We start from the raw sequence: 57,671 nt of genomic DNA, 5'->3' as shown, positions 1-57,671 counted from the left end.
GGATAAACACCCCCGAGTCGCAGCCCCAGTCAGACATGAACTCAAGCTTCAGCTCGAAGTCGATGAAGGTCGCGTCCGTTAGCAGCAGGCCACCTTTTTGGTTGTCCAGCTGACGGCAAACGATCGCGCCATCTTCGACATAAAAGTTCTCATCGGTCGCATAGTACGGATCCTTTTCAGAAACTTGCATGATGTGCCAGCCCGCTAGCGTAGAGCCGTCGAAAAGCGACTCTGCTCGAACTTGCCCGCAGAAGAGGTTCACGAGCAAAAAAACGGACCCGAAGCTGGACACTCTCGATGTCATGAAACCGTCAATACGTCTTAGGAAACGGCAAACTTGGACCGTTTCCTCCAAAGATCCTTCCCGTAGTCCCAACCTTCCCGCACCGTGCTCGGACGCACGTATTCGTTGAGCTCGGGTCGGTTGGTTATGCCACGCTTAGGATCCCACTCGATGCGACCGCCAAAGCGGGCAGCCAAGACGCCGATCAGCATCATTTCCGTATAAGGAGCCGCGTAGTCAAAATTGGCGCCTGGCTCCGGTCCATCGCCCTTGATCGCTCGAACCCATTCCTCAAAGGGACCACCTTCGACGCGATCGTATTTCTCGTCTGGATACCCGGCCTTCTTGAATTCCTTCATCGCTTCCTTGTTTCCAAGGCGAGGGTTGTTGGATCTGCCGTCGGTGTAGCCGAGTTGCTTGTCGCCAAAATACATGGTCCCACGATCCGGCATTTCTCCCCAAGTCCAGCCTTCGGGGGTCTTTGGCATGAAGCTCTCGTCGCCATTGTGCCAGTAGAAGGTACAGGGCGCTTTGGAACCGCGCTTCTTGAACTCCCACTTTACCGTGTTCCCGTCGGGCACAACCACCTCGTTGCCACCCTCCTTGCGAATCAGCTCCACGACGACCGGCTCGTAAAGGTCGAGAATCCAAACCGGAGCATCCGAGATATGCGGCATCCAATCCCCGAACAATCCGTTGCCGAACGCGTTGAACCCGCGCCAGCTCTTGGAGTGGTAAAGCTCGCTGAACTCGGTATCCGCAGCGTTGGGGCCCAGCCATAGGTCCCAATTGAGATGGGCCGGAACCGGATCCTTCTTCATCGGAAGCTGGCTCGGCTTGTGCCAGTACCAACGCCCCTCCTCGAATGGCCGCCAATCCGGACCTTGGATCCAAGAGTGCACCTCGCGAATCTGTCCAAACACATCCGCCTCGTACCACTCCCTCATTTGGCGAATGCCGTCATAAGTGTGGCCCTGCACCGCCATGTTAGTGACGACTTTGTACTTTTTCTTCGCCTTCTGCAGGGTGCGAGCCTGCCAAATATTATGCGTAAGCGGTTTCTGGGTACAAACGTGCATCCCCATCTCCATCGCATGCATGGTCGCAGCGAAGTGCGTATGGTCTGGCGTGTTGATGCAAACCGCGTCGATCTCCTTTCCCATCTTGTCGAGCATCACGCGAAAATCGGCGAAGCGCTTAGCCTTCAAGACCTCGGGATGATCTTCCCGAAACTGCCCAAACATGTTCGAATCCACGTCCGCTAGAGCAACGATGTTCTCCCCCTTGCATCCGTTGTAGGCCATGCCGGCTATATTTCCGGCCCCAATCATGGCAATATTGAGCCTGCTGTTGGCCGGGATCCCCGCCTTGCCAATGCTGAAACGGGGCAGGATAAAAGCAGAGGCGCCGGCCACTGCGGATTTCTTGAGGAAGCTTCTACGATTCAAGGGTGCCATGGGGGGACTTTGGGGTGATGATATTCAATTCGTCGCAACAACTCTCGCAGCGGCGCAAGCGCGCAGCTCCTCAAGTCTAGGTGAAGCATACCAACACCCCGCAAATCCGTCTACTAGTCGATCTGCTAGTTTTGCCGAAGCGCTGCCACGTACACCGTTTAGATCAAATCGCTGCGCAACGCCTTGGCCACCGCTCCCGTCTGGGACTGAACGTCCAGCTTCTGGTATATCCGCCCCAGGTGAAAGTTCACCGTAGCCGTGCTGATAGAAAGCTTGGCCCCAATCTCCTTCGAGGAAAGCCCCTCCGCCAATTGCTCCAACACTTCAATCTCGCGAGCCGATAGCCCAAAATCTTCGCGCACCACCGGTTTACGCACTTCGCCCAAGACCAGCTTCGCAACGCCCGCACCCAAGGCTGCCCCCCCCTTGATCACCTGCTCTAAGGCATTCACAATCTCTTGGACGCTGGAAGCTTTCAGCAGATAGCCCATGGCCCCCGCGTCGAGAGCACGCATTACCATCTCCTTCTTTTCCTCCACCGTGAGAACCAGCACGCTCACATCAGGATCGATAGCCTTGAGTCGCTCGATTCCTTCCACGCCGCCGATCTGCGGCAGGCCAAGATCCATCAGCACCACATCCGGACGTTCCCCGGACTCGATCGCCTCCAAAAACTTGATACAATTCGGAAAGGTGCGACTGCAGGTAATGTGGTCCTGCCGCTGCAACGAAATCTGGAGATTTCGACGGTAGCCGGAATCGTCCTCAACAATCCATATGTTAACAGGTGTCATCTAATTCGAACTTTGATAGCCGGAACGGTAAACCTTAAGCAATCCTTTAAGCGGGATGGTAAAGCCAACCGTGGTGCCCTTGCCAGGGCTTGTATTCAAAATAAAGGTACCATGCAACTCCTCCACCCGATCTCGCATGCTGTCGATTCCCCAACCGTCCCGCAATGCAGCAGAGTCGAAGCCACAACCATCGTCGCAAAGCTCCAAGCGAAAGGAGCTCCCGTTCAACTCAATTTCCAGCCGTACCCTCTTCGCCCCCGAGTGCCGGGCGCAATTGTGCACGGCTTCCTTGAAGAACAACATCAACTGCCGCCTCACCGCGAGCGGCACCTCCAGGTCCGGAGGCTCCACCTCGATCTTCACCTCCAGTTCGACCCCGCTGAGCACCCGTTCCGCCCGCTTCTTGAGATTGGGAACGAGCTCTGACATCTTGAGCGAACGCTTGTCGGTCATCCAAACCACGTCCATCAAGGACGCCGAAGCCTCTCTCGCCATCAGTACCAAGTCGCTCAAATCCCTCTGGGCATCGGGGCCACTCGTGTCCTGCTGCAAACGCTCCGCCACCAAGCGGACGCTTCCCAAGTTGCTGCCCACCTCGTCGTGCAAATCCTTGGCGATCGTACGCCGGAGCGCAGCAAACTTCCGCCGCTGCAGAAGCGCTCCCACTCCCACCACCACCAGCAACACGGATGCCCCCCCCCAAAGAGCGACGGACAAGCTTAGCTCTATTCCCTCGCTCCATCTCCTCGAAAGCGATCGCTTCGCTCCCTCGATGTCGTCCAACTCTCCCTGCAGGTCCCGACGCGCCGAAAGCTCGTCCAACCAAGGCAGTAGCGGGATCACCGTGCGCCCTCCTGAAAGGCCGTCGGTCAGCCGCTGCAAGGCTTCTTGATCCGAATCCGGCAACGACGGAGAAGTGACCCGCGCGCCTCTCGACATCGATTCCCTCGCCTCGGTGAGTTCGATTTCCCCGAAGCCGAAGGTCGAGGCTCCCTGATAAACGGGAAAGTCCTCGAAGGTCAGCCGCAGCCAGCGCCCTTCCCGCCCGCCAAGCAGAAGTCTGATTATGTTGTTGCCAGGATTCTGCAAATCCACCGGCCAGCCACCGAACAAGTGCTTCCGTTCCTCCGAGCCTTCGACGTCCCGAAAAATATCAAAGGTCATCGTGCCCGGAAATCCGTATCCAGGAACAAATACACCTTCCGGAGGCTGGGCCGGATAAAGCACCAATTCCCCGTTCCTGCGGTTCTCTCCCAAATCAAGCTCGATGACAATCGGCTCGGAAACGACCCCGTCGAAGCGCTTCACGAAATCCTGGTCGTATTGTCGACCGTCCGGATGCGGCTGCACCGGCAAGCCCATGCTCGTCTTCTGGTCGATCAAGTAATCCGAACTCCAAAAGGGAGGCGCGTCAAAGCTCCCCGACGTATTCACTTTATTGAGACGCCACAGATAAAAGCTCGCCCGCAAAGCCACTTCGTCCAGAGCGAAAAACTCCTTGTTCACCTCCACCTGCCCGCGATAGACCTCTAAAACGATACTCTCGTAGCGACGCGTCTCCAGCAATAAACGAACCGGCAACCTCCCTGGATCCGGAAAGTCTTTGCCCCGGTAGTCCACCAGCAAACGCTCCACCCCATCGAAGTCGATCCCCTTGATCTGAAACCGCTTCGGGAAACCGTAGCCCGGCATGTTCGGCTCCCGCCGATCCGCTGCGGGAACCAGATAGATCTCTTGCACTCCTCCCTTGTGCGGGACCTCGATCGTCACCGTCCAACGGGGCTTGTCCGGCAGAGTGTCTACCCGCGGCAAGTAGCTGCTGTGGTAGCCGTAAGCGTCGATTTGCAGGCTGTCCTCCAAGCTGGGCAACTCCTCCAGACGCTGCCGCAAGCGCTGCGACTCCTCATCCAGGGACTCCAAAGTCGCGGGGATATTCCAAAAGGGAACAGAGTTCGGATCGATCGCCCGTTTTTCCAGCAATGTCTCAGAGCAAGCTTGCCCCGTCATCAGCAAAATCGGCAAAACCGCTGCCCCTTTCGTAAGCCGTTTCCAAACCATTGCTGTCTTCAATCTCGAAATCCATCCCTTGCATCGAGTCAAAAGTGAACGCCTCGCCATCGAGCCGCTTCTATTCCACTACCCGTGCCCTAAGGATCCGCCAAAAAAAAGACCTACAAACCCGCCACCACAATCGCTGAAGCATTTTTACAAATCATCTCAAAACCCCTCATTTTTATTCCTTAAACTTTATTTTTGTCTCTATTTTTGTCCTTTAAGAAAATTTTTAACACTTTTTGGGGTTCTCAAAGATTGAAATTTTGGAAATACCGACCAAGCATCGGAGCCACAACGCTATGAGTTCCGACAAAAGCCAGCCCCCCGCATCCGCAAAACAGGACGGATTCGAAACGATTCCCCAAGACATCCTTGACCGCCTCACCCGCGTCGACATGCCGAGCGTCAAGGACGTGCCTCCCAGCGAGGAAACCCTGCAGGTCGCGGGCGAGACCATCCCCGTCTACCGCTGCGAAACGCTCGTGCTCGGCAGCGGAGCCGCCGGCATGCGGGCTGCCGTCGAAGCCAAGCGCCGCGGCATCGACGTGCTGGTCGCCAGCACCGGACTCTTCGCCGGCACTTCTGCTTGCTCCGGCTCGGACAAGCAAACCCTCTACACCGCCAGCACCGACTACAAGGGCGACAATTTCCTCAAGTACGCCCAAAGCCTCTGCGCCGGCGGCGGCATGAACTTCTCCACCGCCTACGTGGAAGCGGTCGGATCCATCGACGCCATCGGCGGACTCCAATTCATGGGACTCCCGCTCCCCCACGACGACCGCGGAGCCATCCTTCGCTACCAGACCGACCACGACGAAGCGGGCCGCGCCACCAGCTGCGGACCCCGCACTTCCAAGCTCATGGTGAAGGTGCTCTTCGACGAAGCCAACACCCTCGGCATGCGGATCCTCTCCAGCTGCAGCGGTATCCAGATCGTCAAGGAAAAGACCGAAACCGGCGAACGCGTTGTCGGCGTGCTCGCCACCCACCGCCCCGAAAAGCGCAATCCCTACGGCTTCGTTTTCCTCGCCTGCCAAGACCTCGTCATCGCCACCGGCGGCCCGGGCGAGCTCTACCGCGATTCCGTGTATCCACATCACTGCCACGGCGGCCTGGGAATCGCCCTCGAAGCTGGCATCGAGTTGACCAATGTTACCGAAAGCCAATTCGGCATCGGCACCCCACGCACCACGTTTCCCTGGAATCTCTCCGGCACCTACGTGCAAGTGATGCCCCGCGTGTATTCAGTCGACGAGGACGGCAAGGAGCACAACTTCCTCGCCCGCTACTACCGCACCACCCGGGAGATGGTTTCCAACACTTTCCGCAAAGGCTACCAATGGCCCTTCCACTCCACCCGTATGCTCGACTACGGCTCCAGTCTCCTGGACCTCGCCGTCTTCCTCGAGCAAAAGGCGGGCCGCAAAGTCTACCTCGACTTCCTCCGCAATCCGGATCCTGTCAACGAAGGCGAAACCTTCTCCCTCGACGACCTCGATCCCGACGTACGCGCCTATCTCGAAAACAACGAAGCCCTCTACGAGCTTCCCATCGACCGCCTCAAACGCATGAACCCGCTCGCCATCGAGCTCTACCGCATGCACGGCACCGACCTTTGCAAGGAGCCGCTGGAGTTCGCCATGAACAACCAGCACATGAACGGCGGCATCCTCATCGACGATTGGGGCAAGACCTCCCTCGAAGGCTGCTACTCGGTCGGCGAAGCCGCCGGCAGCCACGGCGTCACCCGCCCCGGCGGAGCCGCCCTCAACTCCGGCCAAGTCTTCGGCAAGCGCGTCGCCGTCGCCATCAAGCGCTCCCGCCTACAGCGCCAACCAAGGGAAGCCGACACCGCTAACGTCACCACTGCGCTCAGCAAAGCCCTCGAGACCGCTGCCAGCTTCCTCGATCCCTCCAACGGCAAGACCACCAACGAGGTCAAAAGCGAGATCCAAGCCCGCATGAGCGACCACGCCGGCATCATCTGCTCGGCAGCCGAAGTTTCTGCTGCTCTCGCCGCAGCCCGCAAGCTACGCGAGGAAGTGGAAGCCGACGGACTCCGCGTCTCCTCCCCTTCCCTAGTTGGCAGCGCCTTTCGTTGGCGCCACATGGCCATGGTTTCCGAAGCCGTGCTCACGGCCCTCGACCACTACATCCAAAACGGCGGCGGCAGTCGCGGAGCCCGCGCCATCTGCGACGACAAGGGAACCCGATGCCCAGAGGCCAAGGACGAGGATCTCAGCCGCTTCCGCTTCAAGGAAGAGCTGGAAAAAGACCGAGTGGAAAAACTCGTCGTCAAGCGCGTGGGCGACCGCTTCCCCATTAGCTCGCTCCCCGTGGACCTCACCCCCGAAGTCACCCGCGAGTTCTTCGAAAAAGGCTGGGGCCCCTACCTCATCAAGGAAGGTTGAGCTGTATCCGTAGCGCGGTACCAACCGCAGGGACATCACCCACTTCAGCCCGCGACAGGGCTCGAATCCAAGCAATTTGTAGGGCTGGCGCTCGTCGCCACGCCGCAGTGCAAGGGAAGCACCCTTCAGACGAATCGCGGCATGCCGCAAGCGGCAGCCGTACGTATTCACAAAAAAAGGACAACCTTCACCGGTCGTCCTTTTTGTTTAAATTGTTACTTGGAGCGCCCTTACTTCAAGTCGCTGATCGGGAAACCGTCCATGTCGTCGAAACGCTGGTTCTCACCGCCCATGCCCCAGATGAAGGAGTAGGAAGCCGTTCCGGCGCCGCTGTGGATCGACCAGCTCGGCGAAAGGGCCGCTTGGCGATTCTTGATCCACAATGGACGCGTTTCGTCCGGCTGCCCCATCAAGTGCAGGACTTGATTTTCCGGCGACACGTCGAAATAGAGATAGATCTCGGAGCGGCGGAAATGGGTATGCGATGGCATCGTGTTCCAAACGCTTCCAACCGCGAGCTCCGTGAAGCCCATCACCAACTGGCAGCTCTTGATGCCGTTTTCGTGGATGTACTGGTAAAGCGTGCGCTCGTTGCAAGTGTCCTTGGAACCGAGCTCCAACTTGTTCGCGTCCTCGATCTTGGCATGCGTCGTTGGGTACTCCTTGTGAGCCGGATAGCTCAGCAGATAAAAGGCTGCCGGATTCGCTTTGTCAGAAGAAGTGAATACAACCTCCTTCGAACCGCGACCGATGTAGAGACACTCGCGATTGGCCACTTCATACTTGGTCCCGTCCACCTCGATGGTACCCGCGCCGCCGATGTTGATCACGCCACCCTCGCGACGCTCGAAAAAGTAGTCGCAACGCAAGGCGTCGATCGAGCCGATCTTCAAGGGACTTTCCGTCGGGATGATGCCACCCGCGATAGCGCGGTCCAAGTCCGTGGCGTGCAGGATGATCTCGCCGTCTGCGAAAAGCTTCTCGATCAAGAAGTTGTCGCGAAGCTGCTGCGTGCCAAAGCTGCGGTACTCGCCCACGCTCGGAGAAAAGCGGTAGCTGATTGCTGGAAATTCATATTTGAACATAGCATCCAAAATGAGCCCAAAGGCAATGCGAGTCAACCCGCCAATTCTAGGGCCAACGCGACTTCGCCCTAATCGTGCCCGCCTAGGAGGCGCGACAGCTCAACAGCTGACTCGCGAACCATGCGGGCAAACTCCCGAGTGCGTTTTTTGGTGAAGCGAGCGCTTGAAGCGGTGATGCCGATACCAGCGCAAACCTCGGATCGGCTGTCGAACACGGGAGCCGCCACGCAACGTACCCCCACGTGATACTCCTCGTCATCGATCGCGTACCCAAGCTTCACCACCTTAGCCAACTCGCGCTTCAGCCCGTCTAGGCTAGTGATCGTGTTGGGGGTCAGCGAGACGCGATCCGCTTTCTGCAGGATCGAACTGAGCTCCTTGGCATGCCTGTTGGCCAAGAGCACTTTGCCAGTGGCGGAAGCGTGCGCATACGCTCGCGTGCCGGGACTGGAGGCGGCTCTCAAAGGATGCGGACACTCCGCCACCTCCACGATCAAAGCCCTGCCTTCGTCCCAAATCGCCAAGTGGCACGTCTCGTTGCTAGCCCGCGTCAACGCTTCCAAGATCGGTCGAGCCGCCGCCCTCAAGTCAACGTTCCCCGCAGCCTTCATCCCCAACGCAGCCAAAGCGCCTCCGAGTTGGAAGCCTGTTCCCTTGTCCTGCAAGAACCCTTCCGACTCCAAAGTCTTCACGATCCTCAATACGCTAGTGCGCGGCAACTTCAGCGCTTCCGCCAGCTCCGTCACGCTTTTGCTCACGTCCAGCTCGCCGAGAAAACGAAGGATGCGACAAGCATTCTTTAAGTTTGGGATGTTGTACTCAGGCATCCCTAACAGCCATGGACCGAGGCTCGGAATATGAACAGGAAAAACGATTCACATTTGAACGGAGCGACCCTCAGTGGACAAGAGTGTTGCCTAGGCTGCAAAAACGATCTAGCGCTCTCCGCCATGCTAGCCCCCTACCGCATCCTCGCGGCCGCACTTGCCACGGCCGCCTTCAGCGTGTCGCTCCCGGCGGAGCCTTTTGCCTCAGGACGCTTCGTCCCAGAACGCAAGGACGACTTCGCCTTCGAAAACGACAAAGTCGCCTTTCGCGTCTACGGCCCCGCCTTGCTCCAGTCCGGGGAGAACAGTGGCCTCGACGCCTGGCTCAAGCGCGTCGAATCGCCTATCATCGACAAATGGTACGCCGAGGCCGCCAGCGGCAAGTCCTACCACACCGACCACGGCGAGGGCTACGACCCCTACCACGTCGGCTCCTCCCTTGGAGTTGGCGGGCTGGCCCTCTTCATCGACGGCGAACTCGTCCAGTCAAACGTCTACCGCAGCTACCAAATCATCGACGAATCGCCTGAGCGATTCGTAGTGGAATTTGAATACATCTGGGACGGCCTCCCACAACAAGTCCGCGAGCTGCGCCGCGTCACTGTCGAGGGAGGATCCCAATTGATCCGCGTCGACAGCCAACTCTTCACCGACGGACAACCTGCCAAAGCCAAAGTCGCCATCGGCAGCGCCACCCACGACGGCAAGGCTGCCACTCACTCCGATCCCCAATCCCTATGGGTCGCCACCTGGGAAAACATCGACGGGGTCGGGCTCGGCACGGGAGTGATCGTCCCCTACCGCAGCGACAATAAAGTACTGCACCTGCAAAAAGAGGAGAAAGACCGCAGCCACATCCTCATCACCACCGAAACCGACGTCAACGGCCGCATCACATACTACACCGGTTTCGCTTGGGAAAAAGCTGGCGAAATCACCAGCTCAGCAGAATGGACCGACTACCTCAAGACCTATGCCGCAGCCCTTCCCGAACGCTTCAAGCAAAGCCTTCGCCACGGCCCGAACGCCACCACGAAGGACAAGCCTTTCCCTGTCAAAAGCCATCCTGAACCCGCCGCCTCCCTGCAGCAACTCGCCCTCGCCTCTCCCAGCTTCATCAAGCTGGCCATGGACAAAGTCATCGAGTTTCAGCATCAGGAGTTCGGCGACGACATTGCCAAGGACTGGAAGGTCGGCACCTTCTACACCGGAGTCTTCGCAGCCTACGAGGCCACCGGTGACAAGTCGTATCGAAAAAGAGCATACGAATGGGGCGAGCTCTCTGATTGGAAGATCAAAGAAAACCTTTTTCACGCCGACACCATTTGCATGGGCCAAACCATGCTCGACCTCTATTTGGAGAAACCGGACCCTCGCTACATCGCGGACCTGCAAAGCAAGATCGAAAAATACTTCGGCAAGCAGACCGTCACCGTCGACGACCTCGGCGGAGAAATCTTCAGGCACCTCGGCCTGCAAGAGCGGGAATGGTCCGGGCGAAACCTTTGGTGGTGGTGCGACGCCCTCTACATGGCCCCGCCTGTGCTCACCCGTTTGCACGCCGCCACCGGCGACGCGCGTTACCTCGAGCTCATGCACGACTTGTATTGGGATACCACCGACGCCCTGTACGATCCGCACGCCAAGCTATTCTATCGCGATCTCCGTTTCTTTCCGGACGGGACTAGCCAGGCCGAAGAATGGGCCGCAGTCCCCGAAAGCGAAAAAGTGTTCTGGTCCCGCGGAAACGGCTGGGTCTACGCCGGCTTGATTCGCCTGCTCGACTACCTGCCCCTCGACGATCCCTACCGGCCACGCTATCTCCAACTCTACCGCGAGATGACCCAAAAACTCGTCACCCTCCAAGGCTCCGACGGACTGTGGCGCAGCTACCTCAACCGCCCCGACCTCGAGCAAACTCCCGAAACGAGCGGCACCGCCTTCTTCGCCTATGGATTGCTGGGAGGAATCAACCGCGGATTCCTCGACGAAAAAAGCTACTTGCCCGCCGCCCTCCGCGCCTGGCAAGGCCTCGTCAGCAAATTGGACAATCACGGCAAGCTCGGCTTCGCCCAGCTCGTCGACTCCATGCCGCGTCAAGTGCGCCCCGACAACTCCATCGACTACACCCACGGAGCCTTCTTGCTGGCCGCCAGCGAGCTCTACAAGATGGAGGTCGACGCCGACACCCTTGCCCGCATCCGCCCCGAACACGAAGCCAAGCTCATCATGCCCAACGCCGCCTGGACCTGGTACAACGACGAACGGGCAATCCTGCACGGCGACAGGCTCTACCTCGGCGGCGTCGACGACCAAGGCACGGTGCGGGCCCACTCCTACGCCATCAATCCCCGCGGCGGCCGCTTCCTGCAAAACGAACCCGCCGCCCTGAGTTCCTGGAAAGACAAGGACGACCACGACAACCCCTCCTTCGTCGTGCACGGCGACACCCTTCTCGCCGCTTACTCGACCCATCATATCGAAGACTTCTGGAACTACCGCATCGAATCCCTCGCCAAAAAGCGCAACGGCACTTGGGACAGCACCGAGCAAAGCTTTCCAGCAGGTGCCCGCTCCACCTACGCAAACCTCAACAAGCTCAGCGGCGAAAACGATCGCATCTACAACTTCTACCGGGCCATCGGTTTCAACCCCAACGTAGCCTGGACCGACGACGGCGGAAAAACCTGGCAAGGCGGCTTCGAATACCTGCGTTCCGGCGACTCCCGCGTCCGCCCCTACTGCAAGTACTCGAACGACGGCACGAACCGTATCGACATTCTCTATACGGACGGACACCCCAGAGAAGAAAGCGCCAACAACGTCTACCACATCTACTATAGCGACGGCACCTTCCACCAATCCGATGGTACGATCATTCGAACTCTTGATGCAATCCAAGCCGGCAATCCCATCCGCCCCAAGGAGGGAACCCTCGTCTATCGCGGCGATTCCTTCGGCCGCGGATGGACCCATGACCTCGAATACGGCCAGGACGGCACGCTCACCGCAGCCTTCATCACCTCGCCCGACGGATCGGAAGGCAGCGACCTGCGCTACTGGACCGCCAACTGGGACCCTAGCTCAAAGACCTGGTCAACACATGAGATCGCCTACGCCGGCAGCTATCTTTACGATCGCGAACGCCACTACGCTGGTGGCATAAGTATCGATCCCGAGGATACGAAGAGGATCTACATATCGAGCAACGTCATTCCTGAAACCGGAATGCCCAACGACACCGGACGCTACCAACTGTATCGCGGACGCGTCGATGCATCCGGCTCCGTATCCAAGTGGGAACAACTCACCTTCGACCCGGACCAAGACAACCTGCGCCCCTTCGTCCCTCGAGGACACAGCGGTGGCACGAACGTACTCTGGCTGCGCGGCCACTATTACACCTATCGAGACTACCAGACCGACATCTACGGCATCGGCTTCTAGCTTCAGACGAAAAGGCTTGGCGAATCGCCAAGCCTTTTTCGTATTCAATTTTTGGTGCGATAGTCCAGAAACAGCTTCGCCCTCAAACGACGGAGCAATTCCACCGTCAAGCGCGTCCCCTCGTCTTCAGTCAAATGCTCCCCTTCATATTCAGCGCTCGCCAAGCCGCGGAAGCCTCCGTCTAGGGCGGTTCTCAGACAAATCTCGAAGTCCACCGTCGTCTCGTTGCCAGCCGCATCGAAATCGTAAGACTTGGCGCTCACAGCTCGGGTAAACGGAGCCAGGTCCAGCATGCCCTGCAAGGTATCGTAGCGGCGCTGAGGAACGTGACCCCAACCGCCCATGAAGAAGTTGTCGAAATCCGTAAAGGCTCCCACCTTGGAATGCCCTGCCATCTCCAGACACATCGCCAGCCAGGCGCCGTTGCTGCTAGGATGACCATGGTTTTCTACCAGCACCTCGAGCCCCCTGCTTTTCGCCGCATCCCCCAGAGCGTGCAAACTTTCCGCAGCGTTGCGGCAAAGCTCTAGATAGGAGCCATCACCATAAGCATTCACTCTCAGATAGCGACACTCCAGCTCAGCCGCCGTATCCATCCATTGAATATGCTCGGCGATAGATCGTTGCCTTACCCGTCGATCGCTCGCCCCGATGTTCGGCAATTGATCGCACATCAAAACGCCGAATCTAACGCCCTCGCCTGCAGCCCGTTTCTTGAATTCAGCTAGCCAAGGAGCATCGTTTCCATGGCCGAACCACAGGATGTTCACCAAGTCCACCAAATGAACACCAAGGCTGCTCGCCTTGCGAACGATGTCCCGAGGATCTAGGGAACCTTGCAGAACCCTATCCGGATCGCTTTCCAACGTTTTGACAAACCAGGCGTAATTATCTCTCGACTTACCGAAAATGGCACGGTGATAGGACCACTGCGAAAGCGATATATCAAACAGCTCCTCCTCCTTTCCGGGGAGACTCAGGTTTTCGGAACGTTTCGGCGATATACTTTTCGCGTATCCAGATTTTCCAACAATTCCAGCAGCCGCCAAGGCCGCGCACTGGGCAACAAAGGTTTTTCGGTCCATACTCATGAGGTGCAGGGGCAGTAGCTAGCTAAACTCACCCTCAATCCGAACTGCTTCAAGCAAATCCCTTCCCGTTCCCTACGCTCACCTAAGAGCCCTTTATGTTGAAACGGGAGACGCCAACGCCCAAAAAAATCACTAGCTATCGAGCGATTATTGAGTAGCTTTGAAACACGAGCAACGTCATCACTACGCACAATGGCCAAGAAAAAAAAGAATACCCTGCAGTCCCATTTAACTGACGCCGTTTCATCGATCGGAAAACTCGTATCCGCGCCACTCCACTTCGTTCGCCCGCCCAAACCGACAGTCGCCCGCAAAATCGCCTCCTCCCCCGGCATCGAACACGCCAAAGGCGTGGACGTCCCGCCAGAAGACGGCTCCATCCCCATCCAATGTATCGACTTCGGAAAATCCGGCTGCGAGAAAACGGACTTCCGCAACGTCACCGACCTCATCGCCCACCCTCGCCCCGAATGGGGTGGTTTCCGATGGATCAATATCGAAGGCCTGCACCCGTTCATCATCAACGAACTGCGCAAAACCTATGAGTTCCACACCCTCGCGGCCGAAGACGTTCTCCACACCCCACAGCGTCCCAAGCTAGAACTCTACGATACGCACACCCTCATCATCGTCGATATGGTACGCCTCAAAAACGAGGCCCTCACCAGCGAGCAAGTAAGCATAATCGTCATCGGCGACACCCTTATCACTTTCCAGGAAACTCCAGGCGACGTTTGGGACCCCATTCGCACACGTCTCCAAAATCCGGATGCGCGATTCCGTCGCTACCCGCTCTGGTACCTCGCCTACGCCCTCATCGACGCCATCGTCGACAACATCTACCCCATCCTCGAACGCTACGGCGACGTGCTTAACGATCTTGAAGAACAGGCAATGGAAGATCCTAAGCCTAGCATCCAGCAGCACATCTACCTCATCAAGCGCGAGCTCTACGCCCTACGGCGTTCCTTCTGGCCCGTGCGCGAACTCACCAGCAAGCTCACTTTCGACGAGACCTCGCCCGTGGAAAAGAAAGTCCGCGTATTCATGCGAGACGTACACGACCACTCTCTGCAGATCATCGAACTCATCGAAAGCTCTCGCGAAATGTGTAACAGCCTGCAAGATTTCTACATATCGGTCGTTTCGAATCGCATGAACGAAGTCATGAAAGCGCTCACTATCATGGCTAGCCTCTTCATGCCGATCACCTTCTTCGCCGGCATCTACGGCATGAACTTCGAACACATCCCGGAGCTCGGCTGGCAGTATTCCTACCCCGTCTTCTGGGGACTGTGCATTACCACCACCATCGGTCTTCTTTGGTACTTCAAACGCGAGGGCTGGATCGGCAAAAAGTAGGGCCGGTTTCTTGATAGCTTGATCCTACAATTCCAAGCGGACCTGTTCCAACTGCGGGAAGCCCTCGTATGTTCCTACCTGCTGGTTGACGGCGATGAAGTATGCCTCATCGACGGAGGCTTTCTCAGAGGAATACGAAACATCTCGAATTGCTTGTCTCAGCTAGGACTCGGTTGGGAAAACATAACAACCATCCTGCTCACGCATGGACACCTAGACCACACTTACAACCTCGCAAAAATCCAAAAAAGGAGCGGTGCAAAGCTCTACGCCCATCCCCTTGACGCTCCGCACATCTCCGGACGCTACCCTTATCGCGGAATTTCGCGTACCTGCGGTCTATTGCAAAAATGTGGACGCATCTTGTTCGGCTTCACGGCTCCCCAGCCAACCCACGCGCTCGCACACGAAAAATCGATTCCCTTCGGTGGAGGCATCCAAGTTCTACATACTCCAGGCCACACCGAAGGCCACTGCTGTTTTCATTGGCTGAAGCGCAAGACGCTCTTTGCGGGCGACTTGTTCGCTACAAGCAGCAAACGGACCTTTCTTCCACCCTCTTTCCTCAACAGCTGTCCCGAGCGCTATCCGCGGAGCCTCCGACTCATCGCAAAACACGAGGTCGAAGGCATGCTTAGCAACCATTGCGACAAAGCTCCGCCTAAGGTTCAGCAAGCTCGGTTTCTCGAGCTCGCCAGCAAGCCCGCCTTCCCCGGTTTCGCGGCTCCTTACAAGTAAGCGGCCAAAAACGTGTGCACCGACTTCTTCGGGGTCTTGCAGAGCTTTTGCATGAGAGCGAAGGGAGCATCGAATATCCCATGTCGGTCACCGATTGTATCCAACATGCGGAGCCAGATCTTCGCCGTCATTTCCGAATCGTAGAGAGCGCGGTGAAACGTCCCATCCGTTGGTATCCCCGCGTAGTCGACGAGACAGCTCAGCCGGTGGTTAGGCGCATCCTGAAAAATTCTCCGAGCCAGCAACATCGAACAAGTAAAGTCCCCGGAACGACGCTGCGAGATACGAGCAAGTTCCGCGTCCAGAAACCGTTGGTCGAAAGAGGCATTGTGAGCCACCAGATTGCTGCTTCCCATGAAATCGAAGAAACGCTCCATCACGACCTCGCAAGGATCTGCGGTCACTAGCATCTCATTGGTAATCCCCGTATAACCCTCGATAAAGGGATCGATACGACGCCCCGGATTCATCAATTCCTGAAAGCGTCCCGTCACCTCCCCGTTTTCGATTCGCACTGCCCCGATTTCGATAGCCCGATCTCCCATGCCCGGAGAAAGCCCCGTCGTCTCGAAATCAAGCACCACCACTGTATCCGCTCTACTCATACAACTACTTCTACCAAATAGGAAATAGATCGACCGAAACCACTTCCCCATTTGGGAGCGTAACAGATATGTGCTTCGTCTCTGGAGTGATGACAATGTGGTCGTAAGACTCCCCCGCAACTGAATTGATTCCCTCCCCCAACTCGCTCTCTCGAATTTGAGCGAAAGAAATCGACTCAGCCTCCGATTCAACAACGATGAGTGCAGCAGCCATGTTGATTTGCCGCAAGTTGCTCGTGATCGCACTGCGTCGGGCAACAGCTCGAAATTGCCCCACCGTTGGCACAATAACCGCCCCCGAAATGGCAAGAGCTGGAATGACGGAGAGTTGCTTGTAAGAGTAGCCCGCGTGCTCAATCGAATGGATACGGTTTTCAGATCGATACACGACCCAGGCGACCGGTTTGGTGAAATCTCCCACTCCGAAATCTATGATGGACTCGGCCACCTCATTGAATTCTTCCTGCTTAAGCGAATGGATGACCTCTCCAAGCATTAAATCAATTGTAGAACTGGAGTTATAGCTGAAAAGGAGAGCTTTTCGGGGTAGGTCAGCATAGAAACTTTGGAACGTTTCTGTTCCCACTAAACCTCCGTCCGTCACTCCAGGAACGACCCATCCATCGTGCGTAAATAGGATCAGATTCCCCGTTGCCTCTTCTGTGGAAGCATAAAAAGCTTCCGTGTCACCGTTCGACAATGCTGAGAGGTCCCAAATCCTGCGACCGTCCTCAGTCTCAACTTCTTTTACGACCCCAGCTTTACTTACGTCCTCGAGGTAACGAGCCCCTAAAGTCCCAGCATTCTCGATCGAAATCCAAAGCTTAACCTCTGGGTCTAGCCCATCCGGTTTTTCGAGTTTTTGGACGATGTCAATCTGTCCAGAAAACGCATAAAGCACGTCCATCGTCTGTATATCACTGTACGGCAGAGGACGACTAAGAAGCGATTGCCAAGATTCCTTCAGCTCCCTTAAGCCCGTCGATGCGACAAGCGAGTCCAGCAGCGCCTTGGTTGCCTGAGCATCGAGCCGGATTGAGTATGCTAAAGTCGCATCTTCCGGAGCAAGCTCCGCAGCTCGAAAGCGAATGGGTTGCTTTCCTAATATTTCGAAAATGCCGCCCGGTTCATCTGTAAAGCTCAATACAGTTTTGTTTCTGACGATCTGGTTCTCGAGTTCTACAGAACTGGCCGCCACGCTTTGGAATCGATCCAGACCAAGACTAGCGAAGAGATCCGAGAAGTTCGCACCTTGCTCCCGAAGCGCCGGGAAGTGTTCGGAAAAAGCTGCATACAGTTCCTGCAACTTTCCAGCTAGCTTCTCCCCGTCCCCTTCGAAACTTGCGTATCCTACAAAAGTTCCATCCGTATCCAAAAAATCGGACACTTCTGAAAAACTGTTTTTTCCAGAGAGTAGAAGAGGACAGTAAAGAACAACAAACAGTATATGGAAAGTAACAATCTTCAAAGACTTCATGAGAACTACCCCTTCTTCAGCCAGTTAAGCTGCACTCCGGTGCCAGATCCCTTTTTTGGTTTCTTGGGCAAGGCCCCTTGTATGTACTGCAGCAATACGCCACGCCCGGCGCGTTCGACAGAGGAACAAGGAATCATCTCCACGGAGCGAAGCCCTAGAGCATCCAAGGTCTCTCGATAAATCTCCATATTCCGCCTCCAAACGTCTTCCTGCACTTCGTCCGTTTTCGTGAACACCATTACATGCGGCACCGGGCATTCCTCCAGCCAATTGAAGAATCCAAGGTCGATCTCAGTCGGTTCAAAGCGGGCATCCACCAGAGCGCAGATCAGCTTCAGCTGAGGACGCCCCATCAGGTACTCGCTCACGGCAATGTTGAAGTCAGACTGCTTGCCCTTCGAAACCTGAGCATAGCCGTAACCGGGAAGGTCCACCAAGTTCCACCACTTGTTCATGGTGAAGAAGTTCAGCAGCTTGGTCGCACCCGGCTTCTTGGACACCTTCGCCAAGCCTTTTTGCTTGGTCAGCATGTTGACCAGAGACGACTTCCCCACGTTAGAGCGCCCGATAAAGGCGACCTCCGGCAAAGAAGAACGCGGGCAATCCTCCAAATTCTTAGCGCTGGTCAAAAACTCCGCTGATTCGATCTTCATGTTTCGGACAAAAGGGTCTCCCTCCTCCTAGGTCAAGGTAGTGTCCACGGAGTCTCCGGACATCTCCCCCGGCAATTCCGGCACCCCGCAAAACTTCGCGTTGGACACCTCCCCGATTTCTCCCCAAAACCGTTCGCCTTATGAACATTTTGGAAGATCTACAGTGGAGAGGACTCTACACAGACTGCACGGCGCTCGAAGAGCTCACCAAGCGTCTCGAAGAAGGACCCATCACCCTATATGCAGGCTTCGACCCGACCGCCGACTCCCTGCACGTGGGCAACCTCGTTCCGCTCATCGCCTTGCGACGCTTCCAAAACTACGGCCACAACCCCATCATTCTCGCCGGCGGAGCCACCGGCAGCATCGGCGACCCCTCTGGAAAGAAGGCGGAGCGCCAGCTGCTCACCAAGGAGCTGCTCGCCCACAACGTGGCCTGCGTAAAGCAGCAGCTCGTCAAGATCCTCGACTTCTCCGAAGAGCTCCCGAACACCGCTCGCCTCGTCGACAACGCCGACTGGTTCGGCCCCATAGGCTTCATCGAGTTCCTGCGGGAGACTGGCAAGTACTTCACCGTCAATTCCATGATCGCCAAGGAGAGCGTCAAGTCCCGCCTCGGCGGCGACAACGAAGCCGGCATCAGCTACACCGAGTTCTCCTACATGCTGATCCAAGGCTACGACTTCTTCCACCTCAATGACGCCTACAACTGCGAGCTGCAGATCGGCGGCTCCGACCAATGGGGCAACATCACCGTCGGCACCGAACTCACCCGCAAGAAAGCCGGCAAGTCCGTCTACGGCCTGACCTTCCCCCTCATCACCAACGCGGACGGATCGAAGTTCGGCAAGAGCGTGGGCGGAGCCATCTACCTCGATCCCGCCCGCACCAGCGTCTACCGCTTCTACCAATTCTTCATCAACGTCGACGACCGCGACGTGATCAAGTTCCTCAAGTACTTCACCTTCCTCAGCCACGAGGAAATCGACGCCCTCGAAGCCGCCCACAACGAAAATCCCGGAGCCCGCGAAGCCCACCGCGCCCTCGCCTTCGAGATGACCAAGCTCGTGCACGGCGAGGAAGCCACTAGCGACGCCATCAACGCCTCCAAGATTCTCTTCGGCGGCGGCCTCGAAGGCATTTCCGAGAACGCCCTCGCCCAAGTCGCCAGCGAGGTCCCCAGCGCCACCATCTCCAAAGCCGAGTTGGAAAGCGAAGATGGCATCTCCATTCTCGACGCCCTCGTCACCGCCGGGCTCTCCCAGTCCCGCAAGACGGCCAAGAAGGACCTGCAAGGCGGCGGCGTAAACGTGAACAACGAACGCGTGCAAGACCTCGGCTACCAGCTCACCTCCGCCGACGTGCACTACGGCAAATACATCCTGCTCCGTCGCGGCAAAAAGAACTACGCCGCGTTGATCGTGGAGTAGAGCAATCTTCATCTTCTTCTCCTTCAATTTTCAGGAGAAGAAGGAGATAAAGAAGCAGAAGAAGATTTCTAACTTCATATTTCCACCCTCATACTTCATCCTTTCACCCCATGGCCACCTACGTTTACGAGACCATTCCCCAGTCTGCTGACGAGAAGCCAGAGCGCTTCGAGATCCAGCAAAGCATGAAGGACGACGCCCTCACCGCGCACCCCGAAACCGGGAAGCCCATCAAGCGGGTCATCGTCGGCGGTTACGGCTTCTCCATAGGAGGCAACGCCCCGACTCCATCTTCCGGCGGACACTCCTGCGGCGGTGGCGGCTGCGGCTGCCATAATTAGGTAGGAGCGACCTTGGTCGCGATTTTTCAATTCCAATCGCGAGCAAGCTCGCTCCTACCATGCCTCCCCTCAAAATCGCCCTCATCGAGCCTTTCTTTACCGGCTCGCACCAACGCTGGGCGGAGGAGCTGCAACAACACTCCCGCCACCAGATCGACCTGTTCACCCTGCCCGGTCGCAGCTGGAAGTGGCGCATGCACGGAGCCGCCGTCACCTTGGCAAACCAGCTTCTGTCGCGAGAAACTCAATACGATCTCCTGCTCGCGACCGACATGCTCGACTTCGCGGTATTCCTTGCTCTCGTCCGCACCCGCTACGCCTCCACCCCCACCGCCGTCTATTTCCACGAAAACCAGCTCTGCTATCCCTGGTCGCCTCGCGACGCCGACGTAAAAAAGTCCCGCGACCTGCACTATGCCTTCATCAACTACACCACCGCCCTTGCCGCGGATCACGTGTACTACAATTCCCAATACCATCGCGACGCCTTCGTAAACGCGCTGCCCAAGTTCCTGGACCGCTACCCCGACCACCGCAACAAAAGCACCATCGCAAGCATCGCCGCCAAGAGTCTCGCCCTTCCTCTCGGCATGGACCTAAAAGCCTTCGACGCCTTCAAACCGAGCAAGCGCGTCCCCAACAAAGTCCCCCTCCTCCTCTGGAACCACCGCTGGGAATACGACAAAAACCCGCGAGGCTTTTGCCAAGTCCTCTTCGCCCTCGCCGACCAAGGCATCGATTTCGAAGTGGCGCTCCTCGGCGACCGCTTCGACGAAGAACCGGAGTACTTCGCCCACGCCCGCAAAAAGCTCGGCCGCCGCATCATCTCGTATGGCAGAGCGGATACCTTCGAAGACTACGCCACTTGGCTTTGGAAGGCGGACATCCTGCCCGTCACCTCCCGCCAAGACTTCTTCGGCGGCAGCGTGGTGGAGGCCATCTACTGCGGCTGCCATCCCATCCTGCCCAAACGATTGTCCTATCCGGACCACATTTCACCAAACGAGTATCCAGACAGTTACTACGAAAACCAAACCCAAGCCATCAAGCAACTGGCAAACCTCATCCAATCGAGACACTGGAAACAAAAGTCACCCTACGCGGACACCATGGCCCGCTACGACTGGAAGCGTTGCATCGCCCCCTACGACGACAGTTTCGCCCAAGCAGCGAAACAGATGTAAACCGAAGCGCCGAAGCACAGCGACAACCCTCACTTTAGTCGTCGGCCACGGTACAGGATCTATACGCTGCGGACGCTGGCTAAAGCTCAGCGCTACGAGACCTACTTCAGCTCCACTACATAACAAGTGTTGAGGTTGTTTATGAGGTACTCGTAGGTGAAAAATCCATACCCGCCCGCGCCCCAATCATCGCCCCAGGAATTCCGAAAGATGAACTTGGCGTTTTCGATATTCCCATCCTCGCAACGATAGCCAATTATCGTCACGGCATGGCCACCGTTTGGCGCAACGGGCTGCTTGCCGAGCACGCTCGTATGAGCGATACGCGAGTAAGCAGGCCAAGATACGCCCACTACGACTGGCATGTTTCCGTTAAGAACATGCACAATGTTTTCGATCCCTTGGCGCGAACCGCTTCCGGGAACAACAAACGGACTAAAGTCCACTGTATCCAATATCGAATACGGTTGATCGGATTGCCGCTCTTCCCGTGATCGCTCGAGAGCTAGGCCATGTCCACGGATCGCTTGGAAAACGTGCTCCAAAGCGAAGCCCAAATCCAGTCCGTTGCGCCTTCCCGTTTCCGAGTCGAATCCCACAGCGTCCGGTCGCCCTAGAGATCTCGAGGTCGTGTTTATCAAGTAACTTTCAGACAGGTTGAGGGCGCGGCCATGACCTTCGGCAAACTGGTATTCCAAAGCAGCGATGATCGCATGTACCGAACAGCTCGGCCCGCTCTGGCTTCGGATGCGAATCCCATGCCGACGAAACCGATCTCGAAGATCGACCTCCGTTTGCAAAGCGGGTTGCGTTCCAAATCGGGCGAAGGCTCCACTCGCAGAAGCGCCACGAGCGCTCGCAAGGCGACGAGCCTCTCGCGCCTGAGCAGCTTTCGCTTTCGCAATCCGGTCGAGCTGAGCTTGCGCCTGCTTTTGGCGCTGAGCCGCCAAAGCCGCGTCACGATCCGCGGCAAGGGCAGCATCGTATCCATACTTCAATTGAATTTCCGGAGGCAGCTTTGAAAGAGGAACTTGGGCGATGCCCCCCGAATGGCGGATAGACAAGGATGACGCGTTGGACGAGAGCACAATCACCCTTTGATAGATATCGCTCCCTACTTCCAGTTGCTCGTAGCTATCCGCAGCGAAAACGGTGGATGAGAGAAACAGGAAAATTAGCAGCAAGTCCTTTTTCATGAGCAAGAAGTGGATCCCCTATATACTTCGGATTTCAGGAGTGTATCTTCAGCCCGGCACAAAAAAGACGCGCCCCACAGAGGGGCGCGTCCTAGAAGTGTTCTATGAGCTCGCTTCAGTTAGTTGTCCCACATGTCAGCGAAGGCATCGTCCTTCACCGCGCTGTTCTGGCGAGAGCCGGAAGAGCGAGACGGAGCCGCGTCGAACGCGTTTTCGACGGGAGCTGAATAAGAGCTGTGAGTCTTGGCTGCGGACTTCTTGCTGGAACCACCATTGACCACTGCAACGAGGTCCTGGATCGTGCGCTGCATGCTGTTCGACTGCTCGAGCAATACGCGGCTGGAGGATGCGGTCTCTTCCGCTCCGGCTGCGTTTCGCTGAGTAACGCTGTCCATGTTGTTGATGGAGGTCTGGATGAGGCCGACGCCACGGTTCTGCTCGGCAGAAGCATCGGAAATTTGTCCCACGATCTCGTCCATCTTTTGCGTGTGGCTCACGATGGTTTGTAGATTCTCGGCTACGCGCTGGTTAATCTCAACGCCACGCTCGGACTTCTGTACAGAGTTCTCGATCTTCTGGGCTGTGATCGAAGCCGCTTCCGCGGAGCGATGAGCCAGACTGCGAACTTCGTCGGCCACCACTGCGAAACCTGCTCCAGACTCGCCAGCGCGGGCCGCTTCCACCGCCGCGTTTAGGGCGAGGATGTTGGTCTGGAAAGCGATTTCGTCGATGGTCTTGATGATGTTGGCAATGTTGTCGGAAGATTCCTTGATGTCCTCCATGGCCGTGATCATGTCCTTCATGGACTCGGCGCCAGACTCCGCAGCAACACGGGCTTCGCTGGCAAGCTTCTTCGCGTTTTCGGCGTTCTGGGCGTTCTTTTCGGTCATGGCATTGACCTCCTCGAGAGAGGAACTGGTTTCCTCGATGGAGGCAGCCTGTTCAGAGGAGTCGCGGGCAAGCGCTTCGCTGCTTGCGGAAACTTGCTCGGAGGCCACTAGGGTCTCGGCCGCGGCGCCTTGGAGGCGACCCACGATCTCGTCGATGCTGCGAGTAATTCCGCGAACGACGTACCATCCGCCTACTGCGCCGATGGAGAGACCAACCAGGCTGATGAGAGCGACAGAAAAGTTAACAGTGGCCTGCAGGCTTTCGGCGTTCTCCTTCAATTCAGCCTGATGTTCAGCGATCGTATCCTGAAAGACTTCCATCTTCTTGACGAACTGAGGACCGACTGGGCGAAGCTCTTCAGCATCGATCTCAACGATGCTCTTCAAGGTCGCAGCCAATTCATCGACACCCTTGGAGAAGCCGGCGGCCACTTCGATGCTTTGAGCGAGCACGCGTTCCTTGAGCTCGTCCTTCAGGCTTTCGTCGAAGTCGACGTTCATCTGATAGTCGTCCTTGAGGACACCGAGCTTGGAGGAGAGTTCTGCAACCTTCGCCTTGGCCTCGGCGATGTCTTCCTCGTTGTACTTCACGATCACGCTGTTGATTGCGGACCCAGCTTCGAACATGCTTTGCAATGCGGAAGAAGTCGCGAAGGCACCCGCGATGTCGCCCTTGGCTTGGTCAGCGGCCAGCAGCTCTTTGAGCATGTCCTTGATCTCCCTGCCACCTGGGCGCACGACCTCGTCGAGAAGCTGGCTTTGCTTGCCCTTCAGGTCGACGATTTTGCTGAACGCGCTGTTGTAACCTTCCATCAGTGCCGTCGCGTCTTTGAGCGCCTTGCGGGCCTTGTCGTTGTTCGCTTCTCGGGTGAACTTCTCGAGGTCCGACGACAAGGTGCTGTACATCTCGAGGTGATGCTCGACGTGTTCAGGATTGGTCGTCGTTAGGTACTCGGCGATGTTGGAGCGCATCGACAGAGCGACGTTAACTTTGTCGGAGGCAGCATTGCCCTCTTCGACGCTTTCGGAAAAGTCTCCGAAAGAGCTGTTGAGCTTCGAAACCGCGACGTAAGACACGGCTGCGAGCACAACGAAGAAGGTAAGAGCTATCGCGATGGTGAAGCCAATTTTTTTGGCAAGTGACATTGAGCTCATTTTACAGGTGGGATGTGATGTGTTGCTTAGGTTGTGAGATTTATAAGGTGTAGTCTCCTAACGGATACTAGCTTACAGGAACCTCCTCGACCGGAGGGGGCGGCGGGGTATTTACAAACTTGAATGGGATGCGAAGCTTTGAGCGAACCGACTTTCCTCCGACCTTGGCAGGTTCGAAGATCCAAGTCTTGGCAGCTTCCAAGGAGGGAACTTCTAGGCCTAGGTGAGTCGACTTCTTGATTGATGCGTGTATGACTTGGCCTGCTTCGTTCAACACGAGGTCGACCGAAACCAGGCCTTTAAATTCTTCGGCCAAAAACTGCTCGGGCAGTTTCGGCATCGAGCTGGACTTGATTGATGGCTGAACGTCCCACTTCGTGTACACATCCACCTTATGCGGATTTTCCTCAGCCCACGCCCCGATAGCGGCTTGCGAGCTTGCATCGAACTCGGAGAGCGACGCGTTCACCCTCTCGTCCCCGACCGTCAGGTACACGACTCCATCTAGAACTTTGTATACCTCGCCATCATAGGCAGTGCCGTCGGACTTTGTGTACACCTCCGCAAACGAGGCAGCGACGGAACAGATTCCGACAACGGCAACGGCGGCGATGCGTGTAAACTGGGCTTTCATGATCGAGTTCGGGATGTACTTAATGCCGGCTGAGTATGGAGCGCGGACACAGTGAGATCGGTCCCGCCTATGGAAGCTTAAATCGCTTTTGCTACTCACCTCCCAAAATCAGTGAAAACAACTAGACCCTGTCGCCGATTCGCTGGCTAATTAACAATCGCTTAACGCAATTTCACCCGAACGCGTCTCCTGGGGAATAAAGACGCCACTCCGTTGCTCTCATGGGAAACCATTCACTGACCTATGATAACCAGAACAATCGTATTCCTTAGCTCGCTCTTTCTGCTCGCCAACATCGCCCAATCGAAGCCGCTTGATGTCACTCAGCCTCAAGTGGTGGGACTGTACTTCAACGCATCCTGGTGCTCCGCCTGCAAGATGTTAGACCCCCAATTGCAAGCGGCATCAGAAGACCTGAAGAAGAGCCCTTTCTTGCTGGTGAAGCTCGATGTATCGAACCGGGTTACCCAACATCAAGCAGGCATGCTGGCCTCCGCAATCGGCTACGGGGACCTCTACTCCCAAACCGGCGTGAAGACCGGATTCGTCATACTGCTCGACAGCGAGACGGGCGAGGAAATCGGGCGCATCACCAAGGACGAGGACGCCGCCGCAATCGTCAACAAGGTAAAGGCCCTCACAAAGGCCTGAGGTTTCGAGCCTCCCCAAACGACATTAAGAATGTAAAAGGCGCGTCCCTTCTGGGGACGCGCCTTTCTTTTAAGATTCGCTTTCGAAGCGCTACGACGACTAGGCGCCGAAGCTGGCCTTGAGGAAGTCGAGGTCGATCTCCGGGTAGAGCACGAACTCGTCGAGCAAAGCCTTCACGCGACCGCGGGCTTCCGCGATCACTTCGTCGGACAACTCGTACTTCACCTTGCTGGGCTGGCCGGCGTTCTTGCCGCTGGCGATGGTAGCTGGCTTGGTGTTGGAGAGGATCAGCTTGAAGATGGATGCGATTTCCTTCATCTGCTCTACGCCCATGCCGAGCGAGGTGACAGCGGGAGCGCCGACGCGCAGGCCGCTGGTGTAGTGCGGGCCGTTCGGGTCGAAAGGAAGCGAGTTCCGATTGAGGGTAACGCCCGCTTCGCGCACTGCGGCTTCCGCTTGACGGCCGTTGAGGCCGAAGCTGGTCACGTTGATCAGGAGCAAGTGATTGTCCGAACCGCCGGTCGCGATGGTGAGGCCTTCGTCGATCATGGCTTGGGCAAGAGCGCTGGTGTTCTCCACGACCTTGGCCGCGTAGGCCTTGAACTCTGGCTTGAGCGCCTCCTGGAAGGCGATGGCCTTGGCCGCCATGACGTGCGGAAGCGGACCGCCGATGACGAGCGGGCAGCCCTTGTCCACGAACTCAGCAAACTCCTTCTTGCAGAGAACGATACCGCCACGAGGTCCGCGCAAGGTCTTGTGCGTGGTGGAGGTAACCACGTCCGCGAAGGGCATCGGGTTGAAGTCGCCTTCGAACACGTCGCCCGCGACCAAGCCGGCGAAGTGCGCCATGTCTACCATCAAGACGGCTCCCACCTTATCTGCGATCTCCCGCATGCGGCGGAAGTTCATCTTGCGCGGGTAAGCGGAATAGCCGGCGAGCAGGATGAGCGGCTTCACCTCTTCCGCTTGCTTTTCGAGGGCATCGTAGTCGAGCAAGCCGGTTTCCGGATCGACCGAGTAGCTGTACGCATCGAAAGTCTGAGCGGAAACGTTGAAACGGTAACCGTGCGTGAGGTGGCCGCCCGAGTAGTAGTCGAGCCCCAGCAAGCGCTGGTTGCCCATGGCGGCACGCACCTTGTTCCAATCCTCGCGGGAAAGCTTGGCAGGGTTCGGCTCGCCGAGTTCCTCGAGCGTTGGAACGCCAACCTTGGCTTGGAGAATCGCCCAGAAGGCGATCATGTTGGCGTCCGCCCCGGAGTGCGGCTGCACGTAGGCATGCTCTGCCTTGAATAGTTCGCAGGCGAGACGGCAGGCTTCGGACTCGATGTCGTCGATGTTGTCGCAACCGGCGTAGTAGCGAGCGCCCGCAAAACCTTCGGCGTACTTGTCCGTCAGCAGGTTGCCCATGGCAGCCTGAGTATTGGTGGACGTGTAGTTTTCCGAAGCGATGAGCTTCAAGTTGCTGCGTTGGTCCTCTAGCTCCTTGACGATGGAGCGGGCGATCCCGGGATTCACTTCTGCAACCTGCTGCAGGCTAGCGAGGTAGCTGACCATAGCGGGCGAGATAGACTCGGAGGAACGGGAGGACAAGTAGTCCTGCAGTGGCGTGGCGGCGGTGGTGTCACTCATGATGATTTGATTTGGAAGCGGTTTTTCTCTGAAAAGTTCTACCCAGGCGCGCGATAGAACTGAACCGCTTCCCAGCGGTCAATCCCGCCTTTGCATCGCCAGTCGCAATTCGGAAAAAAGCCGCTGGCTGCAGGGAAGTCAATGCGAAGTCGGCGACAAAATCCCCGTCCATCCGGCACCTGTTTGGGTCAAAGTCCGCGAGCGTTTGCCCTTCAAAGGCTTAGGGAAAAACAAGCCCCTTTCCCCTGCCCTTCGCTTACCACGGAAAGGCGCCAAGCGTTCGCCTCGCAAATGAGATTTGCCCGCGGCAGGCTAAACCCGTAGCCACCCTCGCTCCGCTTGTGCTCCGGCATCTGGCAAGGCTTGAAAATCGCCCGCAGATCCTCCGACTCGATCCCGACGCCCTGGTCCGTCACGCGAAACACGACGCTCGCTCCGCTTCGCTCCAAGGAAATTCGAATGGTCTGCTCCCAGAGCGAAAAGTGCACCGCATTGTCCAAGAGTACCTGCAACACCCACATCAGGCCTTCCTTGTCGACCACCAGGTTTCCTTCCCAGTCTCCTTCGAAGACCAAGGTCAGCTCCTTGGCGGCAAGCTTGCCCATCATGGTCGACTGCAGGGCGGACTCGAGATCGCGCAAGCCCAGCAAATGGGTTTCGCCTTTCCGCTTCTGCCGCGCCTCTTCGAAGTAGGAGCTGGCCAGTTGGGCCAAGCGGGAAATGCGGCTGAAGCCCTTGCGTGCGAAGTCGAGGTAACGCGCGTTCTCCGCAGTCAGCGACTGGCTTTCCATCATGTTCAAGCTGCCGATCCAATTGAGGGGCGTGTTCAACTCGTGCGAGATGTACTGGATGAAGGCGAGCTTGTCCGCGTCGAACTCCGCCAGGCGTTCGTTGGCGTCCGCGAGCCGCTGCTCGCTTTCCGCCAGGGCTTCCTTCTGCAAGCCGGCGTTGAGGGCGTTCGCCAACTTCGCGTTAAGGGCCGCCAGGGAGTTGATGGTCCGCTCGTCCAGCGGGCCACCGCTCTTGACCAGGACCAATACCCCGAAATCGGGTAGCCGGAAGAAGTGCGCGAATTCCTCGTCGACCGAGTTGTGGGGAAAAGGAAGCTCCGCTTCCAAGGCCTCCAAGCTCTCGCGATCGTACTGCGGCTGCAGACGGGAATTTACGATTTGGATCGCCCGGTTGGCCGCGACCTTCTTGGGCAGCATGTAGAAGGGCTCGAGGATAAATACGCCGTTTCCCAGTTCCTTCCTGCGCAAGACGCAACCCGCAGAGAGATTGAGCTTTCGCAAGTACTTGCCAACACACTCCTTGAGCATCTTTCGGTAATCGAAACCGATCCCGATCGACATGGAGATCTCGTAGTAGATCTGTTGTTCTTCCGCGCGCAGCAACATCAGGATTCCATCACTGCGACTACCGCCGTCTTGTTGTAGAACTCGAGGTAGTCCTTCCGGTTGTTGGCGATCTCGCCCAAGCTGAGCACTCCGAAGCGCGGCGTCTCCTCGTCGATCGACAAGGCCTCAAGCTCGCGATCAAATTCATCGCCTAGGAAGAGATAGCGGGATATGCAGTCCACCAGGAACACCATGCGGCGATCCGTCCTTCCCTCGTAACCGCTGCGACCGCGCCGCAAGGCCTCCTTGGCTGCCGCGATCAAGGAAGCGGGATCGCCCTTCAAAATATGGACGAACGCCTGCTGCGGAACTTCGCCGATGCAAACGATCTCCTTGTTGGGCCCAAGCGAAATCGGGTCGCGCACGATCTTCTCCGCCGCCAGGCGGCTAATGCCAAAGGGGTAGGAGTTGGCGATCTTGAAAAAGTCCTTGGAAGCGAAAACGTTGCCCGCGTGAGCTTCCACCGTTTCGCGGTAAACCTCGAAGGCGGGCTGCCAATCGAGCGAAATCAAGGTGTTGCGGTCCGACTCCGTCACCTCGAAGGGGCCCTCCAGCTCCTGCCAGCCGTGCGAAACGCCGATGCCCGTTTGCAAGTTGGAGAAAGCCAAGACCGCGCAGTCCTTGACCAGTCCGCCGTTGGTGAACAAGCAGGGACGCTGTTCCAAGCTGAGCGATCCCGCTCCACCGCCGATGTAGTTCGCCTCCAATCCAAAGACGGCAAACAGCTCCTCCACGAGGGTGTTGATACGAGAGGACAAGCCATCCACGAAAACCATCACAGTGCGCGTATCGGAGAAGTCTACGTCCAACGCTTCCAATCGCGCTTCAAAATCCTCACTCAGATCGCTCAAGCCTGCAATCGTCTCGACCTGCAAGGTTTCCCTCAAGCCCACAACGATGTGGCCCTTTTCCATGCGCGTCGGCCCCAAGATGATCTGCGGGAAAATGCCCCCTGCCAAAGGCAAGTCCTGAGCCTTCAGGATGGGATCCAAGGCGGCGGCGGTGTAGCCGTTTTCGTCGCAAGCCAATACCAGCAAGGAGCGCACCTCCGGCTGCGAGGCGACCGCTTCGATGCTGGCGGCGAGATCCGAGACTTGCGGGCTGTGGCTACTTTTTATCGGCATGCTGAAGAGTACTAACCCCGCTTCTCCGCGCTTCCCTTGGCCAAGTCTACGGGGTACTTGAGTGCATTCTTAGCCATTTTCCGGTCAATTGCCAACGCGAGGTCGATTCCTCCCCGGTTCGCGAATTGCAGGGCGTAGATGACGACGTCGGCCAGCTCGTCCTCAATCGCCTCTCGCTTAGCCGAATCCTGTAAGAGCGCTTTGCAGCGATCTCCCTCCAGCCACTGGAACGGCTCCATCAACTCCGCCGCTTCCCCTGCCAAGGCGACGCTGAGGTTCTTTAGCGTATGGAACTGCTCCCAATCGCGCTCCCTAGCAAAAGCCGCGACCCGCTCCTTGAGCTCCGAGACCGGCGTTTCCTTATCCGTCCAAGACATGGGTAATCAGTGAACGGATACACGGCCAGAAAGCGAGTTCCGAGCTTAACTTAATTCATCCTTGCCCGAGGGCAGCCCCTTCTCTCTCAGCTGTCCGCCAAGGCCTGACGGTAACACTCAAGGTACAGCGGCACGATCCTGTCCGCCGTGAAGCGCCCCAGAGCCCGTTTTTTCGCTTCGGCCCCCATTTCCCTGGCTCGCTCCGGTCCTGCCGCCAACGCGTCGATAGCAGACGCCATGGCGTCGCAATCTCCAAAGTCGCACAACAAACCGGAAAGGTTCTCTTCCATGACTTCCGGAATGCCTCCGACTCGAAACGCCAAAGCGGCTTTGCCCAAAAACATTCCTTCGAGGATACTCAGGCAAAAGCTCTCCGTCTCCGACGTGTAGATCCCGAAGTCACAAGCTTCGATGTAGTCTTCGATCGGATACCCGTTTTCTCGCACGATCACCGTCTCCTCCAACCCCAAGTCCTTCACTTGACCTTCGAAGGCTTCGAAGGAATTTCCGGCCAGGATGACGAGCTTCAAGTTCTCTCGAAGTTTGCAGCGAGCCACCGACTGCAGCAAAAGGTCGATACGCTTCACCGATCTTAAATTGGAAGCGTGGAAGAGCGTGAAGCAGTCTCCCAGGCCTAAGTCCTTGCGCATGGTCTCCCGTGTGGAAGTCGGCCGACCGGGCGTGTAGAAATTGTGGATCACCTCCACCGGCTTGCCCACGTCGAAGATTTCCTCCGTGTCTCGACGCAAGCTATCCGAGACCGTCGTTACCCGATCCGAGTGCTGCAGCGAGTACTCGATCGCTCTCCGGTAGTTGGGATCCCGCCCAAGCAAAGTGGTATCCGTTCCGTGCAAGGTCGTCACGATCCGCAAACGGTCCTGCTTCGCCATACGCTTGGCGATGTAGGCAGCCGTGGCGTGCGGCACCGCGTAATGAGCGTGAATGATGTCGAGATGGGCTTGGTCAGCGACCTCCGCCAATTTGACCGCCAGCGGCAAGGTGTAGTCGGCGTATTCGAACAGCTTGTACTTCGACACCGCAACCGGATGGAAGTGAATACGCGGCAGGGAAGTATCGAGGCGTACGGGTTTAGCGTAGCTGAAGAAGTGGACCTCGTGCCCGCGAGCGGCGAGCTCCATCCCCAGAGCCGAAGCGAGAATTCCGCTTCCCCCCACCAAAGGGTAGCAGGCAATGCCGATTTTCAGGGGTTTGTTGGAGTCCACCTAGAACAGACGAATGCCACGCGGCGCCGAATTCAACCCGTTCACGAGAACCGGATCGTTGGGCCAGAGGGCTTGAGCGTACTCGCACCCTGTTTGCAGCCCCAAAGTCCGCGCTCGCGAAAGCTGGAGATCCAGATAGCGACGGGTTTTCATTTGGGACTGGTGACAGTTCATCATCTCACGCCAAGCGTCGACCTGCAGCGAAACATCGAATACGAAGGGAGTGCCTTCGCGAGGCTCCGCGCCGGGAGTGATAGCATAGAAGTAAAGCGAGGCAATCGCATGAGGCGGCGCATCTGACAGCTCCGCAATCCCTGCGTAGCGAGCGAGGCGAGCGGCATCCTGGGCTGCTTTGCCGATGGCTGAATGGTCCGGATGCTGGTTCGCCACTAAACTTGGGGCTAAGAGTACCGTTGCCTTCGTCTCCCGAATCCTGCGGGCGATCCCGCGAGCTGTTTCCGGCGTCGCCTGCATATTCCCGTCTCCACCGCATTCGATGAAATCGATTGTCGCTCCGCAGCGGGCTGCTGCCGCTCGACTCTCCGCCTCCCGTTCCTGAGGAGTTCCATTACTCCCCGCTTCACCGAGAGAGCACACCAAAAAGTGAATACGAGCGCCGCTCTCCGCCTCCTTTAGCAGGATGGCGCCGCAGCCGAACTCGATATCGTCCGGGTGGGCTCCTACAACTAGGATAGAAAGTTCCTTACTCTCCGACATAAGCTTCGTCGCTGCGTTCAATGGGGTCACGTTCAACAAACTCGATCTCAGGTGCGTCGTCCTTGTTCAAGTATTTTATCTCCCCAGCCCCTGCGACATAGTGCGTACATCCCAAAACGGATTGCATCCAACGCAGGCGCGTGTCGCGGGACGGCGTGATCCTTCCCTTGTCGCTTGGATCCGCTTCCACCGGCAGATAGGAGCTCCCACCCTGGTGGAGCGCAAAACCACCGTTGTGCAAGCGAGCTCGGACCACTTCGCCCTCCAGCTCCGTATCCACGAAGTAATCATCCACCGCGATCGCCTTACGACGAAATTCCGGCGCCCCCGAACGCTCTACCCGAATCCCCTCCAGCAATCCCATGCCGCGATACATAGCTAGACAAAAGTCTGCCACGTTCTCCTCTCGAATGGAGTCAAAGAGCTCGGTGAGTTCCTCGCTCACAAACTGGGGGAGCTGTCGAGCAGTATTCGCCTGCCAATTACGATCCACTCGCTTAGCAAAAAGCGGCGAGTACTTTTTCTGGATCTTGTTCTCGAAAGCGAAATTCAAGCAATGAAGATCCCCAGTCTTGAGATGGGTCAACTTCGTTTGCGTTTCCCGCGGATCATGGTCGCAGTCGTGGTAGAAGAAAACCACCTCTCCTCCAATCTCCTGCTGCAAGCGCTTCGCAGTCCAGATTTTGGATACGAGGAACCGCTTCGGAAAAAAGCCGCAGGGTTGTTGGCCAAACGCGATCACGGGAGCCTTGCTCATGCCTTGCTTCCTCTCTCTTGTTTGCGGAAGATAGTTACTTGCAGGACATAGGACAAAATCATGACCATCCCGCAACCAATCAAATTATACCAGAGATAGCCTATCCCCAAAGTCTTGTACATAACGAGCACAGCAAGCTGACTCACAATCGCCGCGTAGAAAACAGCGCTCCCGCGAACCGATTTAACAAAGAAGGCCACCAAAAACATTCCCAAGATACCGCCGTAAAAAAGCGAGCCGAGGATATTCACTGCCTCAATCAAGTTCTCCACCAAGTTCGCGTAGAGAGCGAAGAAAATGGCTAGGCCACCCCATGCTGCGGTGAGTATTCGCGATACCCTTACATAGTGGGCATCGGACTGCTCTCCCTTCGCCCAGCGGGAATAAAAATCGACCATCGTAGTGGAGCCGAGGGCGTTGAGTTCCGAAGCCGTGGAGGACATGGCAGCCGCAAAAATCACCGCAACGAGCAAGCCAATCAACCCTTCCGGCAGGTAGTTTAGGATGAAGGTGATAAACACATAGTCCGAATCCTTCGCCTCGAAATCTTCGCCGGCTTGACCAATCAAGCTCTTCACCTCTTCTCGCACTCCCAAAGCTTCGGACTCCAGTCGAACCGCGAGCTCCTTGGACACAGCGACCGCTGCATCATCTCCGTTCTGCAAATCGGCAGCCAATTGACGAACTGCAGCGGCTCGCTCCTCCACCACCGACGCATAACGATCTCGCAGGACGGCGAGGCCGTCCGCGTATTCCGTTTCCGATACGGCATCTAAGGTTGCTTGATTGAAGAATACAGGCGGTTCTTCAAAAAGGTAAAAGACAAACACCATAACCCCCACAAACAGGATAAAGAACTGCATGGGAATCTTGACCACCGCGTTGAACAACAGTCCGAAGCGGCTGGCGCTCACGGACGTACCGGCCAAGTAACGTTGCACCTGCGATTGGTCCGTGCCGAAGTAGGACAACGACAGAAACAAGCCGCCAAACAGTCCCGACCAAAAAGTGTACCGTTCCTCGATGTCGAAAGAGAAATTGACCACCTCCAGCTTGTCCATTGCCCCCGCAACCGACAGCGCCGAGCTAAAGGACACGTCGTCCGGCAAGTTCCCGATGATCATGGCGAAGGCGACAAACATGCCCACCAAGATGATCCCCATCTGGTAGCGCTGCGTAATGCTGACCGCTTTGGTGCCACCCGAAACCGTGTAGACCACTACCAAGGCGCCCACCAACACGATGGTAAGGTCGAGGTTCCAGCCAAGCAGGGACGAGATGACAATCGCCGGAGCGTATATCGTTATCCCCGCAGCCAAGCCTCTCTGAATCAAAAACAAGAAAGCTCCCAAGTATCGCGTTTTGGAATCAAAGCGTTGTCCTAGGTATTCATAGGACGTATACACGTTGAGTTTACGGTAGATCGGGATGAAAAACACACAGATAAATATGATGGCGAATGGCATGCCAAAATAGTTCTGCACGAATCCCATGCCGTCGTCATAAGCCTTACCAGGCGTAGAGAGGAAAGTAATGGCGCTGGCCTGCGTCGCCATCACAGAGAGCCCAATCGTGCCCCAGCGTATGGAGTCGTCCCCTTTGAGGTAGCCTTGCAAGCCTCCACTCGTGCGCGTGCGCCACATGCCGTAGGCGGCTATTCCCAAAAGCGTACTCAGCAGTACAATATAATCTAAAGCGCTCACGAGTAATGCTGGGTAAACACGTAGAAAGCGACCACTTCCACTACGAAAAAGAGAGCTACGAACCAGTAGGTTCGTCTCCAGCTACCGAATACGGGCACTTTCTCAGCGCCCTGATCTTCTTTGTTGGTATCCATTACGATGACTTAACTTTCGGCCTCAGCTCTCTGGATCATGTCCAAGGGATAGTATGTTCGCGAAAATTCGATAGGCGCCCGGAACGCCAGCTGGCAATTGACGAAACCAAGAGATGCCCGTGTAAACGAAATACCCTTCGCCATACGGGGCGACAAGCAAGCTTCCTTCGCTGGGGGTTTCTCCGGGATCATTGATCGAAAAGATAGGCTGAAAGGCCCTGTCCCAAGAGTTCGGAAAATAAAGCCCTCTTTCCTGGGTCCAATGTTCGAAGTCTTCCGCCGAAATCTGGTTCGGCACGTTCATGACCGGGTGCTCGGGAGCGATCACGCGCACGTCAGCAGTCTCGTCGGTGACGCGATCCCGCGAGATGTTTAATGAATAGGGAGCGAACTTGTGAGTCTTCAGAGCGCGGTTGGTATTGTATTGCACCACGACAGTACCGCCCTTTTCGGTGAAGCGAAACAGATCTTCCATGATCGCTTCGATGTTATCGATCGTATTGTAAGCTCGGATACCAACGACCACCGTATCAAGCGAAGCCAGAACGTTCGGGTCGAAGCTCTCAGCGGAAAGCTCGACCACCTCGTAGCCAATTTCCCGGATGCTAGCAGGGACCACATCCCCTGCTCCGGGAAGGTATCCGACCCGTTGTCCCAATCGGGCAACCTCCAAGCTTACCGCCCGCGTTTCCGCACGGGCAAATACGGTTTGCTCTCGAATGTGCTCGTATTCGATCTGGGCGACCGACTGCTTGAACTCGCCTGACATCGTCGACAAGCGGGCAGCAATGCTCACCTGCTCAGCCGCCGGACGAGGGGTCACAGTAAAAGAGTAGTTCCGCGAACCGCCGCTGCGGATCGTTTCAACCTCGTAGTACTCGGGCTCAACCTTCCAACCTCGCGGAAGCTCGAGGGAGAGCTGCCCTGAAACGTCGTCCAACAAGGCCGATACGGAAACGTCAACCTGGCGACTGATATAGTTCGGAAAGAGACTGACAGGATTCGCGAACTCCACCGCTGCAGCTGGCAGGTTCCGCACGGGGCGAATCGTTTCCCCCTTGGCTGGATCCACATCACGGTACTCGATAGGTAGCCCCACTAGGATCGATCGCCCCATCACTTCGATCGCCACTTCTGCGTAAAACGCCGGATCGTTTTCAGCTTTCCCAATCAGAAGCTGATCTTCCACGTCAAACATCCCCAAGCTCCCTTCCTTTTCCAGCCAGTAAGGTTGCGGAAGCGGAGTATCTTCGGAAATCGAAGCCGTAAGGTTGTGGTTGATACGCTCGTTGAAGCGGAGTTCCAGATTCGGCTGCTCGACCAAATCGACAAAAGGAACCGCCACTCCCGCTAGTCGCGCGGCCACTTGCGAACGATTGATGAGTTCAATGGAGATGCGCATGACATCCCCGTTTTGAACGTAGTGGTCAGAGCTCAAGGCTCTCAAATCGAGCCCCATGCAAGACAAAACAATGCGATCCAACTCCGCTCGCTTACGCAACGCCCAATTCGTTTCCGGAAGCGAGCCGATCGCGTCTCGCAGTTCCAATAGAGCGGGTACCGACTTCGCAGGATTGGTGACGTCGAAACTGGCGATCACCTCTTTGACTTTCAGTTGTACCGTATCCGAACCTTCAACACGATCCCAAGTGGTGTCGACGCCACTGAATATATCCCCCTCCACGGGGGCTCCCGCTAAGTGCTCGAAGTACTCGATACGCGATCCCCGATCGATACTGGTTCCAAAGCCTTGGCTCAGGTGCATGCTGCGGCTCACGGAAGCGATCTCGTTGTAGGACCGCCCCAGCAAGGGTTCGAATCCCCCCACGTCGAGGCGCGAGTACTTTTCCTCGTCGAAGGTTACGTTGTTATTGCGGAAGAACCAGCTGCTGGTGTTCCAAACGACTCGCTTCGCCTGCCATGTATTCACAAAGTCTAGCTGCTCGGGGAACCTCTCTGGGTCCGCGGCCGCTTCAAAAGCTTCCAGGGCCAGAATAGTCGATGCGGTGTGGTGCCCATGCGTGGTGCCGGGAACCGGACTGAAGCGCGTGATGAGGACATCCGGTTGAAAGTTTCGAATCACCCATACTGTATCCGCCAAGACGCCTTCTCGATCCCAGATGCGGAAGGTTTCATCCGGATGCTTGGAAAAGCCGAAATCCCTCGCTCGACTAAAAAACTGCTGACCGCCATCGACCTTGCGGGCTTCCAGCAACTCCTGAGTGCGGATCACTCCCAACTGGTCACGCAACTCGGGGCCGATCAAGTTTTGTCCACCGTCGCCACGCGTGAGGGAGAGGTAAGCCGTATCGTACTTTCGCCCCAACGACAGGTAGGAGATCAAGCTGGTATTCTCGTCGTCCGGATGGGCGGCAACGTAAAGCGCCCTTCCGAGCGTATCCAACTTTTGGAGCGACCAAAGGATCTCGGATCCCGTCTGTGGTTCTGGAGCATCGATCGCTTGAGCTTGCAACAAGCTGGCCGACGAAGCGATCGAGAGCAGGCAGCAGCTCACGTTTCGAAAAAGTTCAAGAGACATAAGAGTGACGTTGGCGGATCGGGATACGCGAAAGGAGAAATCCGCCGCAAGGAGCGCGGCGGATTAGAAACGTTGGGCCTAGAGCTTGGCGAGAATGTCTCTGGCGATTTTCTGGTAGTCCGCGTTTCCGCCGGCGGTCGCCAACTCGAGCGTTTTCTCAGCGGAAACCTTCGCTGCAGCGGTCTTGCCAAGCTCCACTTCGATGCGGGCCTTGCGAGCGAACATCCAGTATGCGGGACGATCGCTCAACTCGCAGGCTTTGCTTACCCACTCGAGTGCGGTTTCAAGATCCTTGCCAGACTCGTGATAATAGGTTCCGGCGCTGAAGAGCACGTTTGGCTTTTCGAAGGCAGGCGTACCGCGGAGCTCCTCGATCTGGGCCATCACTTTTTCAGCGGTCGGAACTTCCATGGGGATAGCGATACGCGTGCGATCCCAATCGAGCTGCAGCAAGGCGCCGTCGTTGCGCAGTCCATCGATCGAGAACGTCATGGACTCCACCGGCTGGGCCAACTTGGTGGGCTTGACCGTGAAGCGAACCAAATCGTTCTTCGGATCGTAACCCATGGAGCCCCAAAGATCGGTGCTCTTGTAAATGATAACGGTCCACTCCGTCTTTCCGGGAATGGTGTAGAAGGCATATTGTCCGGCTGGAACCTTTTCCCCGCCCAAAACCACGTCGTCGCTGAAGCTGATCTTGCTCGGTTGGTTGGCTCCGGTCCTCCAAACCTTACCGTAGGGTACGAGGCCTCCGAAGATCTCCCGTCCTTTCACGCTGGGTCGGGAGTAGTCGACCGCGACTTCGGTCAGGCCGACCGTTTGCTCCAGCACCGCATGCGGGCTGGCAGCTGGCGTTTTCAATTGCGCCGAGACATTGGCGGCGAGAGCGATCGAGGCGCCGAGGAGAACGGCGCGTTTCAGTAGGCAGCTGATAGGGTTCATAGAGTAGCAGTGTTTTTGAATAGCAAGACGAACAGGGCGGCTGGCCGGAATAGTCCAAGCCCCGCAAGATATACTCTGTAGGCCTCGCTTTGGCTGCAGCTTTTTTGCCGCGAGGGCAATTCGACCTTTCCGTCGAAAAAGCCACCGAGGAGCGCCCCGCCTTTGCGCTTGCCTGCCCAATCTCACCCCCTAATAAACGTCGCCCTTGAGCCCATCCAATCCACAGCCTTCAGCCAAGAGCCTCTCGCTCGGAGTCATTTTCCTGACGATTTTCATCGATTTGGTCGGCTTCAGCGTGATCTTCCCCCTTTTCCCGTCGATGCTCGACTACTATCTCGAGCTCGACGGCCAACACGGACTGCTTGCCTGGATTCTCGAGCAACTCGCTCACGTAACCGACGGTTCCGAACGCTTCACGCCAGTCCTCTTCGGAGGCGTGCTCGGTTCCCTCTACGCCGCTCTGCAATTCGTCTTCGCTCCCATCTGGGGAGCCTTCTCCGACCGCGTAGGGCGCCGCAAGGTCCTGCTCATCACCACCACCGGAACCTTCCTCAGTTACTTCGTGTGGCTCTTCGCGGGCAACTTCGCCCTGCTCATCGTCGCTCGCCTAATCGGAGGAGCCATGGCAGGCAATCTATCTGTCGCCACCGCAGCGGTGGCCGACGTCACCACCAAGGAAAACCGCTCCAAAGGCATGGGCATGGTGGGCGCCGCCTTCGGTCTCGGCTTCGTGGTCGGTCCCGCCATCGGCGGCACCTGCGCCATGCTCAATCCACTGGATTGGAATCCGGACCTCGGCGCGGTCGGCATCAATCCCTTCTCAACCGTTGCCTTGGTCGCCTGCGGCCTCTCGCTTGTAAACATTCTTTGGATACGAGCTCGCTTCGCCGAATCGCTCCCTCCCGAAAAGCGAGGCCAAAGCAAGCTGTCACGTAACCCGCTCAAGCGCGTTTTCCAGCCGCAGTCGCAAGCGGTTCTCCGTACCAACATCGCTTACCTGGTATACATATTCGCCTTCAGCGGCATGGAGTTCACTCTCTCCTTCCTAGGAGTGCAACGCTTCGGCTACACGCCGGTCGACATCACCCTCATGATGGTCTTCATCGGCTTCATCCTCATCGTGGTCCAAGGCGGCATCGTACGCCGCCTCGCCCCCAAAATCGGCGAAAAGCCAACCGCCCTCGGCGGATTGAGCCTAGTCGCCATCGGCCTAGCCCTCCTTTCCCAAGCAGAGACGCAGGGCTCCCTCTATCTCGGCCTCACCTTCATGGCAATCGGATCCGGCCTGAGCATCCCCACCCTCACTTCCCTCGTATCGCTTTACGCCAAGCCCGAAGAGCAAGGAGCCGCCCTTGGCGTCTTTCGCTCCATCGGCTCCCTCGGACGAGCCGTCGGCCCTATTTCCGCGAGCCTGGTCTTCTGGTGGTACGGATCGGACGTGGTCTACCTGATCGGAGCCGGCATCGTAGCCCTAGCCGTCGCGCTTTGCCTACGCTTGCCCCAGCCGGTCAAAACGGAAGCGTAATTCCACGTCCCTCAAGGGCACAGGAAGCTCCAGCAAGCGATTGCCAGCCCGCAGCCCAAGCGGTTGTTGCGAGCGTAAACAAGCCTAAGTAGTTCACTGAGGAGAACTCCCCAATTTCTTCGATAGGAGCTCTCCTCAGCCCTCATTAAAAACGTTTCAAAGGAGTGATTTCTCCACGAGCGGATGAATAAATGCGCTCACTCCTACGCAAACGGTCCGATAAGCAGCGCTGATGTGCGACTCTACCGCAACTTGGTAAACCAAGTCCACTGCAGGGCGCATCCTCGAAGCAAAAACTCGGACCAGACATGACCAAAAATCAGATTATCACATTAGCCACGGGCCTGCTCGCGGCGACTCATGCTTCCTTCGCCAACGAAGTCACTTTCGGCGGTTTCCTCAGCAACGGCTACATGGAAACCTCAGCCAACAACTACCTCGCCGACACGGATAAGGGTACCTGGGACTTTGCCGAAATCGGCCTGAACGCGACTTGGTCGCCAGTTGACCGCACTATCGTTCGCGGACAAGTTTTCGCTTTCGAAGTCGGTCCCTACGGCAACTTCGATCCCCTCGTCGACTACCTTTTCGTGGACTACAACGTGAACCCAGCCTTTGGTTTGCGAGTAGGGCGGGTCAAGCGATCTGAGGGCATATACACCGACATCCAAGACATCGACGTCGCCCGCACGACCATTCTGCTCCCGGCTGGCATGTACGACGCGCGCTATCGCGATTTCAGCGCCTCCGTGGACGGAGCATCCATCTACGGAAACTTCCAAGCGGGCAACCATTCCTTCGAATACACTGCCTACCACGGCGAAATCGACCTAGCCAAGGAGAGCGGCGTCGCAGCCTATGCCTTGGGCGAGATCGCTCGCGGCGGCATCCAAGGAGCCAACCTTGACGACATCTCCGCCAACACAAACTCCGGCGTGCAGCTCTGGTGGTACACTCCCCTCTCCGGCCTTCGCTTAGGGAGTTCCTACACCTACTACGACGAGTTCACCTTTGACGTGAGCGGAACCATTCCGCACCCGCAATTCGGTCCCTTGCCTCTACGCATCGAAACCATCGCCAACGCTAATCAATCACGCTTCTCCGCCGAGTACTTTCTGGGCGATTGGACCTTCGTTTCCGAATACAACACCATCAAGATCAAGAGCACCGACCGCAATACGGTCGCCGGAGTACCGGAAGAATGGAGGCAAAGCCAAAGCAAGGGCTACTCCTGGTACCTCAGCGCCTCACGCCGCTTCCTCGACAAGTTCGAGGCAGGTCTAACTTACGCCAAATTCGTAAACAACGAGAAACGCACCTCTAATCCCGTAGACTATCAGAAGGACACCCAATTTTCCCTTCGCTACAACGCAACCGATTTTTGGACCCTCAAAGCGGAATTCCACATGATGGACGGGACCAACCGCCTCTTCAACCAGCTGGGACAAAACCCCGGTCCGCTCGACAGCAAGTGGAACCTTATCGCCACAAAGAGCACCTTCACCTTCTAGGAAGCAGTACGAAACTTAAACCGAAACACACAATGAAAGCGCTCATCAAAAGCTTCGTACTGGCCTGCATCGCATCCGTATCCTTCAGCGCGCTACAGGCAGCTCCCGCCGTAGTCGTAAACCCAGACAATACGGACGCGGTAGACAGCGAAACCCTCACAGCCTATCTGATCGGTAAACGAAAGTTCTGGGAAGGCGGCAGCGAAGTCGTGATCGCCGTGCTCAAGGACGACGCCGACGCGAACGGGGCCCTCGAACAATTCACCAAGATGAACGACTCGCGCTTCAAGAGCCATTGGCAGCGGCTCGCCTTCAGCGGTCGCGGCACTATGCCGAAGCAATTTTCCGATCCCGCAGCCCTCGTCGCCTTCGTCAAGGTCAACAAGGGAGCAATCGGACTCGTAAGCGACTCCGCCGACTTGTCCGGAGTCAAAAAGGTAAACTAACGGACCTTCCCAACCTCCCACGCTCAATCCCATAGCTGTCAGATGACTTCGCTGAAAAACCTAAACCTGAAGAACTGCTTTCGCTTCATAAACGGAGCCCTCGCAATTCTCGCAGCCCTAATCGTCGTCGAAGGGATCTACATGTTCCGCTCGACGCGATCCGGCAGCGAAATCGTCAACGACTTCCAAAGAGAGAGCGTGCCCAGCCAAAACCTGCTCAACGACCTCCAGCAGACCTCCCTCAAGTTCGAGATAGCCAACCTCGGCTACATTTTCGGGCAAAGCGAAGAGATAAAGAAGGCCAAGGAGAGCGAAGCCATCCAACTCGCCAAGGACGCCCAAGCCTCCATCAACGAACTGGAAAAGATAACCTCCACGCCTGCGGTAGCCGCCCACATCAACGAAATCCGCAACGCCTTCAAGGCCTACGCGGACAAGACTCAAGAGATTCGCAAGCTGCTGAAGAACGACATGTTCTTCGAGGCCGTCGAACTTTGGGACAAGGACATCCCCAAGCTCAACGAAAACCTGCGAGCTTCCGTGAAGCGGGGTGAAACCGCCGTCACCGCGATCTACCGCAACTCGGTACAGACCACGACAGACAGCTTCGAGCAACTCTCCTCCAACATCTCCCTCTTCAGTATCGTCAACGTCGCCCTCGCCTTGGTGATCGCCGTCTTCTCCGGCTTCGCGTCGCTCAAGACGAAAAGCATTCTCGCCCGCCTGCTGCAATCCCTGACCGGCAGCGCGGACCGCGTCTCCAGCACCGCCGACGAACTGGTCGGCGCCGCCGAGAGGTCCTCTCAATCCAGCGAGAACGGAGCCATGCTGCTCTCCACCACCACCGAGGCGATGATGAACCAAGCGAACATGACGCAGACCACCGCCGTCAACTCCCGCGCCGCCGACGAGATTACGACCGATTGCTTCCGGCGCTTCGAGCGGACACGCGACACGATTCTCGAACTCGACAAGTCCATGCAGCAAATCTCCGAATCCGGTTCGGAAACCCAGAAGATCATCCAGACCATCAACGAGATCGCCTTCCAAACCAACCTTCTCGCCCTCAACGCCGCCGTCGAAGCCGCTCGAGCTGGAGAGGCCGGAGCAGGCTTCGCCATCGTGGCTGACGAAGTCCGCAACCTCGCCATCCGTTCCGCAGACGCCGCCAACAACAGCTCCATGCTCATCGAGAAGTCCGCCCAAAACATAAAGGCCGGCAGCCAAATCGTGAAAGAAACCTGCGAGTCCTTCGACGAAGTCTCCGGAATGATGAAAACCGTCAGCACCCATATTCGCGAAATCGCAGACGAAACCGACAAGCAAGCGGCCTCCATCCAGGAGATGACCGCATCGATAAGCGAACTCTCCAGCAGCACCGAGGAGAATAAGCGTTTCGCCACCGAAACCGTATCCTCCTGCCGCCACCTCCAAGAACAGTCAGGAAACTTGGATACAGTCGTCAACGAACTGCTGCACTTGTCCGGCGACACCCAAGGTTCAAGTGCCGCGCCACAAGCGAACACGGTCGCGAAAGCTTCCAAAAGCCAGACAAGCCCCGACTCCTTTTCCGTTAAACGAACCCAGACCCCCGTGGCCAGCGGCAAAGGGAACGCCCCCTTCGACGACCTCTGGAACTAAGGACTTAATCCCAGCAGGTGGGACGGTCGCTCCGCGAGCGTCCATTCCCCCACCCCCTTCGATTTATCGAGCGGTCGACCGCGCTCAGCCGTAATACCTAGCCCACTCGCCTGAGCAGGAACACTCCTGCTCCGTCGCGTCCATCCCGCCAAGGCAAGCTCAGCTTCGACTCAACAAGAGCGAAAGGCTTGCCTTTTTCCGTATCCAAAAAGCCAGACACGATCCCCTCGTTTTCCTCCCTGTCTACGCTGCACGTACTGTAAACCAAGGTTCCTCCCTCCTTCACGAAACGAGAAGCCGCCTCCAACAAGCGGGCCTGCAGATCCAACAGCTCCCGCAAGCCTTCCGGAGACTGTCTCCACCGCGCGTCAACCTTGTGCTGCAAAACCCCAGAATTGCTGCAAGGAGCATCCAAGAGCACGCCCTCGAAACTCCCCAACGACTCAGGGCTTAAGCTCAGAACGTCTGCCGCCAAAGCTCGCAAGCGCTTCGCCCCATAGCGCTCGAAGTTCCCCCGCATCCGTTCGAAGCGTGGCCCTTCCAAGTCCACCGAAACGATCTCCCGGATCCCTTCGCCCGCAACCGATTCCATGTACAAGCCCTTGCCGCCGGGCGCCGCGCAGAGGTCCAGTACCCGTCCGCCGCTCAGCGAATCCAGCAAAAGCTGAGGAGCGAGTCCGGCAGCCGGGTTCTGCACGTAAAGACGGCCCTTCTCTATATAGGAGGCGATCTTTTGCCAGCTGCCCGACTGAAGCTTAAAGAAAGGAGTCCCCTCCCGCCAAGGTTCCAAGACCGCCAAGTCCTCCGGCTCACCCTGCCAACGAGCGAATACGCCAGCCTCCGATTGGTTCCACTCGAGAAAAGCGAGCGTCTCCTCCCAGCCAAATTGTTCGAGCCAGCGCTTCACCAACCACTTCGGGTGGCTGTAACGCCAGGCCAAGTCCTTCGCGTCGGCCAGATTCGACTCCAAAAGTTCCGGCAATCGGCCCGAAACCTTACGTAAAACGGCATTCCCCAAGCCCTTTTCCACCTTGCCGCAGCGCTTGCCAATTCGCTCCACGGCGTGGTGCACGATCTTGGCGCTTCGCTCCGGAGCTTCCATCAACTCCCGGCTTGCCACCAGCAAGCTGGCCCTGAGCAAGGGCTTGGGCCGGCGACGCAGGAATTCGTCCAGAGCCTTCTCCAGCAAGCGGATATGTCGAATCGTCCCGAAGAGAAGCGACTGGCAAGCTCGCCGTTTCCCCGGGTCCCAATCCGCCGGCATCTGCTCAAGCAGGTGGGACATCCGCGCGGGTTGCCGCGTAAAATTCGCCACCAGTTGCACTGCTACGCTCCAAGAATCATCGCTCATAAAAAGAAGCTCCCTATTCATGAACTGCCTGTCTCATTGACAACTCCATAAAAAGGCTCCTCTCTTAATCCTTTAGTCTCTTTACACGACGATGAACGAAGAAGCCGTATTGGAAATCATTTCGAGAAAGCCGGAGCTGAAGGCAGCGAAGGCCAAACTGGAGGCTATGCAGCCGGGCAACTACTGCATCCACCAAAGCTGGGGATTCGGCCAGATAAAAGACTACGATGCGCCAGAAAATAAGCTGATCATCGATTTCGAAGGTAAGGAAGGCCACCGCATGGACCCAGGTTTCTGCGTGAACACCATGCAAGTCCTCCTCCCGGACCACGTTCTCGTGCAAAAGGAACTCGAGCCCGCAGCCGTCGAAGAGCTCATCGCCAAGGAGCCAGCCCAGCTCATCGTCAACCTCCTCAAGCAGTACCCCAACAACGCCGCCAGCACCGCGGAAATCGAAAGCGTGCTCGCTCGCGTCATCGGCCCTATTAAATACAAGAAGTGGTGGACGGCGACCAAGAAGCTTCTCGCCAAGGACCCTCGCATCTCCGTTCCCGCCCGCAAAACCGGCATGTACGTCCTGCGCGACGAGCCCGTTACTCTAGAGGAAGAGCTCATCGAGGACTACAACTCCACCCAGTCCGCCAAGCGTCGCGTCGCGATCGCCGAAGCGCTGCTCGACACCGTCGGCGACAAGCTCGAAGAGCACCGCGACCAACTCGGACTCATCCTCCACACTCTCGCAACCGCCGTTCGCGAGTCCAACCAGCTCACTTCCGCAGAAAAGCTCAAGGGCGCCTGGATCCGCAACGACATCGCTCGCCTCCTCGAAATCGACGTGGAAACCTTCGAGCCTTCCGTCGTGCAAATCCTCTCCGACATCGACGGCCTCGACCAGCTCATCGACGAGCTGCCCACCAATTCCCAAGGCCGCGCCCTCAAGGCGATCAAGGCTTCCCACCCTGCCGACTGGAAGGAAATCTGTTTCTCCCTCCTCAAGAACAGTTCCGGCAAGTTCACCACCGACAGCGTCAACTTCCTCGTTGAGAATGGCTTCGCCGACGAGATCAAGGAAACCTTCGTCCGCTGGCAGACCGAGCAAAACCTCAAGGAGCCCGTTCTCCTCTGGATCGTTAAGAACCGCGGCTCCAAGAAGTACTCGGACCTCGTGCACGACATGATCCAGCCGCGCTTGCTCAACTCCATCTTCTTCGCGATCGACTACGAAGCGCTGCAATCCTCCACTTCCCGCCGCATCCCGCTGGCCGACATCCTCAGCGACGACAAGGAACTCATCCCCGACCTCCTCGCCACAGCCGACGCGGAAACCGCTCGCGACCTCGCGAACAACCTTCTGCTCAACCAAGGCTTCGAGGAGCTCACCAAGAAGTCGTTGCTCGCACGCTTCATCAAGCTCTTCCCAGGCGTCCAGTCCCTGCTCGAGTCCGACGAAACTCAAGAGAGCCAAGGCCTCATGGTTTCCAAGGAAAGCTACGAGCGGGCCGTGGCGGAATTCGACGAGATCGTCACCAAGAAGATCCCGGAAAACTCCCAAGCCATCGCGGAAGCTCGCGAGCTGGGCGACCTCAAGGAAAACTCCGAGTACAAGATGGCCAAGCAGGACCAGCAGGTTCTCATGTCCCGCCGCAACCTTCTCGAAGCCGACATCAAGCGCGCCCAGATCACCGACTTCACTTCGGCTACGACCGAAACCGTTGGTATCGGAAATATCGTTACGCTCAAGGACTCGGACGGCAACGAAGTCACCTACACCTTGCTCGGCGCATGGGACGGCGATCCAGACAACATGATCATCTCCTACCTCACGCCACTGGGTAAGAGCATGCTCGGAAAGCGTATCGGCGACGAAATCACCGTCACCGTCGACTCCAACGAAAGCAAACTCACCATCACGGACATCACTCGCTACATCGACGCGAAGTAGCCCGTATCCAAGTTTTCAATCCTTTCCGAACGCCGCTTCCTTCCGGGAGCGGCGTTTTTTTTCTGCCGAAGCCCGCCACCGACGAGGTTTGCCAACGCCTCGCCTCCTGTAACGCCCGGTCGATACAACTAGACATTGGATCATATATCCGTGTTATCTGGTGACCAGTCGTTCGAAATCGATTCGGACCGCTCGGTACACTTTTCAATTCGCACTTCACCCTTTGCCAATGAAACCTGCCTGGGATACTCTCAAGACCCTTGCCGACCCGACCCGCCTCCGAATCCTTAACTTGCTCTCGCGCGACGAACTCTCCGTTGCCGAGCTCCAGGAAGCGCTTGGCATGGCCCAGTCTCGCATCTCATCCCAGCTGGCAGTCCTCCGCCAATCCGAGTTGGTTGCGGATCGCCGCGAAGGCAAAAAGTCCTTCTACTCCCTCTCTCCCGACATTCCCGCCACCGAAGCGGCCTTGCTGAAAGCAGCCTTGGCCGCTGCCGCCGACTCGCCCGAAACTCAAGACGACGTGGCGAACCTTGACCACGTCATCGCGAAACGTCGCCGTCAGGCCGAAGAGTACTTCAACCTCATCGCCGGGCGTCTCGGCAAAAACTATTGTCCCGGCCGCTCGTGGGAAGGCATCGGTCACTTCCTCCTCTACCTCGTTCCCAAAATCCGCGTGGTCGACCTCGGCGCCGGCGAAGGTCTCATCTCCCAACTGCTTGCCCGCCATGCTGAGCACGTCTACTGCGTAGACAGTTCGCCCCGCATGGTCGAGGTCGGCTCCGAGCTCGCGAAGCGTAACAAGCTCGACAACCTCGAGTACATCCATGGCGACATCGAGGACACCTCCTTGCCCGACCAGTCCGTCCACCTCGCCTTGCTCAGCCAAGCCTTGCACCACGCCCTGCGTCCCGAAAAAGCGATCGCCGAAGCCTTCCGTCTCCTGAAGCCAGGCGGGCGACTCGTCATTCTCGACCTCAAGGAACACACGTTCGAAAAAGCGCACGAGCTCTACGCAGACCGTTGGCTCGGCTTTCCCGAGAACAAGCTGCACCACTGGCTCAAGGCTGCAGGCTTCGAAAACGTGGAAGTCACTGCTGTCGCCAAAGAAGAGGTGGAACCCCAATTCGAAACTCTCCTAGCCAGCGGCGTCCGCCCCAAAGATTAGTATTTTTTGAAAAGGTGCTTCGGTGAAAAGGTGGTTCGGCCGCTCCGCGGGCGAAATAAGGAATGTCACCCGCGGAGCGGCTGACCCACCTCATGAAAAACCTGGAACCTAGTAGAGCTGATCCATCTTGGAGGTGTAGAAGTCCAGCAAGCGTTCAAGTATGACCGAGCCATCGGTCGTTTCCAAGGCCATGTCGGCGATGGCTTTCGCTTCCGCCATGTCCATGTTCTGCACCACAAACTTAACGTTGGGCAGCAACGCTGGCGACATGCTCAGGCTGTCCACGCCCAATCCGACCAATAAGGGAACCATCACGGGATCGCCCGCGACCTCACCGCAAATGCTGACTCCAATACCTCCCGCGCGCGCCGCGTCCACGATCGACTTGAGAGTGCGAACGACTGCTGGGTGTGTCGGCTCGTAGAGGTGGGCGACCCGATCGTTGAGTCGATCCACCGCCAACAAGTACTGAATCAAATCGTTGGTGCCGACGCTGAAAAATTTCGAACCTTCCACCAGCGTGTCAGCCGCTACCGCAGCGCTCGGGATCTCGATCATGGCGCCCGCTTCCACATTCTCGTCGAAAGCCGTACCTTTCTCGCGCAGCTGCTCCTTCGCAACCTCCAGAACTTGGTTAGCTCGACTGAGCTCCAATGCGCCACTGATCATTGGATACATGATGCGCACCTTGCCAAACGCGCTGGCACGCAAAATGGCGCGGAGCTGATCCAGGAACATTTTCTCGTGGTCGAGGCAAAAACGGATCGCCCGGTATCCAAGAAATGGGTTCGACTCGCGATACATCGGCATGTCCGACGAATCCATGACCTTGTCGCCGCCTAGATCCAAAGTGCGAATCGTGACCGGCAATCCATTCATGTTGCGAACAGCCGATTGGTAGGCTTCGAACTGCTCCTCCTCGGTCGGCAAGCGGCTCGAGTTCATGAAAAGATATTCGGAACGGAACAAGCCCACTCCATCTGCTCCCAAAGATACCGCCTTGGCCGCTTCCTCCGCCCGCTCGATATTTGCCATCAAGTCGATCCGAGAGCCGTCGCGCGTGCGGGAAGCATCCTTGGTAAACTCGATCATGCGCTTCTCGAGCGAGAGCTTCTTGTCCTTGAGCTTGCCGTACTTGAAAAGCGTGCCTTCGCTCGGGTTTACCACGACCTTGCCGTCGTATCCGTCGACCAAGACAACCGAATCCGAGTGGATGTTTGAAAAAATGTCCCCCAGTCCCACGACCGCTGGAATCCCCAAGGAGCGGGCAACGATCACTGCATGACTGGTCTTGCTCCCTGCCACGGTGACAATGCCCAGCAAGCCGTTCTGGTCCATGGAAGCCGAGTCGGAAGGCGTCACGTCGTTCGCCACCAAAATGCGATTCTTGACGATCTCGCCAAGGTGCTGGAGCTGCTGCCCCGTCAAATTGCTCAAGAGGCGCCGCATCACGTCGCGGATATCGCTGGCTCGCTCCCGCAGGTACTCGTCGTCGATTTGGTCGAAGGCCTCGATGTAGCGCTGGCCAACCTTCCAAATCGCGTTCTCTACGTTACACCCGGCGCTCCGCATCTCCCGAATCGACTCATCGATCAAGGCTTGGTCTTCCAATACCAGCAAATGGGCGTCGAAAATCCGGGCCTCGTCCTCGCCAATCGAATCGCTGATCTCTTCCTGGATTTTCTGGATCTGCTTGCGAGTCTCCACGATGGCGTTGTCCAAGCGCTCCTGCTCGCCGTTGAGCTTGTCGGCAGCCACCGCGTACTTCGGCACCGCAATTTCCCTCTCCGCAAGAATGTAGATCTGACCATGAGCGATCCCCGGCGATGCGGCGATTCCCGAGAAAACTTTTTCAGACCTGTCCTTGGATTCCATGCGTAGAAGAGACGTTCGTGCAGAGGGGCTTAGAGAACGAACGCGACATAGCAAACGGTAAACCCCTTCGCCTCAAGAGGAAATATTTCATTGTGCACGAAACTTCAGCCCAAGACCTTCGCTCGCTCCGCAAAACAGCGCTCTCCCCAGCGCTCCTTTACTTGCGAAATGAGGGTCTTCGCCTGAGCGGGCGAATCGGCCAGAGCGAAGCAGCAACTCCCGCTCCCCGACATGAGGCAAGCGAATCCTTGAGCCTCGAGCCTCTCGAACATGGCGGGAAAAGCGCTGAACTTGCGAAAGGTCGGAGTTTGGAAGCTGTTGTGCAACAAGGCCTCAAGAGAAATTTCGCCGGCTTCCCAAGCCGACAAGCGCCGCTCCGCCCACTCCCGCGCATCGAAACGGCCGCCTGAACCCGACAAGGAGCGATACGCCCAAGCCGTTCCAATCGAAAAGCTGGGCTTGAACAAAACCAGCTCCCGGCCGACGAGCCGCTGCCGCGCCTCCTCGGAAATGGACGACAGCAATTCACCTCGTCCCCGCATCACCAGCGGCTTCCCATGCAAAAAAAGAGGACAGTCCGAGCCCAACTCCGCCGCCAACTCCAAACGTTCGCCCCCGGAAAGTCCCAGCTGCCCCGCCTCTTCCGCCAGCTCCGACAAGCCAAGCAACACAGCAGAGGCGTTGCTGCTACCTCCACCCAAGCCTGCTCCATGCGGTATCCGCTTCTGCAAGTCGATCGTCACCTTCCAATTCAAACCGCTGCGCAACAAGAAGCCTTCCGCCGCTGCAAACGCCAAGTTGCTCCGATCCGTCGGCAAACTTTCGTCGCTGCAGCTTAGCTGCACCGATGCCTCCGTCGCGGCCTCTGCCTCGATGCAGATGGTGTCCCCAAAATCGACAGGCGCCACCAAGCTGGCAAGTTCGTGAAAGCCCGTCTCCATCCGGCCTAGCACCGACAGAAACAGGTTGATCTTTGCTGGACTGAAAACCTCGATTTGTCCCATAGTCGCCAAAACAAAAACCTGTATGACCGAAACGCTACAAAGCAAAAATTCCTGCGAGCTCATTCTCGCCCTCGACATCGAAGAACGCGAAGACGCCCTCGCCCTGCTCGCCAAAGCGGGACCCGACTTGAAATGGGCCAAGATCGGCTTGCAAATGTTCACCAAATACGGTCCCGACTACGTCCGCCAAATCGCCGACCTCGGCGTCAACGTCTTCCTCGACCTTAAGCTTCACGACATCCCCAACACCGTCGCCAAGGCCATCGAGTCCGTCGGCAAGCTGCCCATCCAAATGCTCACCATCCATACCTGCGGCGGCAAGGAAATGATGCAGTGGGCGGTTCGCGCCCAAGAGAACGTGAACCCAAGCCTCCAACTCCTCGGCGTCACCGTCCTCACGTCCATGGACCAAAGCTCGCTCGACTTGCTCGGCATCCGGCAATCCCCCGTCGAACGCGTCACCCACCTCGCCGGGCTCGCCAAAGACGCCGGCATGACCGGCCTCGTTTGCTCCACCCACGAAGTCAAAACCATCCGCGAGGCTCACGGCGACCACTTCCAGCTCATCACCCCCGGAGTCCGCCCCGCCGGATCGGCAGCGGGCGACCAAAAGCGCATCATGACCCCCGCTCAGGCCCGTGAAGTCGGCTCCAACTACATCGTCGTAGGCCGCCCTATCTACGGAGCCGAAGACCCCGCCGCCGCCGTCGCCGCCATCAACGCCGAACTCAACGCTTAGGCCTGGCGCTCGCGCCCTGCCGCATCGTCTGACCATGCCCATCTCCACCGCTATACTCCTCGCCGGGGGCTCCGGCAACCGCATGCAAGGCCAGGTCGAAGACAAGATCCTAGCCAACTTAGCCGGCAAGCCCGTGATCGCCCACTCCATCGACGCCTTCGTATCCAGCGGCCAATTACAGCACCTCGTCATTGTCGTGCGTGACGCTACCCAGCAAGCGGAAGTGGAAAAGGTGGCGTCCGCTCTTCTCAACGGCCCCTTTTCCGTCACGTTCACGTACGGCGGCGCTCAACGCCAGGACTCCGTGTGGGCTGGCCTGCAAGCAGCTCCTGGCGACACCGAGGTCGTGCTCATTCACGACTGCGCCCGCCCCTGCGTGACCCCCGCCGCCATCCGCGAATCCATCGCGAAAGCCGCTCAAATCGGAGCAGCCTGCCTCGCGCGACCGGTCACAGACACCATCAAGTCCGCCGACGCCTACGATGGCGCCTTCCTTCCTACCACCGTCGACCGCGCTAAACTCTGGGCCATGGAAACCCCGCAGAGCTTCCAGTATTCGATAATCAAGGACGCCTACCAAAGCGTGATCCGCTCAGGAGCGCAAATCACCGACGATCTCAGCGCCATAGAAGACATCGACCAACCCGTCGCCTTCGTCGACAACACCCGCCCTAACCCTAAGCTCACCACCCCTGCCGACCTCCCCTACCTCGAATACCTTTTGCGCGAAGCTTCAGCTTCACCAAACTCTCCTTAGCTCATCCTTTCACAATGATCCCTCCCATCCGCATCGGCCAAGGCTACGATATCCATCCCTTCGAAGACGGACGCCCCATGGTGCTCGGCGGCGTTACCTTCGACACGCCCTACGGCTTGCAAGGCCACTCCGACGCCGACGTGCTCACCCACGCCATCTGCGACGCCCTACTCGGCGCCGCTGGCCTGCCCGACATCGGTCATTACTTTCCCAATACAGACCCCAAGTACAAAGGCATCGACTCTCAGGAACTTCTCAAGGAAGTCGCCGCCACCCTGCGTGAAAAAGGTTGGGAAATCGTCAATATCGACACCGCTATGATCGCCGAAAAGCCCAAGATCTACCCGCGACTCGCGGAGATGAAAGCCGCCCTTTCCCAATCCGCCGGCATCGAGCCCGAACAGATAGGCATCAAAGCCACCACCAACGAAAAGATCGGATCGCTCGGCCGGGCCGAAGGCATCGCCGCCCACGCCTCCGCCCTCATCTTCAAAAAATAGCGCCTGCTGACACGGCGGCCACCCCTCACTCAGACCCAAGCAATAGCAGACACGGATAACAAAAAACACTTCCTAATGTCCAACAAGGCACACTTCCAGCAGCGCACTCTGATATTTTCCGTGTTTTCCGTGATAAAACTAGCAATCCCCTTAATCCTGTCGCTCTCCCTCCTCAGTTCCTGCGGCAAAAAGGAACAAGGGCAACTAGCCCGCGACCAAGCCACCCGCGACGGTATTTTGCTTTTTGGAAACTCTGGCGAACCGCCATCCATTGATCCCCATCTCAACACATCGCTTAACGGATCCCGTATCACCTCCGCTCTCGTCGAAGGGCTCATCGCCTATCATCCCACCGATGACAACCTTCCCGAGCCCGGCGTCGCCGAATCTTGGGAAGACATCGACTCTACCATCTGGACCTTCCATCTCCGCAAAAACGCTCGCTGGTCCAATGGCGACCCCGTCACCGCCCAAGACTTCGTCTACTCCTACCGCCGCATGCTCACCCCGGAGCTCGGCGCCAAATACGCCCAACTGCTCCACATCATCAAAAACGCCCGCGAATACAACGAGGGCAATCTCAAAGACTTCTCCCAAGTGGGCGTCAAAGCCCTCGACGACTATACTCTTGAGCTCACCCTCGCCGGCCCCACTCCTCACCTGCTCAACCTCATCAAACACCCCACTTGGTCCCCCGTCCACTCCGCCACCATCGAGGCCTACGGCGGCATCGGAAAACCCGACTCCAATTGGACCCGAGAAAACTACGTCGGCAACGGCCCCTACCAACTCAAGAAATGGGTCATCAACAAGACCATCGAGGTAGAGAAGAACCCTTTCTACTGGGACGCCGAAAAAGTATCCATCAACGAGATACACTTCCTCCCTATCGACGATGTTGCCACCGAGGACCAAGTTTTTAACTCCGGTCGTCTCCACTACCAGAATACGGTACCGCCCGACATGATCCCCATCTACCGCAAGGAAAACGATCCCTACTTGCGAATGGAACCTTGGATCGCAACTTACTTTTATAAGCTCAACACCACCGAGCCCGCGCTTTCCGACAAACGGGTCCGCCAAGCCCTCTCGCTCGCCATCAATCGCAAAGCCATCGTAAAACGCGTTACCAAGGGAGACCAAAACATAGCGCTCTCCATCACGCCCGACGGGATCCAAGGCTATTACCCTCCAAAGCTCGACGGCTTCAATCCCAACAAAGCGCGGGAGCTCCTTGCCGCAGCGGGCTATCCCAACGGAAAAGGCCTTCCCAAGCTCACCATCCTCTTCAACACCTCCGAGCAACATAAGCAAATAGCAGAGGCGATCCAGCAGATGTGGCTCAACGTCCTCGGGGTAGAGTCCGACCTCGAGAACCAAGTTTGGAAGACCTTCATCGACACCCAGCACAACCTCGACTACCAAATTTCCCGCTCCGGCTGGATCGGAGACTACGTCTTCCCCGACACCTTCCTCGCCATGTTTCGCAGCGGCGACGGCAACAACAATACCGGTTGGAGCAACGCGCGCTACGATGAGCTAATCAATGGAGCGATCACCGAACCGAGCGCCGAAAAACGTCTCGCCATGCTGCACGAGGCTGAATCGATCTTGATGGAAGACCAACCGATTATCCCCCTCTACCACTACAATCGGATCTACCGCATCGACCCAGCAGTAAAAGGATGGTATCCAAAGATCACTGACAACCGAAACTACAAGTATATATCCCTGCAAGAGGTCAAGTAGGAGCGACCTTGCTCGCGAAAACACTTTCAATCCAAAACTCCGTGCTAGCTTTTATCCTCAAACGCCTCGCCCAAGCGATACCGGTCCTCCTGGCGATCTATACGATCACCTTCTTCATGATCCGCTTTTCGCCAGGCTCTCCTTTCTCCGATGAACGAAAAGTAGCCGAGCACATCATCGAAGCCCAAAACGAGTACTACGGTTTCAACGACCCGCTGCCCGTCCAATACTACAATACTCTCGTCCGCCACCTCAGCTTCGACTTCCCCCCACTTTCCTCCCATCCCGGCCTCACCGCAGCCGACATCATCACAGAATCCTTTCCCGTATCCCTCGAACTAGGAATTTGGGCCATGCTCATCGCCCTCACCTTGGGCATTCCAGCAGGCGTCATCGCCGCCGCCCGCCAGAACACAACCCTCGACTACGCCCCCATGTCGCTCGCAATGGTGGGCATCTGCCTGCCGACCTTCGTCATCGGCCCTATCCTCGCACTCGTATTCGGCATTTGGCTACAATGGACCTCCGTTTCCGGCTGGTCGACTGCTGGCGATCGCCTTCTCCCCTCCCTCACGCTCGGCCTCTTTTACGCAGCCTATATCGCCCGCCTCACGCGAGGCGGCATGCTGGAAATCCTAAGCTCCGACTTCGTACGGACCGCCCGGGCGAAAGGTGCCTCCGAATTTCGAGCCGTAGTCGTGCACGCGCTACGAGGAGGCATTTTGCCTGTGGTGAGCTTCCTCGGCCCCGCCCTCGCCGGCCTCGTCACCGGCTCGTTCGTCGTGGAGTCGATCTTCCAAGTTCCCGGCCTTGGCCGCCACTTCGTGGAGGCCACCTTCAACAAGGACCAGTCCCTCATCCTCTCCACCGTGCTCTTCTACGCCGCCCTCATCATGCTAGCCAACCTCAGCGTCGACATCATCCAAGTCCTGCTCAACCCCAAGCTCCGCCACAAGTAGGAGCGACCTTGGTCGCGATTCCCACCCAGCATCCACTACCTAGCAAAATGCGCCTTTCGCCAAACCTTCCAAACCACTCCGAGGCTCCTAGCTCCCTATGGAACGACGCCCTGCGTCGCCTCTTGGACAACCGCCTCGCCATGGCCGGTCTCGGCTTCTTCGTTTTCATCACCCTCTTCTGCTTCCTCGGCCCCGTCCTTTATCGCTTCAATCCAGAAGCCCAAGTCCTCGCCCTCGAAAGCACGCTCCCCTTCCACACCGCCGAGCTGGTCGAGGTTCGCTTCGATCCCAGCAAAGCTACCCCCGACGAAGTTACCACCCTCGAAGACTTCGCAGAAGTCTACGCCCTCAACCCCGAGAAAGAACTGGCCGCCCTCGCGACCGGAAAGCCTCTCGAGGTCAACGGCATGCTTTTCACCCCTCTCACCCGCTTCCACGTATTCGGCACCGATGCCAAAGGCCGCGACATGCTGGCCCGCATCATGAGCGGCGGGCGCATCTCCCTCGGCGTCGGATTCCTCGCCACCGCCACCGCCCTACTCATCGGCGTCGCCTACGGCTCCATCTCCGGCTATTTCGGGGGACGGCTCGACGCCCTGATGATGCGCTTCGTCGACATCCTCTACGCCCTGCCCTTCCTCATCTTCGTCATTCTGCTGATGGTTCTCTTCGAGGACTTCGAGCACAAGATCCTGCTGGTATTCCTCGCCATCGGAGCCGTCGAGTGGCTGACCATGGCCCGCATCGTGCGCGGACAAGTCATGCACCTGAAAGAGCAGGAATTCGTGATGGCAGCCAAAGCGACCGGCGTGAAGACGGCCTCCATCATCAGCAAGCACATCGCGCCCAACCTCCTCGGCCCAGTCGTCGTCTACGCGACCTTGCTCATTCCCGCCGTCATGCTGCTCGAGTCCGTGCTCAGCTTCCTCGGACTCGGCACCCAAGCCAATGCCGCCAGCTGGGGCAGCCTCATCCGAGAGGGGCAACAAGCCATGCGCTCCGCTCCCTGGCAACTGATCGCCCCCTCCCTCTTCTTCTCCGCCACCCTCTTCGCCATGAACTTCCTCGGCGACGGCCTCCGCGACGCCCTCGACGTGAAGTCTGCAAAAGACTGAGCAGGTAGGAGCGACCTTGGCCGCGAAATCGCCTTGCGGTCCAAAACCATCTGGTGCAAATTCGCACCAGAACACTAAAGACCATGCCGAGACAAAGCATTACCCTCACCGAACCCAACGAAAATTGGCTAAGGAACCGCGTCGCCAATCAAGAGTTCGCCAACAAGAGCGAGGTCGTGAACGACCTCATTCGCAGGGAACGCCTTCGCGAAGAAGAAACCGAGCGCATCCGAACCGCCTTGATCGAAGGCGAATCCAGCGGCACTAGCGAACTCTCCATCGACGAGATCTGGGCTCAGGCTCGCAAAGGATGAGCAAAACTCCCGTTCGTCTCAGCAACGCCGCCCAAAACGATCTCCTTCAAATCGCTCGCTACGGGGACGAACGCTTTGAAAGAGAGCAATCCGACCGCTACCGAGATAAAATAAAAGAGCGACTCGCCCTGATCTCAAAAAATCCCCGACTGTACCCTACTGTAAACTACATCCGAAAAGGGTACCGCAGGAGCGTCTGCGGAGCGCATTCCATCTACTTCCGGGAAGAAGAGGAACATGTCCTGGTCGTTCGCATTCTCAAGCACCAAGACACCAGCGCATCCCTCGACATCTGATTCCCATCCTCCCCCTCCCTCTTCTTCTCCGCCACCCTCTTCGCCATGAACTTCCTCGACGACGGCCTCCGCGACGCCCTCGACGTGAAGTCTGCAAAAAACTGAGCAGGTAGGAGCGACCTTGGCCGCGAAGGGTTCGACAGGGGAGCGCCCCATCCCGGCTACGCATTCTCCTTGTCCCTACCACTCTAAATGTGGTTAACCCTCCCTCTTTCTCAGCAATCTTCTTTCCACCACCTGTGATAAAAGACCTAAAGACCTTCCTCAGCCTCCTGGCTGACCACAAAAAGTCCGTCATCCTCGCCATGATTCTCGGCTCGGTCGGAGGACTCGTGACCGGCGGCGGATTGACCACCGGCGTAGAGCGGCTTTTCACTCTCATTTTTTCCGACGACCGTAGCCTCAGCACTTCCCAGGTCATCGGAGTCGCTTCCAGCTTCCCTATACTCTTCCTCGTCCTCGGCTTCTGCG

At 57.3% G+C, this 57,671-nt stretch carries 50 protein-coding genes and 1 riboswitch (2 of these 51 running past the window's edge); of the genes, 23 read left to right on the top strand and 27 right to left on the bottom strand.

The window, feature by feature from the left end; translation table 11 throughout:
- The 4 genes from IEN85_RS21985 to IEN85_RS21970 form a co-directional block, all read right to left on the bottom strand.
- On the bottom strand, nt 1-304 hold the beginning of the coding sequence (locus IEN85_RS21985) for a 3-keto-disaccharide hydrolase (protein WP_191619252.1). It extends 512 nt beyond the left edge of the window; the window shows 304 of its 816 coding nt (coding positions 1-304); the start codon lies at nt 302-304; its stop codon lies beyond the left edge, outside the window.
- A gap of 17 nt (nt 305-321) precedes the next feature.
- On the bottom strand, nt 322-1,740 hold the full coding sequence (locus tag IEN85_RS21980; protein ID WP_224772783.1) for a Gfo/Idh/MocA family oxidoreductase: 1,419 nt from the start codon (nt 1,738-1,740) through the stop codon (nt 322-324).
- A 158-nt stretch (nt 1,741-1,898) separates the two neighbouring features.
- The gene (locus IEN85_RS21975; RefSeq protein WP_191619251.1) at nt 1,899-2,534 is read right to left on the bottom strand and encodes a response regulator transcription factor; all 636 of its coding nucleotides are present in this window, start codon (nt 2,532-2,534) and stop codon (nt 1,899-1,901) included.
- The gene (locus IEN85_RS21970; RefSeq protein WP_191619250.1) at nt 2,535-4,592 is read right to left on the bottom strand and encodes a sensor histidine kinase; all 2,058 of its coding nucleotides are present in this window, start codon (nt 4,590-4,592) and stop codon (nt 2,535-2,537) included.
- 296 nt (nt 4,593-4,888) lie between these two features.
- Between IEN85_RS21970 and IEN85_RS21965 the strand changes: the two genes are divergently transcribed.
- Entirely contained in the window at nt 4,889-7,000 is a 2,112-nt protein-coding gene (locus tag IEN85_RS21965; protein ID WP_191619249.1) for an FAD-dependent oxidoreductase, read from the top strand.
- Between the two features lie 230 nt (nt 7,001-7,230).
- Here the strand turns inward: IEN85_RS21965 and kduI are convergent, their stop codons facing one another.
- Nucleotides 7,231-8,085: a 5-dehydro-4-deoxy-D-glucuronate isomerase gene (gene kduI / locus IEN85_RS21960; protein WP_191619248.1), complete on the bottom strand. Its 855-nt coding sequence runs from the start codon at nt 8,083-8,085 to the stop codon at nt 7,231-7,233.
- A gap of 68 nt (nt 8,086-8,153) precedes the next feature.
- Nucleotides 8,154-8,912 (bottom strand): IclR family transcriptional regulator, encoded by a 759-nt coding sequence (locus IEN85_RS21955; protein WP_191619247.1) that lies wholly within the window; start codon nt 8,910-8,912, stop codon nt 8,154-8,156.
- Nucleotides 8,913-8,942: 30 nt separating this feature from the next.
- Between IEN85_RS21955 and IEN85_RS21950 the strand changes: the two genes are divergently transcribed.
- Complete coding sequence (locus IEN85_RS21950) at nt 8,943-12,359, top strand: glycoside hydrolase family 88 protein (RefSeq protein ID WP_191619246.1); 3,417 nt, start codon at nt 8,943-8,945, stop codon at nt 12,357-12,359.
- A 44-nt stretch (nt 12,360-12,403) separates the two neighbouring features.
- Here IEN85_RS21950 and IEN85_RS21945 read toward each other — a convergent pair whose 3' ends face one another.
- Complete coding sequence (locus IEN85_RS21945) at nt 12,404-13,450, bottom strand: sugar phosphate isomerase/epimerase family protein (RefSeq protein WP_224772782.1); 1,047 nt, start codon at nt 13,448-13,450, stop codon at nt 12,404-12,406.
- Between the two features lie 192 nt (nt 13,451-13,642).
- Here IEN85_RS21945 and corA point away from each other — a divergent pair, with 192 nt between their 5' ends.
- Both corA and IEN85_RS21935 read left to right on the top strand, forming a co-directional pair.
- Nucleotides 13,643-14,812 (top strand): magnesium/cobalt transporter CorA, encoded by a 1,170-nt coding sequence (gene corA / locus IEN85_RS21940; RefSeq protein ID WP_191619244.1) that lies wholly within the window; start codon nt 13,643-13,645, stop codon nt 14,810-14,812.
- A gap of 18 nt (nt 14,813-14,830) precedes the next feature.
- Nucleotides 14,831-15,550, top strand: coding sequence for an MBL fold metallo-hydrolase (locus IEN85_RS21935; RefSeq protein ID WP_191619242.1), 720 nt, complete (start codon nt 14,831-14,833; stop codon nt 15,548-15,550).
- Here the strand turns inward: IEN85_RS21935 and IEN85_RS21930 are convergent.
- Genes IEN85_RS21930 through yihA form a run of 3 tightly spaced genes read right to left on the bottom strand, consistent with a single transcriptional unit; the run spans nt 15,541 to nt 18,285 of the window.
- Nucleotides 15,541-16,155 (bottom strand): 3'-5' exonuclease, encoded by a 615-nt coding sequence (locus tag IEN85_RS21930; RefSeq protein WP_191619241.1) that lies wholly within the window; start codon nt 16,153-16,155, stop codon nt 15,541-15,543. The genes IEN85_RS21935 and IEN85_RS21930 overlap by 10 nt on opposite strands.
- Before the next feature lie 10 nt (nt 16,156-16,165).
- Nucleotides 16,166-17,632, bottom strand: coding sequence for a hypothetical protein (locus IEN85_RS21925; protein WP_191619240.1), 1,467 nt, complete (start codon nt 17,630-17,632; stop codon nt 16,166-16,168).
- 5 nt (nt 17,633-17,637) lie between these two features.
- Nucleotides 17,638-18,285: a ribosome biogenesis GTP-binding protein YihA/YsxC gene (gene yihA / locus IEN85_RS21920; RefSeq protein ID WP_191619239.1), complete on the bottom strand. Its 648-nt coding sequence runs from the start codon at nt 18,283-18,285 to the stop codon at nt 17,638-17,640.
- Nucleotides 18,286-18,425: 140 nt separating this feature from the next.
- Here yihA and tyrS point away from each other — a divergent pair, with 140 nt between their 5' ends.
- The 3 genes from tyrS to IEN85_RS21905 all read left to right on the top strand — a co-directional run bounded on the left by tyrS (nt 18,426) and on the right by IEN85_RS21905 (nt 21,240).
- Nucleotides 18,426-19,715, top strand: coding sequence for a tyrosine--tRNA ligase (gene tyrS / locus IEN85_RS21915; RefSeq protein WP_191619238.1), 1,290 nt, complete (start codon nt 18,426-18,428; stop codon nt 19,713-19,715).
- A 110-nt stretch (nt 19,716-19,825) separates the two neighbouring features.
- Nucleotides 19,826-20,056: an FmdB family zinc ribbon protein gene (locus IEN85_RS21910; protein WP_191619237.1), complete on the top strand. Its 231-nt coding sequence runs from the start codon at nt 19,826-19,828 to the stop codon at nt 20,054-20,056.
- 59 nt (nt 20,057-20,115) lie between these two features.
- Nucleotides 20,116-21,240, top strand: coding sequence for a tRNA-queuosine alpha-mannosyltransferase domain-containing protein (locus IEN85_RS21905; RefSeq protein ID WP_191619235.1), 1,125 nt, complete (start codon nt 20,116-20,118; stop codon nt 21,238-21,240).
- Nucleotides 21,241-21,341: 101 nt separating this feature from the next.
- Here IEN85_RS21905 and IEN85_RS21900 read toward each other — a convergent pair whose 3' ends face one another.
- From IEN85_RS21900 to IEN85_RS21890, 3 genes are all read right to left on the bottom strand, one after another.
- Nucleotides 21,342-22,436: a C1 family peptidase gene (locus IEN85_RS21900; RefSeq protein WP_191619234.1), complete on the bottom strand. Its 1,095-nt coding sequence runs from the start codon at nt 22,434-22,436 to the stop codon at nt 21,342-21,344.
- Nucleotides 22,437-22,555: 119 nt separating this feature from the next.
- On the bottom strand, nt 22,556-24,481 hold the full coding sequence (locus tag IEN85_RS21895; protein WP_224772780.1) for a methyl-accepting chemotaxis protein: 1,926 nt from the start codon (nt 24,479-24,481) through the stop codon (nt 22,556-22,558).
- 67 nt (nt 24,482-24,548) lie between these two features.
- The gene (locus IEN85_RS21890; protein ID WP_191619231.1) at nt 24,549-25,115 is read right to left on the bottom strand and encodes a TonB family protein; all 567 of its coding nucleotides are present in this window, start codon (nt 25,113-25,115) and stop codon (nt 24,549-24,551) included.
- Nucleotides 25,116-25,358: 243 nt separating this feature from the next.
- Between IEN85_RS21890 and IEN85_RS21885 the strand changes: the two genes are divergently transcribed.
- Nucleotides 25,359-25,766 (top strand): TlpA family protein disulfide reductase, encoded by a 408-nt coding sequence (locus IEN85_RS21885; protein ID WP_191619230.1) that lies wholly within the window; start codon nt 25,359-25,361, stop codon nt 25,764-25,766.
- Nucleotides 25,767-25,865: 99 nt separating this feature from the next.
- On the opposite strand, the gene IEN85_RS21880 is transcribed toward IEN85_RS21885, so the two are convergent.
- The 11 genes from IEN85_RS21880 to IEN85_RS21830 all read right to left on the bottom strand — a co-directional run bounded on the left by IEN85_RS21880 (nt 25,866) and on the right by IEN85_RS21830 (nt 38,308).
- Nucleotides 25,866-27,395 carry a glycine hydroxymethyltransferase gene (locus IEN85_RS21880; protein ID WP_191619229.1) on the bottom strand — a complete coding sequence of 510 codons (1,530 nt, stop codon included), beginning with the start codon at nt 27,393-27,395 and terminating at the stop codon, nt 25,866-25,868.
- 33 nt (nt 27,396-27,428) lie between these two features.
- A riboswitch (ZMP/ZTP riboswitch) is annotated at nt 27,429-27,511 on the bottom strand.
- A 96-nt stretch (nt 27,512-27,607) separates the two neighbouring features.
- Nucleotides 27,608-28,792 (bottom strand): sensor histidine kinase, encoded by a 1,185-nt coding sequence (locus IEN85_RS21875; protein WP_191619228.1) that lies wholly within the window; start codon nt 28,790-28,792, stop codon nt 27,608-27,610.
- A complete protein-coding gene (locus IEN85_RS21870) occupies nt 28,792-29,916 on the bottom strand; it encodes an FIST signal transduction protein (protein ID WP_191619227.1) in 1,125 nt (374 codons plus the stop codon). Before IEN85_RS21870 ends, IEN85_RS21875 begins: the two co-directional genes overlap by 1 nt.
- 11 nt (nt 29,917-29,927) lie before the next feature.
- Nucleotides 29,928-30,293, bottom strand: coding sequence for a nucleotide pyrophosphohydrolase (locus tag IEN85_RS21865; protein ID WP_191619226.1), 366 nt, complete (start codon nt 30,291-30,293; stop codon nt 29,928-29,930).
- 86 nt (nt 30,294-30,379) lie between these two features.
- Nucleotides 30,380-31,516 carry an N-acetyl-alpha-D-glucosaminyl L-malate synthase BshA gene (gene bshA, locus IEN85_RS21860; RefSeq protein ID WP_191619225.1) on the bottom strand — a complete coding sequence of 379 codons (1,137 nt, stop codon included), beginning with the start codon at nt 31,514-31,516 and terminating at the stop codon, nt 30,380-30,382.
- Nucleotides 31,517-32,233, bottom strand: a complete 717-nt coding sequence (locus IEN85_RS21855) for a PIG-L deacetylase family protein (RefSeq protein WP_191619224.1) — start codon at nt 32,231-32,233, stop codon at nt 31,517-31,519.
- Nucleotides 32,220-32,990: a hypothetical protein gene (locus tag IEN85_RS21850; RefSeq protein ID WP_224772778.1), complete on the bottom strand. Its 771-nt coding sequence runs from the start codon at nt 32,988-32,990 to the stop codon at nt 32,220-32,222. The genes IEN85_RS21855 and IEN85_RS21850 overlap by 14 nt, the downstream gene beginning before the upstream one ends.
- Nucleotides 32,987-34,693: a sodium:solute symporter family protein gene (locus tag IEN85_RS21845; protein ID WP_191619223.1), complete on the bottom strand. Its 1,707-nt coding sequence runs from the start codon at nt 34,691-34,693 to the stop codon at nt 32,987-32,989. Before IEN85_RS21845 ends, IEN85_RS21850 begins: the two co-directional genes overlap by 4 nt.
- Complete coding sequence (locus tag IEN85_RS21840; RefSeq protein ID WP_191619222.1) at nt 34,690-34,827, bottom strand: hypothetical protein; 138 nt, start codon at nt 34,825-34,827, stop codon at nt 34,690-34,692. The genes IEN85_RS21845 and IEN85_RS21840 overlap by 4 nt, the downstream gene beginning before the upstream one ends.
- Before the next feature lie 22 nt (nt 34,828-34,849).
- Nucleotides 34,850-37,366, bottom strand: a complete 2,517-nt coding sequence (locus IEN85_RS21835; RefSeq protein WP_191619221.1) for a PIG-L family deacetylase — start codon at nt 37,364-37,366, stop codon at nt 34,850-34,852.
- A 78-nt stretch (nt 37,367-37,444) separates the two neighbouring features.
- Complete coding sequence (locus IEN85_RS21830) at nt 37,445-38,308, bottom strand: DUF2911 domain-containing protein (protein WP_191619220.1); 864 nt, start codon at nt 38,306-38,308, stop codon at nt 37,445-37,447.
- A 205-nt stretch (nt 38,309-38,513) separates the two neighbouring features.
- Here IEN85_RS21830 and IEN85_RS21825 point away from each other — a divergent pair, with 205 nt between their 5' ends.
- The 4 genes from IEN85_RS21825 to IEN85_RS21810 all read left to right on the top strand — a co-directional run bounded on the left by IEN85_RS21825 (nt 38,514) and on the right by IEN85_RS21810 (nt 43,431).
- Complete coding sequence (locus tag IEN85_RS21825) at nt 38,514-39,833, top strand: MFS transporter (RefSeq protein WP_191619219.1); 1,320 nt, start codon at nt 38,514-38,516, stop codon at nt 39,831-39,833.
- Nucleotides 39,834-40,141: 308 nt separating this feature from the next.
- Nucleotides 40,142-41,344, top strand: a complete 1,203-nt coding sequence (locus IEN85_RS21820) for a hypothetical protein (RefSeq protein ID WP_191619218.1) — start codon at nt 40,142-40,144, stop codon at nt 41,342-41,344.
- Nucleotides 41,345-41,376: 32 nt separating this feature from the next.
- Entirely contained in the window at nt 41,377-41,790 is a 414-nt protein-coding gene (locus tag IEN85_RS21815; RefSeq protein ID WP_191619217.1) for a hypothetical protein, read from the top strand.
- A gap of 42 nt (nt 41,791-41,832) precedes the next feature.
- Nucleotides 41,833-43,431, top strand: coding sequence for a methyl-accepting chemotaxis protein (locus IEN85_RS21810; protein WP_191619216.1), 1,599 nt, complete (start codon nt 41,833-41,835; stop codon nt 43,429-43,431).
- A 97-nt stretch (nt 43,432-43,528) separates the two neighbouring features.
- Here the strand turns inward: IEN85_RS21810 and IEN85_RS21805 are convergent, their stop codons facing one another.
- Nucleotides 43,529-44,782 carry an RsmB/NOP family class I SAM-dependent RNA methyltransferase gene (locus IEN85_RS21805; protein ID WP_191619215.1) on the bottom strand — a complete coding sequence of 418 codons (1,254 nt, stop codon included), beginning with the start codon at nt 44,780-44,782 and terminating at the stop codon, nt 43,529-43,531.
- Between the two features lie 91 nt (nt 44,783-44,873).
- Between IEN85_RS21805 and IEN85_RS21800 the strand changes: the two genes are divergently transcribed.
- The gene (locus IEN85_RS21800) at nt 44,874-46,724 is read left to right on the top strand and encodes a GreA/GreB family elongation factor (RefSeq protein WP_191619214.1); all 1,851 of its coding nucleotides are present in this window, start codon (nt 44,874-44,876) and stop codon (nt 46,722-46,724) included.
- 229 nt (nt 46,725-46,953) lie between these two features.
- Complete coding sequence (locus IEN85_RS21795) at nt 46,954-47,892, top strand: ArsR/SmtB family transcription factor (protein ID WP_191619213.1); 939 nt, start codon at nt 46,954-46,956, stop codon at nt 47,890-47,892.
- A gap of 108 nt (nt 47,893-48,000) precedes the next feature.
- Here the strand turns inward: IEN85_RS21795 and ptsP are convergent, their stop codons facing one another.
- On the bottom strand, nt 48,001-49,767 hold the full coding sequence (gene ptsP / locus IEN85_RS21790) for a phosphoenolpyruvate--protein phosphotransferase (RefSeq protein ID WP_191619212.1): 1,767 nt from the start codon (nt 49,765-49,767) through the stop codon (nt 48,001-48,003).
- 104 nt (nt 49,768-49,871) lie between these two features.
- The gene (gene ispE / locus IEN85_RS21785) at nt 49,872-50,771 is read right to left on the bottom strand and encodes a 4-(cytidine 5'-diphospho)-2-C-methyl-D-erythritol kinase (protein ID WP_191619211.1); all 900 of its coding nucleotides are present in this window, start codon (nt 50,769-50,771) and stop codon (nt 49,872-49,874) included.
- A 22-nt stretch (nt 50,772-50,793) separates the two neighbouring features.
- On the opposite strand from ispE, the gene pyrF reads away from it, so the two are divergent.
- The 9 genes from pyrF to IEN85_RS21740 form a co-directional block, all read left to right on the top strand.
- Complete coding sequence (pyrF, locus tag IEN85_RS21780) at nt 50,794-51,510, top strand: orotidine-5'-phosphate decarboxylase (protein ID WP_191619210.1); 717 nt, start codon at nt 50,794-50,796, stop codon at nt 51,508-51,510.
- A gap of 34 nt (nt 51,511-51,544) precedes the next feature.
- Nucleotides 51,545-52,267 carry a 2-C-methyl-D-erythritol 4-phosphate cytidylyltransferase gene (ispD, locus tag IEN85_RS21775; protein ID WP_191619209.1) on the top strand — a complete coding sequence of 241 codons (723 nt, stop codon included), beginning with the start codon at nt 51,545-51,547 and terminating at the stop codon, nt 52,265-52,267.
- 17 nt (nt 52,268-52,284) lie between these two features.
- Nucleotides 52,285-52,767, top strand: a complete 483-nt coding sequence (gene ispF / locus IEN85_RS21770; RefSeq protein ID WP_191619273.1) for a 2-C-methyl-D-erythritol 2,4-cyclodiphosphate synthase — start codon at nt 52,285-52,287, stop codon at nt 52,765-52,767.
- Nucleotides 52,768-52,842: 75 nt separating this feature from the next.
- A complete protein-coding gene (locus IEN85_RS21765; protein WP_224772774.1) occupies nt 52,843-54,516 on the top strand; it encodes a peptide ABC transporter substrate-binding protein in 1,674 nt (557 codons plus the stop codon).
- A gap of 41 nt (nt 54,517-54,557) precedes the next feature.
- The gene (locus IEN85_RS21760) at nt 54,558-55,475 is read left to right on the top strand and encodes an ABC transporter permease (protein WP_191619208.1); all 918 of its coding nucleotides are present in this window, start codon (nt 54,558-54,560) and stop codon (nt 55,473-55,475) included.
- Between the two features lie 47 nt (nt 55,476-55,522).
- The gene (locus IEN85_RS21755; RefSeq protein ID WP_191619207.1) at nt 55,523-56,590 is read left to right on the top strand and encodes an ABC transporter permease; all 1,068 of its coding nucleotides are present in this window, start codon (nt 55,523-55,525) and stop codon (nt 56,588-56,590) included.
- A gap of 83 nt (nt 56,591-56,673) precedes the next feature.
- Nucleotides 56,674-56,904 carry a ribbon-helix-helix domain-containing protein gene (locus IEN85_RS21750; RefSeq protein WP_191619206.1) on the top strand — a complete coding sequence of 77 codons (231 nt, stop codon included), beginning with the start codon at nt 56,674-56,676 and terminating at the stop codon, nt 56,902-56,904.
- Nucleotides 56,901-57,200 carry a type II toxin-antitoxin system RelE/ParE family toxin gene (locus IEN85_RS21745; RefSeq protein ID WP_191619205.1) on the top strand — a complete coding sequence of 100 codons (300 nt, stop codon included), beginning with the start codon at nt 56,901-56,903 and terminating at the stop codon, nt 57,198-57,200. Before IEN85_RS21750 ends, IEN85_RS21745 begins: the two co-directional genes overlap by 4 nt.
- A gap of 239 nt (nt 57,201-57,439) precedes the next feature.
- On the top strand, nt 57,440-57,671 hold the beginning of the coding sequence (locus tag IEN85_RS21740) for an ABC transporter ATP-binding protein (protein WP_191619204.1). The gene runs 1,514 nt beyond the window's last position; only the first 232 of its 1,746 coding nucleotides appear in the window; the start codon lies at nt 57,440-57,442; its stop codon lies off the right edge, out of view.

Source organism: Pelagicoccus enzymogenes (assembly GCF_014803405.1).
Classification (GTDB): domain Bacteria; phylum Verrucomicrobiota; class Verrucomicrobiia; order Opitutales; family Opitutaceae; genus Pelagicoccus; species Pelagicoccus enzymogenes.
Note: the sequence above shows the minus strand (reverse complement) of the source record. Positions and strands in the feature narration are given on the sequence as shown.

Bases quoted from the DNA above. Each gene is read 5' to 3' on its own strand.
- IEN85_RS21980 (WP_224772783.1), bottom strand. From the start codon at position 1,740: ATGGCACCCTTGAATCGTAGAAGCTTCCTCAAGAAATCCGCAGTGGCC.
- IEN85_RS21975 (WP_191619251.1), bottom strand. From the start codon at position 2,534: ATGACACCTGTTAACATATGGATTGTTGAGGACGATTCCGGCTACCGT.
- IEN85_RS21970 (WP_191619250.1), bottom strand. From the start codon at position 4,592: ATGGTTTGGAAACGGCTTACGAAAGGGGCAGCGGTTTTGCCGATTTTG.
- IEN85_RS21965 (WP_191619249.1), top strand. From the start codon at position 4,889: ATGAGTTCCGACAAAAGCCAGCCCCCCGCATCCGCAAAACAGGACGGA.
- kduI (WP_191619248.1), bottom strand. From the start codon at position 8,085: ATGTTCAAATATGAATTTCCAGCAATCAGCTACCGCTTTTCTCCGAGC.
- IEN85_RS21955 (WP_191619247.1), bottom strand. From the start codon at position 8,912: ATGCCTGAGTACAACATCCCAAACTTAAAGAATGCTTGTCGCATCCTT.
- IEN85_RS21950 (WP_191619246.1), top strand. From the start codon at position 8,943: ATGAACAGGAAAAACGATTCACATTTGAACGGAGCGACCCTCAGTGGA.
- IEN85_RS21945 (WP_224772782.1), bottom strand. From the start codon at position 13,450: ATGAGTATGGACCGAAAAACCTTTGTTGCCCAGTGCGCGGCCTTGGCG.
- corA (WP_191619244.1), top strand. From the start codon at position 13,643: ATGGCCAAGAAAAAAAAGAATACCCTGCAGTCCCATTTAACTGACGCC.
- IEN85_RS21930 (WP_191619241.1), bottom strand. From the start codon at position 16,155: ATGAGTAGAGCGGATACAGTGGTGGTGCTTGATTTCGAGACGACGGGG.
- IEN85_RS21925 (WP_191619240.1), bottom strand. From the start codon at position 17,632: ATGAAGTCTTTGAAGATTGTTACTTTCCATATACTGTTTGTTGTTCTT.
- yihA (WP_191619239.1), bottom strand. From the start codon at position 18,285: ATGAAGATCGAATCAGCGGAGTTTTTGACCAGCGCTAAGAATTTGGAG.
- tyrS (WP_191619238.1), top strand. From the start codon at position 18,426: ATGAACATTTTGGAAGATCTACAGTGGAGAGGACTCTACACAGACTGC.
- IEN85_RS21910 (WP_191619237.1), top strand. From the start codon at position 19,826: ATGGCCACCTACGTTTACGAGACCATTCCCCAGTCTGCTGACGAGAAG.
- IEN85_RS21905 (WP_191619235.1), top strand. From the start codon at position 20,116: ATGCCTCCCCTCAAAATCGCCCTCATCGAGCCTTTCTTTACCGGCTCG.
- IEN85_RS21900 (WP_191619234.1), bottom strand. From the start codon at position 22,436: ATGAAAAAGGACTTGCTGCTAATTTTCCTGTTTCTCTCATCCACCGTT.
- IEN85_RS21895 (WP_224772780.1), bottom strand. From the start codon at position 24,481: ATGAGCTCAATGTCACTTGCCAAAAAAATTGGCTTCACCATCGCGATA.
- IEN85_RS21890 (WP_191619231.1), bottom strand. From the start codon at position 25,115: ATGAAAGCCCAGTTTACACGCATCGCCGCCGTTGCCGTTGTCGGAATC.
- IEN85_RS21885 (WP_191619230.1), top strand. From the start codon at position 25,359: ATGATAACCAGAACAATCGTATTCCTTAGCTCGCTCTTTCTGCTCGCC.
- IEN85_RS21880 (WP_191619229.1), bottom strand. From the start codon at position 27,395: ATGAGTGACACCACCGCCGCCACGCCACTGCAGGACTACTTGTCCTCC.
- IEN85_RS21875 (WP_191619228.1), bottom strand. From the start codon at position 28,792: ATGTTGCTGCGCGCGGAAGAACAACAGATCTACTACGAGATCTCCATG.
- IEN85_RS21870 (WP_191619227.1), bottom strand. From the start codon at position 29,916: ATGCCGATAAAAAGTAGCCACAGCCCGCAAGTCTCGGATCTCGCCGCC.
- IEN85_RS21865 (WP_191619226.1), bottom strand. From the start codon at position 30,293: ATGTCTTGGACGGATAAGGAAACGCCGGTCTCGGAGCTCAAGGAGCGG.
- IEN85_RS21855 (WP_191619224.1), bottom strand. From the start codon at position 32,233: ATGTCGGAGAGTAAGGAACTTTCTATCCTAGTTGTAGGAGCCCACCCG.
- IEN85_RS21850 (WP_224772778.1), bottom strand. From the start codon at position 32,990: ATGAGCAAGGCTCCCGTGATCGCGTTTGGCCAACAACCCTGCGGCTTT.
- IEN85_RS21840 (WP_191619222.1), bottom strand. From the start codon at position 34,827: ATGGATACCAACAAAGAAGATCAGGGCGCTGAGAAAGTGCCCGTATTC.
- IEN85_RS21835 (WP_191619221.1), bottom strand. From the start codon at position 37,366: ATGTCTCTTGAACTTTTTCGAAACGTGAGCTGCTGCCTGCTCTCGATC.
- IEN85_RS21830 (WP_191619220.1), bottom strand. From the start codon at position 38,308: ATGAACCCTATCAGCTGCCTACTGAAACGCGCCGTTCTCCTCGGCGCC.
- IEN85_RS21820 (WP_191619218.1), top strand. From the start codon at position 40,142: ATGACCAAAAATCAGATTATCACATTAGCCACGGGCCTGCTCGCGGCG.
- IEN85_RS21815 (WP_191619217.1), top strand. From the start codon at position 41,377: ATGAAAGCGCTCATCAAAAGCTTCGTACTGGCCTGCATCGCATCCGTA.
- IEN85_RS21810 (WP_191619216.1), top strand. From the start codon at position 41,833: ATGACTTCGCTGAAAAACCTAAACCTGAAGAACTGCTTTCGCTTCATA.
- IEN85_RS21805 (WP_191619215.1), bottom strand. From the start codon at position 44,782: ATGAGCGATGATTCTTGGAGCGTAGCAGTGCAACTGGTGGCGAATTTT.
- IEN85_RS21800 (WP_191619214.1), top strand. From the start codon at position 44,874: ATGAACGAAGAAGCCGTATTGGAAATCATTTCGAGAAAGCCGGAGCTG.
- IEN85_RS21795 (WP_191619213.1), top strand. From the start codon at position 46,954: ATGAAACCTGCCTGGGATACTCTCAAGACCCTTGCCGACCCGACCCGC.
- ptsP (WP_191619212.1), bottom strand. From the start codon at position 49,767: ATGGAATCCAAGGACAGGTCTGAAAAAGTTTTCTCGGGAATCGCCGCA.
- ispE (WP_191619211.1), bottom strand. From the start codon at position 50,771: ATGGGACAAATCGAGGTTTTCAGTCCAGCAAAGATCAACCTGTTTCTG.
- pyrF (WP_191619210.1), top strand. From the start codon at position 50,794: ATGACCGAAACGCTACAAAGCAAAAATTCCTGCGAGCTCATTCTCGCC.
- ispD (WP_191619209.1), top strand. From the start codon at position 51,545: ATGCCCATCTCCACCGCTATACTCCTCGCCGGGGGCTCCGGCAACCGC.
- IEN85_RS21765 (WP_224772774.1), top strand. From the start codon at position 52,843: ATGTCCAACAAGGCACACTTCCAGCAGCGCACTCTGATATTTTCCGTG.
- IEN85_RS21755 (WP_191619207.1), top strand. From the start codon at position 55,523: ATGCGCCTTTCGCCAAACCTTCCAAACCACTCCGAGGCTCCTAGCTCC.
- IEN85_RS21750 (WP_191619206.1), top strand. From the start codon at position 56,674: ATGCCGAGACAAAGCATTACCCTCACCGAACCCAACGAAAATTGGCTA.
- IEN85_RS21745 (WP_191619205.1), top strand. From the start codon at position 56,901: ATGAGCAAAACTCCCGTTCGTCTCAGCAACGCCGCCCAAAACGATCTC.